This is a genomic window from Paenarthrobacter sp. OM7, assembly GCF_029873575.1.
GTDB lineage: Bacteria > Actinomycetota > Actinomycetes > Actinomycetales > Micrococcaceae > Arthrobacter.
In genome coordinates, this window is sequence record NZ_CP123579.1 from 1,424,365 (window position 1) to 1,479,609 (window position 55,245).

Consider the following 55,245-nt stretch of genomic DNA (forward strand, 5'->3'; position numbering starts at 1 on the left):
CACCGCCGACTACGCACACTCCGTGGACACCGTCGGCAGGTTCCTCGAAGAAGAATGCACCCTTCACCCAGGCGACGCCGCAGCACACCTCGCAACCGACGTCTCAGCCATCAGGGCAGCCTACGAACGCTGGTGCCTCGACAACGGCGAAACACCCCTCAGAGGACGCGCGTTCCAATCCCAGATCAGCCGCCACGGCGTCCTGACAGGCCCACAAGCGCCCCGAGGAACCGGAGGCACCCGACGATACGGCGGCGTCACTCTGCTCTCGGCAAAGACCGAACAGGATGACCACGACGGCGACCGAGGAGGCTGGTAGTGGCCTCGACATACGGCGCCGTATCCCAGCACGCCCAGGCACCCGCATGCCCATTTCAGGCATCCATCCATGCCCAGGACGGTCTGCGAGTGACAGCAAATTCTCCGCGTGAAATCAGGGGAGTGACACGAGTGACACAACTTTCGTCGGATAGCCTACGTGCGCGCGCCCGTAGGACAAGCAACGAAAGTTATGTCACTAAAGTCCTAAGCAACCTTACTAGTGACACAGTGACACGAGATTTGACTTATCAAGCTGATGCGGGCGCATACGCCTACGCGGTCCGGTTCAACGAAAACCATGTCACTAGCGTCACTCGGTTAGGGCGAACCGAAAAATGAACCAGGCAGCTCTCTTCTCCACGCCGAAGCGCACCACACGCACGCCAGGGAAAGACGACTGGCTCAAACAGCTCCTCGAAAACAAGACCGGCGGTTTCCGGGCCGCGCGCTGGCAACGCTGCACCACCTGCAAAGAACTCACCCTCCACGGGATGGACGCAGACATGTGCGCCGGCATGGTCACCGCAGACCCCACCCCGCTTTCCCCGCTCCAGGAACTTGCCTGCATGATCATCGGCCGGCCAACCTTCACCCTCAAACCACGAGGACAGGCCTACGAGCTCAACGACAGGCGAGACGCCCACAAGTACGGGCCACGCCCGCCAGACCACAAAGGCCGCACAGTCATCCCAGCCCACCAATGCGGCGCAAGATTCCCAGGCTTCATCCAACGACCAACCACCAAGGAGACACCCAATGCAGAACCAGACTTCTAGCCAGGGCGAGACGATCGTCATGGTCAACAACACCATCCAGCAGAAGTGCCCGTTCTGCGACGAGCAACTGACCTTCGTAGCCAAGGGGGTGACGAGCGAGGACCTCGAAGGTGGCAGGACCAAAATGGACATCAACTTCGAAAGCGCACCCGAATCCACGGAGCACGTCTACCGGCACGAGGAAGACTTCAAGAACTTCCCGCAGCGCTACATTCCCCTGGCAAGTGACGCAGCGGTAGAGCTCGCGAAGGCTGGCCTGCCTGAAGCTGACCTCAAACCAGCGCTCCGCAATATCGACAGCATGGTCAACGACCTCGAAGGCCAGCGACTTGTCCAGAACATCCATGACCGCAAGAACGGAGCCAGCAAGTGAGCCTCCTCGCTATCGACCCAGGCAACACCCACTCCGGCTTCGCGCTGATCGAGCCAGGCACGTGCCGGCCCATCAAGGTTGGCAAGATCCCCAACGTGGAAGTACTTGACCTCATCAGGGTCACCAGCTACGACCACCTCAGCATCGAGATGATCGCCTCGTACGGCATGGCCGTCGGCAAAGAGGTCTTCGACACCTGCGTCTGGATCGGCCGTTTCATCCAGCACCACAGCAATCGAGTCGCCGATTTAGCCGACTATGAATTGGTCTACCGTCGCGAAGTGAAGCTGCACCACTGCAACAGCACCAGCGCCAAAGACGCCAACATCATTCAAGCACTCATCGACCGCTTCGCCTGCGGAGAGCCCAACCGCGGCAAAGGCACCAAGGCGAACCCTGGCTGGTTCTACGGATTCGCCTCTGACATCTGGCAGGCCTACGCGCTCGCCGTCCTCACCAGCGACACCCGCGAAAGGAACGCAGCATGAGCCAGCTCAGGAAGATCATTGTCACTATCGACTGCCAGCCCAAAGAAGGCAAGGCCGACAAGTTCTTCAACGCCCTCTGGAAAGCGATCGAGAAGTACTCGACCAAGCACCAGGTGCAATCCCTGCAGACCAGCTACATCTACAAGGAGGACAAGTGAGCAAGAGCCCCGTCCAGATCCGCATCGAGTTGGAGGTCGGTGCTTTCGTAGCAGCGATGGAACAGGCCACCCAGGCGCTACGCAGCTTCAAGGTGAAGGTCCGACCATGCAAGCCACTGATCCACAACGGAAGGAAGCCTCGATGAGAACCGTCACCGAAGATCTGGACTGGATCTATGACCGCTGGTCAGACCTCCGAGCCACGATGCACCGCGGCACACCCAAGCCATGGCGCGAACCAACCCTCACCCTTGAGCAGCGCGGACGCCTGGACGAGCTGGCCCGACTGGAGAAGCTGGAGCGGGGCGCCTTCACCCTCGGCGAATCACCGGCACCCATACACCTCGACGCGCTGGACCGCGCCATCGACCTCACCGCCACCATGGTCAGGCTCGCCCGCGCCATGGCCGAAGAGCTCCAACACCACGCCGTCATCATCCGCGCTGCACGCCATCGCTACGATGACCCTCTGCTCCTCATCCGATACGTGCGCGCAAATGTGGACGAGCTTCTGCCCGAGCTGGGTGAGACAGTTCAAGATGAAGTCGCCAGGCTGCGCGCCGGCCTCGTGCACCACTTCTCCGAAATCGGAGTGGGCCAGCGACTCAAGACCGACTGCCCATGGTGCGACCAGCCCAGCCTCTACGTCCGACTCATCGGACCCGAGGGCAACGGACAGCCAATCATCAGATGTGAGTCAGGGGTGTGCGAGCCAGCCCAAGAGGTGTGCGGGACGTGGCATCGCAACATGCCAGCCTGGCCGTTCCACGAATGGGAATGGTTGGCCAAGCGCATCGCCCACGCCGAAGAACGAAGGCAGCATCTGGCTATCCTTGCTCAGCTCCAGAACGCCAGCTAACCGACACGCGCACTTACTAACCCACAGGGATGCAAACAGGCTGTGGATAAGTTACCCTAGAAGCACGTCGAGCCATACCTTTTTCAGGTTGCTGGGGAAGTTGCCGAAGGTGCTGACGACAACTGAATAGCGCGTCACCTCATGACCACCAAAGCGTGAGTGACGGCAGGACTGCGAGAACCCCACACCGCGAAAGCACGTGGGACGTGTTGGCTCCAGCAGGGTTCGAAGCCCTGCCAGTCCACGGGGATACCAAGAGATCCCTCCATGAGATACAAAGCCTGTCTCTTCCACAGGCACCGAGGCCCGACTGTTCCCCATAGCAGTCGGGCCTCACCCATTCCACTGACTGAGGAGTACGCCATGGCCAGCAAACCAAAGCAGGACATGCCCTGCCCCAAGTGCGGCAACCACACCGTGGCAGACCCGGACGCCAAGTGCACCAACCCACAGCCCGAACCGGCACGGCACGACTGACATGCCACACGCACCACGCAAGCCATGCCCCACCCCCGGATGCCCAGAGCTACTGGAACCAGGGCAGCGACGCTGCACCAAGCACGGGCAGCAGCACGAACAGCAGCGAGGCAGCAGGCAACAGCGAGGGTACGACCGTAAGCACGACCAACTCCGTAGACAGTGGGCACCATCAGTTGCCACCGGTTCTATTAAGTGCTGGCGTTGCGATGAGCTGATCCTCAAGGGCCAAGCATGGGACCTAGGGCACGACGACAACGACCGCACCAAGTACCGAGGACCTGAGCACGCAGCACGATGCAATAGGCGCGCTGCTGGCCTCAAATCACATCGACAGCAAGTACCGCCACCGCCGCCCTTCTAGGGCGCTCAGGGGGTGGGGGGTGACCCCTCCGCCCCCGCCCTTGCCGGACCGCCGGGGAGGGTTTTTCCTACTGCCGCAGGATAGAGCTTTTTGATCAGGGAGGTTTTTCATGCCTGGTCCGGCCCGAAAACCAGCCCTGCAAATCGTCCGTGAGGGCAACCCCTCGAAGCGTCCGATTCCGGAAAGCATCGTCGTTCCGCCGGCCACCTTCGACGAGCCCGACTGGGCCGCGGAATTCCCAACAGGACTGGTTGGACGCAAGCCGGCCAAGCCGAAACTCAACGACACTTCCAGCTTCGAGGAATTCCAGAAGCTCCTCGCCATGTATGAGTGGGACCTTGACCGGTGGACGCGCCGCAAGCTGGCCGCGGAGGCCGCAAAATTCAGCCAGAAACGCGCAGCTGAAGAGTGGAACCGTGTCGTTCCTATCCTGAAAGTGTCCGTTGGCCTGGGAAACCTCGACTTCGCCACCGTCGTGGATCTCTGCGTCTGCATCGCTCGCCTGGAATGGTGCGAACGGCAGATCAGCCGGGAAGGCCTGATCGTTGAGGGCCAGCGCGGACCGTGCCGGAACCCTTTGACGACGGTGGCCACCGCCTACCGCACTCAGTTCAAGACCTACATCCGTGAGCTCGGCTTGTCTCCTTCTGCCCGGACGGGTGTCCCGTCTCGGAAGGACGACGATGACGACGACGATCCGTTCGACTAAGGAACTGCTCGACCAGCTCCCGGTGCCTTACGAGGCCCTGGTTGAGCTGGGCATGACCCACGAGCAGATCATGGACGGCGCCGAACGGCACCCGCTCATCATCGGCTTCCAGGCAGACCAGCACCCGGACGCCTGGTTCGACGTGGAACGGGCACGCAAGGCGCTCCGCGCGATCGGCGCCTTCAAGCACACCAAGGGCCGGTGGGCCGGTCTGCACATGAAACTGGGCGAAGGCCTGGACCCGTGGCAGGCAGTCTGGATCATGGCCCCCGTCTTTGGCTGGGTCTACTACGACGCCGAGAGCGACCTCGTTGTCCGCGTCATCCGGACCGTGTGGATCGAAATTCCGCGTAAAAACGGAAAGTCCACCCTCACCTCAGCTATCTCCGGCGTCATGCTCCTCGCTGACGGTGAGGCTGGCGCCGAGGTTTACAACGCGGCAGGTTCCGCGCTGCAGGCCGGCCGCGTGTTCGAAGATGCCAAGCGCATGCTCCAGACTTCTCGTGCAGCTGCCAAACGTATCGAGCCACTCAAGGACGTTGTCCGCGTCCCCAAGACCGGTAGCATCCTCCGCGTTCTGTCCCGGGTCGCGGAAACCGCGCACGGCTTGAACGTTTCCGCAGCAACCATCGACGAGGTGCATACCCTCAAACTCCGCCGTGCCCTGGTAGAAGCCATAGAAACCGGCGTCGGCGCGCGTGACCAGCCGCTCATCGTGTTCATCACTACCGCTGACGAAGCGGAAGAGGGCACGATCTACGACGAAAAACACGTCTACACCCGCAATGTCGCCAACGGCATCGTCAAAGACCCCGCCCACTATGGCGTCATTTGGGCCGCAGCCGAAACCGACGACCCGTTCTCCGAAGCTACGCAGAAGAAAGCCAACCCGGGCTACGGCAAGTCGCCCACCAAGGCGTACTTGCAGCGTGAAGCACTGAAAGCGCAGTCCTCGCCGACGTACTTCCCGACGTATTGCCGTTTGTCCCTGAATCTGCGCATGCGCTCGCAGACCCGTTGGCTTGACCTGAACAAGGTTGACAACCTGATGGGCGACGTTGACCGCGCTTCCCTGCGTGGACGCCGCGCCTGGGCCGGCTTGGACCTGTCAGCGGTCTCCGACTTCACGGCATGGGCTGTATGGGTTGAATCCCGCGCACCGGGCCACGAGCTTGAGCTGCTCACCCACTATTGGGTGCCAGGCGAGCGAGTCGAGGCCCTTGAGAAACAGCTCATGGTGCCGTTGCAGGAATGGATCGACCAAGGTTTCGTGACCGCGACTGAGGGCGACGTCATCGACTACTCCTCCGTCAAGGCAAAAGCCATTGGCGACTGCCACCACTACGACATGCAGCGCGTCTCCTACGACCGCATGTTCGCCGGCCAGCTCGTGCAGGACCTTGATGAGGAACTGATGGGCGTGGACATCGCCCCGGTAGCGCAGACCTTCATGGGTCTCTCGCCTGCCTGCAAGGAAGTGGAACGCCTCATCGGTGCCAAGTCCGTCAGGATCCAGCAGAACCCGGTAACTAGGTGGATGGCGTCCGTGGTTGAGGTCAAGAACGACGGCCTCGACAACATCCGGCCAGTCAAACCTGACCGGCAAAAGAGCGTCACCCGCATCGACGGCATCCAAGCTGCCGTGACCGGCCTTGACGGACGCCTTCGCGTCGCCAAGAAAGACAACGCTCCTCAAATTTCCAATGCAATGTATGGCTTCAACTAGAGCAATCGAGGTGGTTACGTGGAGCAGGATGTCGCCCGTCGCTGGCTCGAAAAAGGCGTTCATGAGCTGAGTAAGCAGAAGCCGGAGTGGGAACGCCGGCAGAACTACCTCGAAGGCGAACAGGACCTCCCGTTCGCGCCTGAAGGTGTGAACTTCGAGTACCTGGCGTTACAGAAGATGTCGCTCGCGAACGTCCTTGAATTGGCCATGAAGGCACCGATCCAGCGTTTGCAGGCTGACGGTTTCCGGACCGGACGCGAAGGCAAGGCTGACCTGACAGCCTGGAACGAAATCTGGCAGCCCAACATGCTGGATTCCCGGCAGGTCATCGTCTATCAGGAGATGTTCGTCCACGGGCGCGGCATCATGTCCGTGACGCCGAACCTGAAGAACCCTAAGTCGCCGAAGATCCGGCCTGAGAACGCCAAGCGGGTATGGATCGAACCTGATCCTGAAGACCCGTTCTCGCCTTTGTTTGCGGTGAAAGTGCTCAAGGTCCAAGCGCCGGCGCCATCGGGGCTGATCCTCCCCGCCAGCTTCCAGCCTGTCGGGACTGAGGAGGTCGCCTACGTCTACGATCACAACACGTGGATGAAATTCGCACGTGCCGGCGGCGGGATGTGGAATTACCGCGACGCCGGCGATCACAACCTGGACGACATCCCGTTCGTGAACTTCGACTTCAACGTGGACTCCGACGGCAAGCCACGGCCAGCCATCACGAAGCTCATGCCGCAGCAGGACAGCATCAACACGATCCGGTTCAACACCCTGCTGGCCATGCAGTTCTCGGCGTACCGGCAGCGCGTCTTCACGGGCTTCGACCCTGTTGTCCGGGATCGCAACGGCGCACCAATGGTCAAAGTCGATTCCAACGGAACACCGATCCTGGACGCGAACGGGCTGCAACAGCCGGTCCTGAACTCCCCAGGACGAATCGGTGTGGACCGTGCTCTGATCTTCCCCGGCGTGGACACCAAGGTCTTTGACCTTCCAGAGTCCAACCTCGACAACTACATCAAGGTCCTGCAGCAGTTCCTGGGTGACTTCTTCGCTAACGCGCAGATCCCGCCGCAGTACGCCATGGACAAGCTCGCGAATCTGTCCGGTGACGGTATGGCCGGCGCGGAATCAACGTTCCAGTCGCTCGTCAAGGACGTGCAAACCGCAGCTGGTGAAGGCGTCGAAAAGGTCATGCGCCTCGCCAACCGGGCCCGCGGCGAATCCTACGAGGACGTCGCATCCGAGGTCATCTGGGCTGACACCGAAATCCGGTCCTTCGCCCAAATCGTGGACGGCATCCAGAAGCTCATCGCTTCCGGCATGTCCCGCAAGGACGCATGGGCCACCCTTCCCGGCGCGACCCCGCCGAAGGTTGACGCATGGGTGACCAACTCCGACAAGGAACGCGAGCAAGCGGACCAGGCGGTGAGAGAAATAGCAGACAAGGTGGCGTTCAATGCCTGAAGTTCCCAGCGCCGTCGTGGCGCATGACGAACTCAGCCGCCGCCTTGGCCTGTTGGCTCTCACCGCTGGCCGGTCCGCGTGGCGCAGGATCGCCGCCGGTGACATTGGTGGTTCCTGGGACAACGCAGTAACCGGCCTCGCTGTCGCCATGGCGCAACTGCAGCTTGAAGCGGCCACCTCCGCTTCAACGTACTCAGCGGAAGCGCTCGCGGAGCAAGGCATGTACCAGGCGCCGTCAGCGTTCATTGATCCAGCGGCATTCGCAGGCGTAGCACCGGACGGGCGCAGCCTCGAATCCCTGCTGTACTCGCCAGTGACGAAAGTCAAGGAGTACATCGCCAAGGGCGTTGAGCCGGCCCGGGCGCTCCAGATAGGCCGGTCCCATCTGGACATCATCACCCGCACCGTCGTCGCCGACACCGGCAGAGCGGCCGCGAGCGTCGATATCGCCGTCCGCAAAGGCATCGGCTACACGCGGATGCTGGTCCCGCCCAGCTGCTCCCGCTGTGCCGTCCTCGCCGGACGCTTCTACCGCTGGAACGCCGGATTCAACCGGCATCCGCGCTGCGACTGCAAACACATCCCCTCAAGGGAAGACGTCGCCGAGGATCTGACCACCGACCCTTACGAGTACTTCCGTTCGCTTCCTCCAGACCAGCAGGAGAAGCAGTTCGGGAAAGCTGAAGCCAAGGCCATCAACGACGGCGCGGACATCTACCAAGTGGTTAACGCACGCCGCGGGATGAAGCCCGGGGGGGTGACCACGGAGGGAACCAGCCGCCAAGGTAACTTCCGCAGCAGCAGCGGCCAACAACGACGACTCACGCCGGAGGCCATCTACGAGCGGGCAGGCAGCCGCGAGGAAGCCCTCAAGCTGCTGGAACGCAACGGCTACGTCCTGCCAGGCGGGCAACAGCCGGGCGGTGTCATCCGCGGTGACCGTGAAGGCTTCGGCCAGATGGGCCGCGGAGGAACCCGCGTCGGCGCACGAGAGTCCATCCTGTCCGCCAGGGAAGCCGGCACCCGGGATCCCGGAAACCGGGCCACCATGACGGCCGCGGAACGCAGAGCCTTCGATGCCCAGGCGAACTGGGACGCCGTCAAAGCAGGCCGCAACCCGTACGGCAGAGGCAAGCTCACCCCCGAGCTGGCCGCCGCCGTCGAGAACGATTTCCGCAACATCATCCTCAACGGTGACGCGGTAGCGAAACTCACGGCACGGCGCTCCATGGCGCCCACTAAATAGACCAACCCGACAGCGCGAGGCTGACGGGTCTTACCTCGCGATGAGGAGAACCATCACAATGTCCAAACTGAACGCAATCACCGCACCGTTCAAGCCCACCATCCACGGCATCGACCCCTACGCACCCGGCGGGCTCGACAAGCTCTTCGCCCACCACTTCAAGACCTTTGGCAACGCGGTCATGGAAGCCGGCGCAGGCGGGGACGGTGGATCGGGTGATGGAGGAAGCGGTGACGGTGCTGGCGCCGGAACGGGCGCTGGGGATGGTGCAGGAACCGGCGCGGGCGACGGCCAAGGCGGCGATGAGCAGCTGGGCGAAGGCGGCAAGAAGGCACTGAAGGCTGAGCGCGATGCTCGCACTAAGGCAGAGTCGGACCTCAGCACAGCTCAGAAACGCATCAAGGAGCTGGAGGACGCCACCAAGTCTGACGACGACAAGCGCAACGAGCGATTCACTGAGCTTGAAAAGTCGGACCGCGAGAAGGACAGCACCATTTCCTCGCAGGCGTCCATCATCCTGCGCTACCAGGTAGCAGCCGCCAAGGGCCTCGACCTTGAAGCAGCGGAGCGACTCCGCGGCACCACCAAGGAAGAGATCGAAGCGGACGCCGACGACTTCAAGAAGAAGTTCGGTTCCAACCGACCCGGAGAAGTTCCCGGCGCCGGGCACCGCGGCTCTGACGTAAGTAACGCCACCCCCGGCTTGGGCCGTATGGCTTCGGCTTACGCGGCAACCTCCAAATAACTCCCCGAAGGCGACAGCCTGCGGGCAACCCTAAAAAAGATAAGGAGCCATCATGGCTGTCACCCTTGCACAGGCAGCAGTTCTGTCCCAGAACGAGCTGCAGCGCGGCGTCATCGAGACGTTCGTGCAGGCCTCTCCCATCCTCGACCGGCTGCCCCTCATGCCGATCCAGGGCAATGCCTACGCGTACAACAAGGAAGCCACCCTTCCCGGCGTCGCGTTCCGTTCGGTCAACGAGGCCTACACCGAGTCCACCGGCACGGTTGTCCAGGCAACTGAATCGCTGGTCATCCTCGGTGGCGACGCGGACGTGGACCGCTTCATCACCCAGACCCGCGGCAACGTCAACGACCAGCGCGCAGTCCAGACTGCGATGAAGGTCAAGGCCGCTTCCTACAAGTTCCAGGATGCCTTCTTCAACGGTGACGTCACCGTGGACCCCAAGGGCTTCGATGGACTCAAGAAGCGCCTCATCGGCTCGCAGGTACTCGACGCCGGCACCAACGGCATGGGCATCGTCACTGCTGGTCACGACTTCCTCGACGCGCTGGACGCGCTGCTCGGACAGGTGCCTGGCATCAACAGCACGAACGGCGCTATCTACGCCAACTCCGCGCTGCTGGGCAAGATCACCTCCACTCTGCGTCGCCTCGGTGGCGCGGACTTCATCAAGGAGGACCTGACCAACAAGCGTGTGCTCACCTACAACGGCATCCCGGTGCTGGACCCGGGTGATACCGCAGCTGGTGCGCAGATCCTGGGCCAGAACGAAACCCAGGGCTCCTCGAGCGCAGCGTCCTCCATCTACGCCGTGAAGTTCGGCGACGACGAGGGTGACCAGGCGGTTACCGGCCTCACCAACGGTGGCGTCATGGTCGATGACCTTGGCCAGCTGCAGGAGAAGCCGGCGTTCCGTACCCGCATCGAGTTCTACTGCGGTCTCGCCACGTTCGGTGGCAAGGCAGCGGCCCGCCTCCGCGGCGTCCTCAACTCCTAAGCAAGGAAGGAACCAATCATGGCAACTGCAGCACAGCGCAAGGCCGTCGCAGAAAAGGTGACGGAAGAGCAGACCGAGGGAACCACGACGCTGGATAGCGACGTGACCAAGCCCTCCGTCACCGCACCGGGTGACGGCCCGGCGGACACCACGGACCCGACCGAACAGGCCGTGTCCGTGCCGCCGCAGCCTGACGAGGAAGCACTGAAGGTGGGCACGGTGAACGCCGTGCAGCCCGCCCCGGAGCAGCCCAAGCCCTCGACCCGTTCCAAGGCGAAGGCCCGCACGGAGGAATACGAGGCCACCAAGCCTGACGGCGAAGTGGTCACGGTCATCCGGAACATCGACACCGGCGAAACAAAGATCAAGGAATAGGCAGGGGAGGGCGTCATGGCTGAAGCTGTCGTAGTCGAGCAGAGTGACATCGAGAGCGAATGGCGCCCTCTCACCGCCGCCCAAGCCGCAACGGTTGAGGGCAAGTCCGGCAAGGCTTGGCGGCTTATCCTCGCTGAACCGGGGCTGAGCGTCGAGGAGCACCTTGACGCCAACTTGATCAGTCGGGAAACCGTCAAAGATGTCATGACTTCCATGATCATCAGGGTGTTAAAGAACGAGGACAGCGCAAGGTCGATCAGCAAGTCCGCTGACGACTGGACCAAAACACTCACCTTCGACTCCTCGGTGTCCACCGGTGAGATGTACCTCAACGACAACGAGCGCCGGCTGCTCACGCCACCGCGCGAAGCCCCGGAGTACGGCATGTACGTCGTGTCCCTCGGAGGCTGACATGGGTTTCTTCGACACTTCGGACCTGCTCGAAGCAAGAGCGGACACCGAGGAACTTATGAAGGACGCCTGCGTGGTGGTCCGGCCCGGGGCCAAGTCGGTTACCGATCCAGCAACCGGCAAGGTCACACGCGCTTCAACGCAGGTCTACACGGGCAAATGTCGGTTCAAGCAGTCACAGGCGCAAGCCAACACCAAGGTAGCCGGCGAGCACGTCTTCACAGAGCAGGGCATCCGCTGGGACACGCCTGTAGGTTCCGGGCCATTCAAGGTTGGCGACATGGTGACGTCCACTGCATCAGAGATGGATGAGCATCTCGTTGGCCGAGTCTTCCGAGTTGAAGAGCTCTTCAACCAGTCCCAAGCAACAGCCCAGCGCTGCCGAGTCGTGGAGGTTCTCTAATGGCCGGCATGACTGTAGATGCTTCCGACTTCGACAAGCTTGGCGAAGAGTTCCTGGAAGCAGCCAAGAAGATCGTTCCCGAGACCCGCAAGGTTGTTGAGAAGGGCTCCCTGAACGTCAAGAAAGAGATCCAGGAGAACTTCCGCGGATCCAGCTTCGAAGGCGCGGTCCGGAACATCCGGTACAAGGTGAAAGACGTCCCTGACGGGATCGAGGGCAGCATTGCTCCGTATCTTGAGCAGGAAGGCTTCGGCTCCCTGGTGGGCATCGCGCTCTACGGCTCGTCCAAGGGCGGCGGCGGAACCGTGGTAGACCCAATCCACGCGTTGGAAGCAGAAGCCCCTCGGTTCGAGAAGGCGCTCTTGGAAGTCGCCGGGTTGGTACTCAATGAGTAAAGCCCACTACGACGCACTCGAAGCGCTCCTCCCTGACGGCTTCACAAGGTTCCGTGGCGTCGCCGAAGGGGAAGCATCCGAGGGCAACCCGGACGGCGAAGTGAACGCCGACGACTACCCCTTCATTGTCCTGGGCGGCAACCTGGGCAGGGATTCCACCGAGGCCATGAACGGCGACCCGGACACCCGCGAAATGCGGTTCAGGATCACCTACTCAGGGCTCACGTTCGACTCCGTGCTGATTGTTCTGGAGGCCGTCCGAACAGCCCTCAACGGCAAGAAGCTCGTCGTGCAGGGCTGGTCCAGCGGCATCCTCCGCCAAGAGGAACTGTTGGACATCCGCGCCGACCGGGATGTCACTATCCCCGGCATCGGCTTGCATCCCCAATTCGCGGTGGACGAGTTCACCCTCGTGTCCGCTCGCTAGGAAACCCACCGGCCCTGCGGGGCCACCACCAAATAGGAGGCCATCATGGCAACCCGTAATCAGGTGACTGAGCCCGCCGCAGGCGCGACTGAGGCCACCGCTGATCCCGCTATCCCGGACGAGGTGCCGGGCCGCACCCACGACCCGCGCAAGAGGGTCCGTGTTTACGACAAAGAAACCAAGGAGGAGCTGGTCAACAGCGTCCCCGAAACGTGGCTGGACGGACGTTTCCCCCGGCTCGCCGAAGTCCCTTCCAAGAAAGCAGGTAAGTAGCCATGGCTCAGCTTGGCCCCAAAATGCTCACTGACGCGAACCGGCGTCTCTGGTGGGTTCCCTCCATCGCGAACTACCACGCCCCGAAAATCTCGGAAGTAACAGCTGGCAAGGACATCTCCCAGCTGATCACCGCGGCAGACTACGCGCTGGGCGCCACCAGTGATGACTCGATCAACGACCCGGCTTGGACTGCTTCTTCGAACTCGACGGCCCCGGGTCGGACGAACTACGAAGCGGCCATGAACTTCTTCCGCTTCAAGAACGCCATCGATGACACCGCCTGGACCACGTTCACAGGCAAGAACATCGGTGGCTTCCTCGTCGAGCGCATCGGCCAGATTGAGGAGGGCGAAAAGGCCCATGAAGTGGCGCTCGCGGCCGCTGATGAGGTCCGCGTGTTCCAGGTCCTTACCAACACCCCGCAGGTGCTGTCCCCATCCGGCGCCGGCTACGAGAAGTTCCGCCAGGTCTTCTCAGTGCAGGACCTCGTGGACGAACGCGCAATCGTCGCTGTGTCCTAACAAAGTCAGCCGGCCGGAGGGTTTTCCAAGGTTCCCTCCGGCCGGCGTTCCACCCTTCAACCTTGACCCCACCACTTTGAAAAACCTTGGAGGTTTTCATGACTGAAGCCCTGAATCTTGACGACTGGCTCGACGGCGCCAAGCGCACCGAACGGTCTGTCACCCTCTACGCCCGCAACGATCTCCTCGCCGACATCGACGAGCTCGAAGCCAAGCTCCGGCAGATCGCGGAAGTTCCCTTCGAGGACCGGAGCATGGGCGATTCAGCGCCTGGGAAGGACCTGCAAGACAAGATCGATGACCTCTACGTCGAACTGGACCAGTCCAAGATGGTGTTCCGTGTCAGCTTCCTCGACGACGAGGAGCTTGAAGAAATCACGGAGCAGGTCAAGAAGGACATCAAAGAGGACATCGACAAGGCTGCCTCCGCTGCGCGTGCCGAGGCTCGGGAGAAGTGCAAGCGTCTCGAAATCAGCGCAGTCAATGACATCAACTCGATGGTTCGGACGATGGCCAACACGGCAGCTGACGAAGTTATCCGGAAGGAAGCGGACCTTCGCACCATCACCAAGGCTGTGGTGTCCCCGCAGCTTACGCTTACCCAGGCTCGCAAGCTGGCCAAGACCGTTGGTGAAGCGCAGATGGGTCTGCTCAAGCAGGCCTACAGCCGTGCCGCTGTGGAAGCTCCCAAGGTGGCAGTCCCAAAATCGTCGAAGCCCTCGCCGACCGACGATGGGGTCATGTCCTCCTAGAAGCCCGGACGGCCCGCGAATGGAAAGTCCCACAGACTGTCCTTCGCGGGCGCAAGGACGACGGCACCTGGACGGACAGGGACCGCATCATGGCACTGGCGCTCACAGCCTACGAAGAAGGCCTGTGTCCTGGTTGCGGGCTGCACCATTCAGTGACCCGTGGGGACCACAACGTTGGCCGGCACGAAGCCGACGACCAGGTTATCTGCCATGGCTGTGCGCCGCTGGAGTCCAAGAGGGCAGACACGAACAGGGTGACCTTCCCAGGGCAAAAGATCACCCTGCACGAAGCCGACGGCTGGGCCTAGCGGTTACTTCCGCGCTTCACATATCCAACGATCACCAGCAGCAGGCCAACAACCAGCGCACCGAACAACATGCCTGGATTTGATTGGCCTGCGCCGGCAGTCATTGCGAAGAGAACTACCCCCAAAACGGCCAGAATGACGCCTCCCCGGATCAGCATGTGCCCGGGCTTGCTACCGCTCTTTTGTTCGCTCATGCCCTGATCTAACCACAACTGAATATTGCCTCTGGAGGTTACCGTGGCCGAGCGCAGCGTCGTTGTCCGGGTCAAAGCCGAAATCGCCGACTTCCGGAAGCAGATGCAGGAAGCTGCCAAGGCAACCGACGAAGTAGGCAAGCGCGCCCAGGACACTGCCAAGAGGTCCGGCACCGCCCTGGGTCAGATGGTCCAGTCCGCATCTCGTCACGAGGAAGCATGGCGCTCCACGGGCAACACCCTCCTCGGCGTTGGTGCTGCCATTTCTGTCGGCGTTGGGCTGGCCATCAAGTCCTACATGGCGTTCGACAAATCAATGTCCGAGGTTCGTGCCGCCACGCACGCCTCAGCTGGGGATATGGAGCTGCTCCGCGCAGCAGCCATCAAGGCCGGAGCTGACACCGCCTACTCGGCCAAGGAAGCCGCAGACGGCATCACCGAGCTGGCCAAAGCAGGCGTATCCACGAAGGACATCCTCGGCGGTGGCCTGAAAGGTGCGCTTTCGTTGGCAGCAGCCGGCGGCATGGAAGTAGCCGACGCAGCCGAGCTGGCCGCCACAGCCATGAAGCAGTTCAAACTGACCGGTGACCAGCTACCGCACGTCGCGGACCTCCTCGCCGCTGGTGCAGGAAAAGCCCAAGGCTCCGTTGAGGACCTGGGCAACGCACTCAAACAGGGCGGCCTGATCGCTTCACAGACTGGCCTGTCCATCGAGGAAACCACCGGTGGGCTTGCTGCCTTCGCAGCCTCGGGCCTCCTCGGCTCCGACGCGGGCACCAGCTTCAAGACCATGCTGCAAGCGCTCACGCCGAACTCGGCTGCTGCTGCCAGCAAGATGAACGAACTGGGTATCTCCGCATTCGACGCCCAGGGCGAATTCATCGGCCTGTCCGCCTTTGCGGGCAACCTCAAGGACTCCATGAAGGACCTCACCCCAGAGGCCCGCTCCGCTGCCATGGAAATCATCTTCGGCTCCGACGCAGTCCGCGCCGCCAACGTTCTCTACGAAGAGGGCGCAGCTGGCATCTCCAAGTGGACCAAGGAAGTCAACGAGGCTGGCTACGCGGCCATCACCGCGGCCATGAAACAGGACAACCTCGCAGGCGACCTGGAAAAGGTCGGCGGATCGCTTGACTCCGTGTTCCTCAAATCAGGTTCCGGAGCCAACGAGGTCCTACGCGACCTCGCCCAGGGCGCGGACAAGCTCATCGACTCCATCGGGCAGATACCGGGGCCAGTACTTCAAGCCACCCTCGGTGTCGCTGCCTTGGCTGGCGGCGGGGCGCTGCTGGCCGGCGCGTTCCTGACATTGTTCCCGCGGTTCATCGAAGCAAGGAGGCACCTCAACGAGCTGGCAGTCTCCTCGCCGCGTGCCGCTGCCGGACTCACGAAGCTGGGCAAGGCAGCAACCGTCGCTGGTGTGGCGATGGCTGCCCTGCAAGTGGCCGGCACTCTGGCCAACGGCGCAGCTGGGGCAGGCCCTTCCTTTGAGCAGATGGCCAACCAGATCCTCAAAGCCTCCAAAGCAGGGGACCAGTTCGGGGCCACCTTCGATAAGGACTTCCTCACGAACATAGGCGACATCGGAAGCTTGAAGGACCTCTTCAAAGCCTCCGACCAGGACGACTTCGCTGGGTTCCTGAACAACACGGCAAAGGCGCTCACCGGCTACGAATCCACCGTTCACCGGGCCACCAACGCCCTCGGCCAAGCTGACCAGGTATTGGCGGCCATGGCGAAGAACGGCAACACCACTGCTGCCGCGGACAACTTCAAGGAGTTCGCCAAAGCGTCAGAGGAAGCCGGCCTTTCGCAGAAGAAACTGTTCGACCGATTCCCCTCCTACCGCGACTCGCTCCTCGAGCAAGCCCGCGCCGTCGGAGTGAACCTCGAAGAGCAGGAACTCTACGACTTCGCCCTCGGGAAGATCCCGCCGCGGCTGGCAGCAGCCCAGTCCTCCCAAGAGGGACAGGCAAAAGCCGCTGAGTTCCAAGCGAAGGCCACGCAGGAAGCCACCGACCGGCTCGCGGATATGGGCTTGTCAGCTGACGGCGTCGTGGTCTCGCTGTCCAAGCTGCTGGACTCCATGTTCGCAGCTGGTCTCGCAACGCTCTCAGCACGCGACGCTGAGTCCGCATACCAGGAAGCCCTCGACGGGCTGAAGGTCAAGATCGATGAGGTCAACGCCTCGCAGTCCGCCGGCAACCAAGTACTGGACGCCGCGACGGGCAGCTTCGATCTGACATCTGAAGCCGGACGCGGTGCCAGCGCTGTCTTCGGTGACTTGGCTCAAAAAGCCATCAGCACCACGACGGCGATGGCCAACAACGGGGCCACCCAGGGCGAGCTGCAGGGCAAGCTGGCCACCACCTACCAGTCCCTTTACGACACGGCACGGGCCTTCGGCGCGTCAGAGGCAAAGGCTGATGACCTTGCCCGGAGTGCGTTGAACATTCCCAAGGGTGTGCCGATCGAGACTGCGGTCCAGAACTACGCGGACACCATGGCGAAGCTCAACGGAGTCAAGAGCGCGGCAGATTCGCTGGACGGCAAGGTTTCCAGAGTCACGATTCAGACGATTCAGGAGACCTACAACCGGGTCATCAACGGCGGCCCGGACCCAGCCCGGCCCGGGCAGATCGCGCCTATGTTCACCGGTGGCGTGGTGGGCTTCGCTGGTGGCGGCAAGGTACCCGGCACGCCGCCTCTCAACCCGCGCATGGACAACATACGCGCCATGACCCAGAACGGAACGCCCTACAGCGTCCGCTCAGGGGAATGGATCATCAACGAACCGCAGTCCAAGAGGAACGACCACTGGCTCAGGGCCGTCAACAACGGGCTGAACCTTGACGACGTCTTGGCCTATCAGGCGCCGTCGAAGTCACTGGCCTCCGGTTACGGATCCGCGATGGGCTACGGCGGGTATCAGGAGCAATCCGCGTCGATGGCCAGCGTGAACGTGGACCTGCCGGACGTATATGTGCAGAACCCTTTCACGGGTCAGTACCTGCTCGCTCAGGTGAGCACCGTCGCCCAGGGCGTGGTGTCCGCCGCCGATTCCAACTCCCAGTACAACCGCAACGGAAGGCGGTAACCCGTGGTTGCAGTGACAGCCGAGGCCCTCCCTGGTGGGCCGGGACCAAAGGCCGGCATCACCATAACTGGCCTGGGTGTTGGGAACTCGCTGGTGAACGTGTGGCGCACCGCGGACGAGGAACGCAACCCCGTCCGCGGTGCCCGCCGCGTCACCATGAACGACGCCGGATTCGTCACCGACTGGGACGTACCAACCAACCGGCGGGTGGTCTACGAAGTGGAAGTCCTGTCCGGGCCGGGCGGGGCAAGCAGAAAGACCGCGGCCGCCATCAACATCGCCTCCGAAACCAGTTGGCTGATGGACCCGTTCATCCCGCAGGGCGCTGTGCCAGTGATCGGGAAGCGAACCCGCAAGGGTGACATCGTGCTAAGGGGTCCGGCGCTCAGTGCGCTTGAACACGGCGCGGACATCTCAATGTTCAACGTCATGGGCAACAGGAAGCCCATCGCTCTGTTCGGTGATCGCATGGCCGAGAAGGGCGTCGACCTTTCCATGGGGACGCGCTCCGCTGAAGAAAGCAAACGCCTGAAGGATCTTCTCACGTCAACGTCGGGCTTCCTGTTCAGGCCCGGTCCGGACCTCGATGGCGTCCTGCTCAAAGGCACCATGTTCCTCGCCGTCCCCTCCGTGGTTCAGATCCCCGTGGACGTCGGCTGGGGCGGCGAAATGACCTGGTGGGAGTTCAAGGGCGACACCGTCGCCGCGCCCACCGTGAAGGTCCTGACAGCCACTTGGACCTACGGCGATGTGCAGCTGCTGGTGGAAACGTACCAGCAGAAGCAGGACGCCATGGCCGGCAAAACGTACCTCGACGACCTCAAGAACCCGCTCGGCTAGGAGTCACATTGCGTCTCATCGATCAGGACACATTGGACGCACTGGAAGGCTCCCGCCCGGCGGACAACCTCACCGTTTGGGCATGGCGCGGCGGGCAGCTCGTCGTCCCGGAACCGCTCAACGTCAAGAACTGGTCCGCTGACGATGAAGCGGGGGAGAACGTCAAGGTAGCCCAGAGGATCGGCATTACCGTCGCCGATCCTGACGGCACGCTCGGCGCCTGGCGTTTCGACGACCCTCTCGGTGTGGGCGGCACCCGCTTGCAGATCATCTACAACGTGGGCGGTGCCAGTGCTGTGAACTTCGGCTGGTTCCGTATCACCGGGAACGTGCCCACCGAGTACCGCGAATCGCGGATCATCAACGAGTACGGCTACATCGAACCTGATGGGAGCCTGCCTCCACACAAGAAGCGCGTGTGGATCACCACGGCCGCCGTCTCCCTCACGGTGGTGGACATTACGTCGGACGTGGACCGCGACCGGCTGCAAGCACCGCAGTCTCCAGGGGCCGGCGCCACAGTCATCTCCGAATGGAAGCGACTCACTGGCCGATACTTCCCCACAGTGGTGGATCCCGGCGTGACGGACACCGGGTTGTCCCGGCAGCTCGTCTACGAAAAGGAACGCCTCGAAGCCGGCCAAGACCTGCTCAGCAGAGTTTCGGCACGATACCGGATGGGCGGCGACGGCGAAGCGCACATCTATCCGCAACGCGGACCCGTGGTGCTACGCATCGAACCCAACCAGGGACTCATCAACGTTTCCCGCAGCCAGTCAATCGACGGGCTCTATAACCGCTGGGTAGTCGAAGGAAAGAACGAAGCGACCGGCGACCCGATCTTCGGCGTCAAGGACATTGAAAACGGGCCGCTGCGCTACGGCGGAGACCACGGCCAAGTGCCGTTCTTCTACTCCTCCGAAATGATCACCACCGTCGCGCAGGCCACCACCTATGCGGAGAAGCTCCGCGATGAGTTCCTGGGCAACCTTGCCGTCGAGCTGAGCGCCGAAATCATCCCCCATCCGGAACTCCAAGCCGGTGACCGAGTCGAGATCGGATGCCCGGTGCCGGCCGGCCACGTGGTCTACCTACCCGGGGACATCACCTCCATCAGCCGGGCGGGCAGCCCCATCCCGGGCAACACCACCCTCACGGTGAGCTGCTCCTATACAGACGTCCTTGCCGCACTGGACCGGACCGAATGGGCGCAGCACATCACCGACGAGATGCCAGAGCTCACATGGGACCTGATGCCCGGCTCATGGGGCCAGCTCCCACCCATACTTTGGTCCGAACTTTAGGAGGCCCGCATGGTTGCCCTGGTCAAAACCAAGGAAGCAATCCCCGCCGGCGGCACCACCCGCGAATACGGAACCGCCTACTTCGACGGCACGGAATGGTGGGCCAACGTGCGAGGCGGCATGCTCATGGCCCGGTGGAACAAGAACGTTCAGCCGGTGCAGGGCGGCAAGATCGTCGTGGACATCACTAGCGACGGCAGGGGATTGGCCACCGCCCTCGTTGTCTGTGAGTACGACGACCAACCGGCACCGTCCACAGGGTCCGTGCTCGCCGTAGGCATGGACGAGATTATCTTCACGGGCGACGACGGCGGCACCTACACCACAAAGTCCTTCCTCGGGCCGGTCACCGACTACGCACCAGGGAACCCCGTGAAGCTGTCCTGGGCATCAAACCAGCCCACCATCCTCGGGGTCATTGCAGCCATCAACGCCCCACCCGCTCAGCCGCCGCTCCCACCACCTGCCGCGCCCGACATTATCCAAACGGGTCAAGAGACACTCATCGCCACCGCATCCGACACGTACGGCGTCGGGGGCTGGGGCCGGTGGGCCGGATCCCAGAACGGCGGCGAGCAGCTCTACAGCGGTTCGATGGCTGGCCAGGTGCTGACAGGCAGCTGGTTTTACGGACCACCCAGGCCCGCCCTCGCAGGGAAGACCATCACCCGCGTGCAGTTCCGCGTGCCAGCCCGCCTCAACAACGTCGGCAACTACAACTCCGCGGCCACCATGCACGTCTACGCGCACACCAGCCAGTATCGCCCAGGCGGCGACGTCGGACGCTCCGTAGGTCCCTTCGATGTCGTCCTTGCCGCGGGCCAGGTGCCGGCGTGGATCGACCTGCCCACCAGCTTCGGCCCAGTCATCGCAGCTGGCGGCGGCATATCCATAGCGGGCGACCCGTACATCGGGCTCAACGGCAGACGCAAAGACCCCGAATCCGGAAAGCTCCTCATGGATTGGAACATCTAAATGACGCAGACACTGAAAAACAAGATCGTCGTACCCACGAACGGCGACGAATACAACCTCACTGCGGACCTTGCCACCGCTTTCCTTGGGGCCAACGTGGTCATCCCGATCGCATCGAACGCGGCCCGGACTGCACTTCAGGGGCTGGGAGTCATGGTGGGCCAGTGCATCATCCGGACCGATCTTCCGGGCCAGCCCATCGAGACGTGGAACGGCACGAAGTGGCTGGACTACGCCAGCGGCAACATCGCCCTCGGTGGTTTGTACCAAGCCTTCGGTGCCGGCTACGGAACCCCCGGCTACGAGAAGCTCCCAACGGGCAGGGCGACCCTGCTGGGCATGGTGGGCACCACCGGCTCAACGATCACCATGACCGCCAACACCGCGTACCTGCTGGGCACTATACCCTCGGCCATCGCGCCGGCCGCCGACGAGCTGTACAACCCGGGCACCAGCTCAGCCATGGGAAACAAGTGCACCCTCTACGTCCGGTCCAACGGCAACATCCACTTCGAGACCGCAACGGGCTTCTCGAGCATTTCCCAGGGCGCATTTTTCATCGGCCTCGGTGGAATCAACTGGAGGTCCAAGCCGTGACCCGCTACAAGAGCACCGCACTGGCACTGTGGCTCAAGGTCCAGGAACCTCGGGCACTGTCAGCCATCTTCTTCTTCGCTTACCTGGTGATCAGTGTCCTTGGCCTCGCCGTGGCTATCGACCCACCAAGGTCCATCCAGTCCAGCATCGGGCAAGGGCTCATGGTGGGCTGGGGTGCACTGCTGCTGATCGGCGGGGTGCTCGGCTCCATCTCAGTGCTTCCGGGTATCTGGTGGATGGAGCGCGCGGCCACAGGCTTCTGCATGACGGCAATAGGCATTTACGGCGTCGCCGTCGCTGGCCTGCCTGTGACGCAGATCAGCACCCGAATCGGGACGCTCTGCTTTGTCATCTTCGCCCTGCTCATGTTTGCCACTCGCCTAGTAAAGATCCGGCATTTCGCCTACGACCCCGAAAAGTAGGCCCACCCATGGATTCAACTCAACTGCTCGTCACCCTGATCGGTGCTGGCGGCGGAGGTGCGGCGCTCCTCGCGCTCATCAACGGACTCATCAAATACCTCAGCGGCTCTGCCGGGCGGGAACGAATCCGCAACACCACCCTCAAAGACCAGCGAAACGAAGCCTGGGCGGAACGGGACAAGGCGTGGAAGGAGGTCGCCGAAGAGCGGAAGCGCGCTGACCTGAGCGACGCCCGGGCTGACCGTGAAGCCCGCAACCGCCGGCGGACGGAGGAGTACGCCTCTCAGCTTCGCCGCGACTGTACCGAGCATGGCATGGCAGCTGAAGAGCTTCGCCCCTGGCCGCAGCTCGAGAAAGAACCGTCAGAAACACCACCAACCTAGGAGCCACTCATGGCATTCGTCCTTTACCGGCCAAGCCGCGGGCCAATTACCCAGTTCTACGCGAACCCTCAACCTGACGGGTACCCGCATGCGGGCCAGGACTATGGGTACACCGACGGCGTCAACATCTTCCCTGAGGTATACGCGGCTGCTGATGGTCAGGTCCTCTACGCCGGGGACAGTCGCGACCTCGGCTGGCCAAATCAGTGGTACCTAAACCCGGACTTCAACCGCAACGACAACGTAGACACCAGTGCCGGCAACATCATCATCATCGGGCACAAGGCCGGCGGTGCAACGTTCATAGCAGACACAGGCTACGGACACCTTGCATCCTTCAGGGTCAAAACAGGCGACTGGGTCAAAGCCGGCCAACACATCGCCATCAAAGGAAACACCGGTTATTCATTCGGGAAGCATCTGCATTTCTTCCTGATGTTCCGGCCATACAACTACGCCACGAACACCTATGGGTGCAGTAACCCGAACCCTTACATGACCGGCGGGGCTGCCCTCGGGCCCGCTGGCACCATCACCGAAAATCAGGAAGAGGACGATATGTACAGCGACTCAGACCGCGCGCGGGACAACCTCACCGCAGAGCGAGTGAACTACCTCTGGGATACTGTCGGCCCGGGCAGGTCCGGCTACAAGCCAGAAGGCGAATTGGCGGGCGACATCCGTGCCAGCCGCCGTGCAGCTGAAGCAGCTCTGGACAGTGTCACACCAGGGGAGTCCACTGTTCGTCCCGCCGGCGCGACCATCCAAGCCATGGTGGCCATCCAGGCGGGCGCAGAAGACAAGTCCATCGAGGACATAGCCTCCCGCACGGCTGAGAAGCTGGCCGGCGGTGTCGAGTTCGTGCTCCAGCCTAAGCAGGAAGGCTAGGGCATGGAATCCCTTGACCCCGCAGCGATCCAGGCGCTCGCAGCTCTCGGCCCCGTAGTGCTCTGGCTCATGGCCGTGGGCTTCTTCAGCCCGCCCGTGATCTCTGTCATTCAACAGACGCGTTGGTCCGCGCGCAGGCAGTCCATTGTGGCCTTCCTGTTCTATGTCGTCGTGGCAACAGTGACGGCGTATCTCATGGGCATATTCACCAATGTAGGAATTGTCGTCTCCATCCTGGTCATCTTCATAACGGCAGGGAACAGCTACAAGCTGCTGTGGAAGCCGACAGGCGTAGCGCCCGCCATCGAGGCAGCCACGCCGATCGGCGACAAACAAGGCAAGCACGAAGCCTGACAGCAAGCGTTCGACCACAACTGAATAGGAGGCCCTTGTGGCTGTAGAAGAGACGTCGCTGGGCTTCAAAGTTCCGGACGGCAACGACCCTGTCCGCAACGGCGACAACCTCATCGCGGACAACGCGCTGGTTGCCCAGGGCCTTCATCAGGAAGAACGTGCCCGCCTGGTCACCCTCGAAGCAGTTGCCGGCTTCGAGGGTGACCCGCTGGACCTCAACGACTCCGCCGTCGCCCAAGCAATCGTCGCCGGCCCAGAGTCAGGCACCGCCCTAGCCGACGCACTGGAGATTCAAGTCCCCCCGGTCGTGGCCGAAGCCATCGCCACCAACCCTGCAGTCATTGCAGGTGCCGCGTCAGCTGCGCAATCCACCGTCGGCATCATCCCTGTCTGGCGGCCCAACGAGACAGTCACCGCGGGAACCCGTCGCATCTCACCAAACGGTGACATCGAATCCGCGAAAACCAACTTCACCACCGGTTCTGTCTACAGCGCGGCAAACTGGAATCCCTCTACTCAGGGAACCACGCTGGCCACCGCATCCGCCAAAGCGGAAGTGGCCATCTACAACTGGAAGCCCAACACGGTGTACGCCGCTGGCACCTACATCATCAGCCCACCTGCAGGATCCGCGACAGCTCCCGGCGGTTCCGTCGTGTACCGCATCACCGCAGGAACGTCGGCTTCCACATGGTCCGCCGACGCGGTCAACTGGGCCCTGACAAAGCAGATGACCAAACGGGGCAGGCTGCCCCTCAACGTGGACATGGACCTGTTGAAAACGCCTGGCGACTACGTCATCCATAACCAGGCCACAGCTGACAGCACCCTCAACCTGCCCGTCAAATACCCTTGCCTGATCACCGTAGGCGGCGACGTCGAAGCCTCAACGATCATCTTCAGCCAGCACCAGTGGACCTATGGCGCGAAAGCCAACGGCTTCGGTGACTTGGAACGGAAACGCATCACCGCTTCGGCGACTGCTTGGAATCCGTGGAGGGACCCGAACGAAGTTCCGGAACCGCCCGAGCCTGTAGTGGTCACCACCGCAGATGTGGCGATGGCCAACGCTCCTTTGCTGGACGCCATGCGGCAGCGTTACGGGGGAGTGGTTGGCACGGGCGGGCTTGGTGCTGTGAGCATCCGGGTTGACCACGGTGACGTGAACCTGAGGGACAAGGTCCTGCCCATCACGGGACCACGGGATGTTCCAATCTCCTCGGCTATCAACCCCGGCCAGACCCGTCTGGACCTCCCAGAGAACGCCGGTGTTTCATGGGCCGACCGTATGAATTGGAACACCAACTACGGCATGCAGCACGTCGGCCACGGGATGTTCCATACAGACGCGACCACCACCGCTGGGATGACGGTTGAGCTCGTCGATTCCAAGGCGCTGCTCAAGGCGAACATGCCAACGGCGTCGTTCGACATGTTCGCGGTGGCTGGGGTTGGCGGGACTGGCTTCAACGGATGGACCGGCACATCTACTCCTGAGCACTTCGGCCCGGGGTTCGAAGCGGCACGGTTGGTCCTGGCCAACTATGGAGCCTGCACGGGTTACCTGACCGGAACTAAGTACCGACTGTTGGACGGCAACCCACGCAACGGTGAATGGCACAAGACCATGGACAACGTCCTTGACGCGCAGGAAGTCATTGACGAAATCAAGATGGCCCAAGCGATGGGCGCGGGCCTGCAACTCATGGTTCACCCGTCGCGCATCGACTATGGAGAGGGCTACATCACAACCGCGATTTTCCAGGAGATTGTGAATTTCCTTGCGGACGAACGCGACGCTGGCCGCCTGCTTCTCTGCTCAATGTCAGGGCTCCTGCTTGCGGATGCTTCCACGAGCTACCGCAACAACCTCGTCCGGAACGGGAAGTTCAAGGACCTGGCCGCCTGGTCTGGCTCCGGCTACACGACGGGCGCGGATCCGGACGGGACAACGTTCGCACTTTCCAGCAACTCGGCAGGGTTGCTGTCTCAGTCGATCAACATCTCCGATCGGAAATGGGCAGAAGGCGGACAAAGGGAACTCACGGCCAAGCTCACCTCACCGGACGGAGCTGTGGCCCGGCTAAGTGTCGTCCACGCAACGAAGGGTTTGTCCAAGAGCGTGGACGTGGCGTTGGCAGCTGGAGCTCCGGCGCCGCCGATTCACAAACTGTTCTCCATCCCAGTTGGCAGCACGAGCCTTACCCTGAGCGTCGGACGTGTGTCCGGCGGGCAGGTACGTATCCAGGACGTCGGGATTTTGTCCTACTGATTGAAAGGGAGAAACCTTCATGGCCAATTCGCCACCCCCACTGCCCGCCGGCTGCGACTACCTGTGGTGTGATCTGCCGCCGCACACCGCCAACGTCGAACACCAACTCAACGGCGGACCCATTGAATGGTCCGACGACCCGGAACCCGGCATATAAGTAAGCCCCCACTCTCTCGCGAGGGTGGGGGCCTTCTTTACGTTCAGTCGTACATGTTTGGGATAACGTCTGGGGCCGATGGCCGGAGAGCGACGGTAAGGCTCTCTTCCCAGGCGACCTCATCGTCAATCATCAGCTGAACAACTGTCTGGGCTTCGGCGCTTGTCATGACGCCCAGGGCGAGATACTCGTTCCAGGACTGAATACCGTTCGGGAACCATGGTTTGTCCCAATGGCGTTCTACGTGACCCGTTATCGATCCGAGAACCCTGTCGGTGAGCATCACGCCGCCGGAGTCGTGTTTAAAGCGCATGCGTACAGTGATGTCCCGGCCGGCATCAATTGAGTACCAGTTGATACGGACCAAGGCGTAGAGAGCACCCCCGAACGGCAGGCTGGGAACGGCCATTACCTGGACTGGCAGACGGTAGAAGCTCTTGTTTGGTTGTTCGGCCACGCCTTCGATCGACTGGCCTAATACTGCGAAGTCCACGCGGTCTGAAGCGCGAAGGCGGTTCTCCTCCAACCATTCCGCGACCTTGCCAGATTCGAACTTAGTCTTATCGCTGGCCACCAGGAGAACCATCGCCTCGGAAGTGATCGTAGGCAGGTCGCGAAGTTCCTGCCCGTTTATGCCGAGGAAGGTCTTCATGGCGAGCCACGCTGTTCGCTTATTGCCGTCACTGAAGTTCTGAGTGGTAGCAATGCCATGGAGGAGCACGGCGGCCTTCTCCCAGAGGGTCGCGTACTTTTCCTGTCCTCCGTATCCTGCTGAAGGGCGGGCAGCGACAGCATGAACGCCGTTTTCGTCAAGGACTCCTGCGCCTGGACCCCCGTGCTCGGCGTTCAAGGCAATGATGGTTTCCGCGTCCAAATACCGCATCACTGGGCCGCGAGACGATCGAGGAGTTCCTTGTCCTTGACAGCTATTCTGCGAGCCAGCTCAAGTGCATCTGATTGCTCGACGAAAGTCCGCCCGCCACTCTCGTAGGTCCGGGCTGTCGCAAACTCGACAGGAGGAATCGAATCACTCCGGGTAATCGTCGCCATGCGTTGCATCATAACAAGCCGACGGGATCCCCTTGGTCACGTGCGTATTGAGAGGACTCGGCAGCCCTCGGGCACGAGGACACGGGCGGCCGCCAGGGCATCCTCATAGGTGGGTCCGAAGGCACTCACGTGCCCGTGCTCACCGTCGGCGGTTTCATAGGTCAACTTCACTTCCACGCCTCCATCCTAATTCGCCTAGGTTTAGGGCATGGAAGAACTCATAAAGCCCTTTGTACCCGTCGTTGCAGTTATTGTCGGCGCGATCTTGACCGCAGTTCTCGCCCACGCAAACGGAAAGGCCAATCGAGCTGCCACGGAGAAAACCGAGGCAGCTGCTTGGCAGCGAGCCCAGGAGGCGGAAACATCCGCTTGGCAGCGGGCCCGCGAAGCGGAGCGCGCTGGCTGGCTCCGTGAGGAGCGGACAAAGGTGCATTTCAAGTTCATCGAATCGCTGGCTGAGATAACGCAGGTCTCGGTATCGAATCCGAAGCCTGGGCCAGTTTTGGAATGGGAGCAGGAGTACCACGACAAAATGACGGCGGCGCAGTCGCAGCTGAGCCGCATGCTGGACCGGATGAAACTCCTTTGCGAGTTCCCGACCTACCTGAGAGCGGTCGACTTCATGATGGCTCACCAAGCTCACGTTGGACCTGCAGCAGCATCCCCGCGCCGATTCATGGGCCCTGAGGAGGAGGCTGCGTTTCAGGCGCGAGTCTTACAGATCGCCCAGTTGGAGAAGATCTACATGGACGCGGTCCGAACTGAGCTGTCAGTGACCCTGGAGGACACACGCGCAACCGTGTTTGACTGACCGGTTTGGTTGCCACCTTGGTTGCCATTAGCAAAAATGCGGACGCACCTAGCCGCACATCAGCGCATCCGAGTTCCGCGTGATTCCGGAACTTTTGCACCTACCCGCACCCCGGCGCACACCCCACACTGAGACTTAAAATCCGCGTGTTGTGGGTTCGAGTCCCACCTGGGGCACAAGCAGAAAGACCCCCGAAACCCTTGCGAACAAAGGGATTCGGGGGTCTTTTTCCTTGGCCCGGGCTGGGCCGTCCACGAGGGGCTTGCTGGTCTGTCTGAACCTGGCTTATCCGCCCACATCGCTTCCGCCGTGCTCCCAAGGGTCCTCCGCGGAAATTCCCAGCCCGCTCGTAGATTCCCCACAGGCAACGAGTGTTATAGGGATGTGACCTGAATCACTTATGTTCGCCGCCCAATTGCATTAGTTTGAGTCTTAATCAGGAACACCTGAGTAATCGCATCAAAGGCAGTTCGCACCTTTCGATCGAGGAGACAACGCATGTTTGATCTTTCCCCAGCGGCGCCCCGAGCCGCCAAGCTAACAGCGCTTGGCATTGGGGTCGCTCTCTTGGCCACGGCCTGTGGTGGGTCTTCGACTCCTACCCAGACCGGGTCTTCTTCCGCCGCGGCGGCAGGCATTTCCTGCCCGGCTCCCAGCGGCGGGGCGGGAGCCGGCAACAGCCAAGCTGCCACCAACACGGGACCAGTACCTCCCTCGACCACCACCACAGACGCACCACTGAAACTTGGATCGCTCCTGCCGACGACGGGGTCGCTGGCGTTCCTCGGCCCGCCCGAAATTGCCGGTGTCAACCTCGGCATCAAGGAAGTCAACGACGCCGGTGGCGTACTCGGCGCACCTGTCTCCGTGGTCCACCGCGACTCCGGTGATACCAAGACGGACATCGCCACCCAGTCCACCACCGCCCTCCTGGGCCAGGGCGTGAGCGCCGTCATCGGTGCTGCATCCTCGGGCGTTTCCAAGACGGTCATCAACCAGATCACGGGCGCCGGTGTCATCCACTTCTCGCCCGCCAACACCTCGCCTGACTTCACCACATGGGACGACAAGGGCCTCTACTGGCGAACTGCACCGTCCGACGTCCTGCAGGGCAAGGTCCTGGGCAACTACATGGCTACCTGTGGAGCGCAAACCGTTGGCATGATCGTTCTGAACGACGCTTACGGAACCGGTCTCCAGAAGAACGTCAAGGAAGCCTTCGAGGCCGCCGGTGGCAAGGTTGTTGCTGAGGAACTCTTCAACGAGGGTGACTCCCAGTTCAGCAGCCAGGTGGACAAGGTCCTCGCCGCCAAGCCGGATGCGATCGCCCTGATCACCTTCGACCAAGCCAAGAGCATCGTCCCCCTGATCACGGGCAAGGGCATCAAGCCCACGCAGCTGTTCATGGTTGATGGCAACACCTCCGATTACAGCAAGGACTTCCAGGCCGGCACCATGAAGGGCGCACAGGGAACCATTCCCGGTACGTTCGCCAAGGACGACTTCAAGAAGAAGCTCCTCGCCATCGATCCCGCCCTGAAGGATTACAGCTACGCAGGCGAGTCCTACGACGCCGTGAACCTGATCGCTTTGGCCTCCGAGGCCGCCAAGAGCACCAAGGGCACGGACATCGCAGCCAAGCTGAAGGAAGTCTCTGAAGGCGGCGAGAAGTGCACCACCTTCGCAGCATGTGTCACGTTGCTCCGCGACGGCAAGGACATCGACTACGACGGCCAGTCCGGTCCGGTCACCTTCTCCGACGCTGGTGACCCCACCGAGGCGTACATCGGTATCTACGAATACCAGGATGACAACACCTACAAGCCGGTCCGCGAAGAGTTCGGCAAGCTCTAAGCCGCAGCCGGTCCAAACCCCAGTCACTCACAGGCCCCCTTCCTCATCTGGAAGGGGGCCTGTTCTGTGCTGGGCTGCGTTCTGTGGTGTCGCTACCCGCTGCGGGGGAGAAACCCATCAAGGACCCGGGTCACCATTTCCACGCCCTGACGCTCAAAGACGGCGTCTCCCACGTGGTGTGCCCAGACCACCGTGCCCACCGACTGGTTCAGGTTTTCCAGCGTCCACAGGTGGTGGTCCTCCTCGCTGGTGACAACCCTGCCCAAGCCCTCGTGGAAGGCCGCGGCAAGCGTTGGCTCAGCGAGGAGCTGCTGGTGGCTGAGCCGGACCAGGTCATGAACCCACGGGCGAAGCTCGGCACGGCCAAAATCGATCACCTTGATCACTCCGTCGTCGTCCAGCCAATTCCTGGGCTGGTAATCGCCATGGGTTGTCACAAGCGTGGCAGGACCCGGCTCCAACGACTCAAGGACCTCTTGTAGTCTTCTTTGCGTCTCCTCGGGCAGGAGAGAGTGCGCGCGTTCAATGAGGGAGCCCGTCCTGGCCGCCAGCGCCTTTGCGTAACCGCGGGAGGTTCCCGCCGGCAGGTGCATCATTGAGAGCAGCATGCCGGCCTCACGGTACGTTCTGGGATCGGATTCGGAAGAGGTTCCAGCTACCAGGGTCCCGGGCAAGTACCCGGTGACCAGGATGCCTGCCTCAGGCGACGCGTGCTTCAGGGTGGGTACCCTGCCGTGCAGCCCCGGCAGGCCCCGCGAGTAAGCCGCAATCTCGCGCCGGATGTGGTGGCTCGTGGTGCTGGCTTTGACGATGTACTCCTGGCCATCCGGGGCAGCGACCTGAAGGACGGTGGTGTCCTGGAGGGGCCATGAGTGGTCTTGAACCACGGTGAAGCCACCAAGCCATGTCAACAGGAGGCTTTGCTGCAGTTCCGTGATGGTTCCCGTCATCAGTCCAGCATGCCATTGGGTGGCATTTCGCGTTGACCGAAGGGGTCCAGGCGGCTTCCGCTCCCTTGGCAGGAGTGTGTCTTAAACAGCGGAAGGCCCCGGGTGGTGTCCCGGGGCCTTCCGTCGTGCGGGGCTGAGGTGGTTAGACCTCGTCCGCCAGAGTGCCCAGATAGAGCTGGATGACCTTGGGGTCCTTCATAAGCTCACGGCCGGTACCCGTGTACGCGTCCTTGCCTTGGTCCAGTACGTAGCCGCGATCGCAGATCTGCAGGCATCGGCGGGCGTTCTGTTCAACCATGATGACCGAGACGCCGGCACGGTTGATCTCGTGGACCCTGAGGAAGGTTTCGTCCTGTTTGACGGGGGAGAGGCCGGCTGACGGCTCGTCCAGGAGCAGTACGGCCGGATCCATCATGAGCGCCCTGCCCATGGCTACCATCTGGCGCTCACCACCGGAGAGCGACCCCGCACGCTGGGCGCGACGCTTAGCCAGTTCCGGGAACAGGCTGGTCACAAAGTCGAAGCGCTCAGCGAAGGCCTTGGGACGCTGGAACATGCCCATCTGGAGGTTCTCTTCGATGGTCAGTGCTGCGAACACGTTGTTGGTCTGCGGCACGAAGCCCACACCCTGGGTCACCAGCTTGTTGGCTTTCAAACCCGTGAGGTCCTGGCCCCGGACCACCACGGTGCCGGAGTGGACTTTCACCAGCCCGAACATGGCCTTCAGCAGGGTGGATTTGCCGGCACCGTTGGGGCCGATGATGCCGATCAACTCACCCTTGCGTGCCTCGATGCTGCATCCGTTGAGGATGTTGACGCCGGGAATGTACCCGGCTACGAGGTTGGTGACTTTGACGACGGAATCGCCTGCCGGAGCAGCTGCTGAGGCGGGCATTGCGGCGGGGCTGCTCATTTCCCGTCCTCCTTCTTGGTTTCAACGATGTCGGACAGGATGCCGGCGTCTTCAGTACCCACCACCGACTCTTCATCGGCCTCAAGCTCGGCTTCGAGCACCTTGATGCCTTCAGCATCGCCGAGGTCCACGTCGTGGTGGGCGCCAAGGTAGGCGTCGATGACGGCAGGGTTCTTCATGACTTCGCCCGGAGGGCCTTCAGCCACCACCTTGCCTTCGGCCATGACCACTACCCAGTCCGCGATATGCCGGACCATGTTCATGTCGTGCTCCACGAACAGCACGGTCATGCCTTCAGCCTTCAGGTTCTTGATGTGGTCCAGCAGCGACTGGGTCAGAGCGGGGTTCACACCGGCCATGGGCTCATCGAGCATCACCAGCTTGGGCCGCACCATCAGGGAACGTGCCATTTCCAGCAGCTTCCGCTGTCCACCCGAGAGGGACGCAGCGTAGTCGTCCTTCTTGGCATCCAGCTTGAACTTCTCCAACAGCACGTTGGCCTGGGCTGTGATTTCCTTCTCGCGGCCTCCCCACATGCCCTTGAAAAGGGCCTTGGAGAGCCGTTCGCCGGGCTGGTCCGCTGCGCCGAGCCGCATGTTCTCCATGACGGTCAGTTTGCCCATCACCTTGGTCAGCTGGAACGTGCGCACCATGCCCATGCGTGCCACCTTGTAGGAGGAAACGCCTGCCAGGCTGTTGCCCTCAAACTGCCACTTGCCTGTATTGGGAGTGTCAAAGCCGGTGAGCAGGTTGAACAGGGTGGTTTTGCCGGCGCCGTTGGGGCCGATCAAAGCAGTGATTTTGTGGCGCGGGATCTCAAGATATTCGACGTCCACTGCGTTGATGCCGCCAAAGGACCGGGTGACATCCTCTGCCACCACGATGGGATCGCGCTTCTTGCAGCCGGGGGTGTTCTCCCCGACCGCGATGGGCCGCGAATCCGTCATGTAGTCGATATTCTCGGTATTGCGTTCGTTGGTCTCACTCATGCGAAAGCAAGCTCCTTCTTATTGCCGAAGACGCCTTGCGGGCGGAAGATCATCAGGAGCATCAGCGCGACACCCACCAGGATGTAGCGCAGCTGGCCGGCCTGGACGGTGGTCAGCCACGTGACTGCCCCTGATTCGATAAGGCCGTAGAGCAGGCTCTGGGTCAGCGACAGGACAACCCAGAAGATCATGGCTCCGATGACCGGCCCCAGGACAGTGGCCATGCCGCCGAGGAGGAGGCAGGTCCACAGGAAGAACGTCAGTTCCGTGCCGTAGTTGGATGGCTGGACGGCGCCGCGGGGGAGTGTGAAGATCATGCCCGCCAAGGCTCCCAGGACACCACCGATGATCAGTGCCTGCATCTTGTAGGCGTAGACGTTCTTACCGAGCGAGCGGACAGCGTTCTCGTCCTCGCGGATGCCCTTCAGGACACGGCCCCACGGGCTGCGCATGAGGAGCCAGACCAGCACACAGCACACGATGACGAGTCCCCAACCGACCACCCGGATGAAGAAGTCACGGTTGTTCATGCCCATGTAGGACCCCTCGGGGAAGGGGTTCATGGCGTAGAACGTGTTCTCAAACGCGGCCAGGCCGTTGGCGGAGCCCGTAACGCTGGTGAGCTGGTTGGTGGTGACTACGTAACGGACAATTTCTGCCGCTGCGATGGTGACGATTGCCAGATAGTCGGCGCGTAGCCGGAGGGTGGGAATACCGAGGATGAAGGCGAAGATCACCGAGCAGAGAATGGAGATGATCAGTGCAAGGAAGAACGGAGCGTCGAAGCTCAGGGTTGAGATGGCGAAACCGTAGGCACCAACTGCCATAAAGCCTGCCTGGCCGAAGTTCAGCAGGCCTGAGTAGCCGAAGTGAACCGCAAGACCCAAAGCGGCCAGTGCGTACGCCGCCGTCGTCGGGCTGAATAATTCGCCAAGGGCGCTGGAGAAAATGAATCCGAAGTCCATGGCCCGCTCCTAACCCACACGCTCACGCCGGCCGAGGATACCCTGCGGTCGGAACAGAAGAACAACGATCATGATGAACAGTGCACCGACGTACTTAAGGTCGGCGGGAAGGCCGAACACTGTAGTCAGTTCCACGAAGATGCCGACGACGATCGAGCCGATCAAAGCGCCGAAGACGGTTCCCAGACCACCCAGCGTCACGCCGGCGAAGATGAGAAGCAGGATCTGCGAGCCCATGTCGAAGGTGACACCGGGACGGTAGTACGCCCACAGGATGCCACCGAGGGAGGCGAGGACGCCGCCGACGATCCAGACGATGCGGATGACGGAGTCGACGTCGATGCCGGACGCGGCTGCCAAAGCGGGATTGTCCGCTACGGCGCGGGTTGCCTTGCCGAGACGGGTCTTCAGCAGGACGATGCCAATCAACGCGATGACCACAGCGCTGATAATCAGTGACCAGAGGTTGTTCGGGGAGATGGACACAGGCCCTATCTGGATTTCGGCGCTTTGTGCACCGGGCAGCTGTTGGGTTGCTCCACCGAAGAAGAACTGGATGACGTAGCGGATGGCCAATGCCAGGCCGATGCTGACGATCATCATGGGAACGAGGCCGGAGCCGCGTTTCCGCAATGGACGCCAGAGTCCGGCGTCCTGGACGTAGCCAAAGAGCCCGCCCCCTATCAGTGCCAGCAGGATCGCCAGCCAGAAGGGGAGTCCGAATCCGTTGAACATGAACACGAGGACGGCGCCCAGGGTCACCATCTCGCCGTGGGCGAAGTTGGTTAGGCCCGTGGTTCCGAAGATCAGGGAGAGGCCCACCGAGGCGAGGGCGAGGAGGAGGCCAAAGCTCAGGCCCGCCACCAGGCGGTTAAGGAGGTTCTGGCCAAAGTCCTGCTGTTGGACCACGATGCCCTCACCGAAGGCGAAGATCACTGACAGGTTGGATGTTTGGCTGAACGTGACATCGCGGGGATTGTCCTGGCCCTCGGCCAGTGCGATGCCCTCCGGCAAGGTGGAGGTGTCCAGCTCGATGGTGTAGGTACCTTGGACGGGAACACCGATGGTCCACGCACCATTGGCTCCGGAGGTTGCTTCACCTTCGAACCCGTTGCCAGAGGCCTTGATTTTGACGCCGGGTATGGGGGCCCGGGCATCATCGCGGAGGAACCCGCTGATGTTGTTTTGGAATGTCGTCGGTGACGGCGAAGGCGATGGGGTGGTTGCCTGTGCCGAGGGGGCGGCGATCAACAGAGCGGCGATGAGGGCTGCGAACAGCGCCCCCACAACTCTCTGCAGTCCCTTGGACCGTCTGATGGACGGGTCTCGCAGTGTGCTTCTCAAAATGGAAACCTCCACAGTGGGGGTGGTCCCGGCTGCGCCATTGCAGCCGGTGCGAACGGTAAATGGGGCTTGTGAACAGTTCTTGCCTAGCTGCCTCGATTGTGATCTAAGTCACCCATGTGTGGCCTATGTTACCGCCCGGTGGGCCGAATAAATGCCCAGTTCGGGGGTGCAAACATCGCGATCGGATAACAACTGTGAAGCTATAGGCAACTTATGATGTAGCTGTAGTTAAGTAAACCTTTGTTGAGTACGGGTGTTTCTAAACGTTCGGGCGGGTCCCTGCCGCTGCCACTCTGCCGGTTTCGTGTCACGGTTGCGTTTCGTCTGGGTGAACAAGGGAACTTTCCCTGCCGCACGCGCGTGGTAATTGGTACCGTGAATTATCACTAGCCCTTTTTCAGGAGGACACCCGCAATGGCACTTGGCGGAAACCCAGTCTTCAACGGAAAGAATTTCCGTGGAGCAAAGCAGGCCCCGCCTGTACCGCAGAACCCGTACGGCCAGCACTTCAACCAGGCCCCCGGTCGGGCGCCTGGCCAGGTGTTGGATGGCCAGGCCGCGTGGTCTGCCCAGCAGCAGAACATGACCAATGAGCAGCTGCAGCAGATGTACAACCAGCCGGCTGCCGGCCCCGCCGATACCGGCCGTATGACCTATGACGACGTCATCATGAAGACTGTCGCCTGCCTGGTGGTTTTGGTGATCGGCGCCGGCGTGACGCTCTTCGTAGCTCCCGCCCTCTCGACCATGCTCATGATCGTTGGCGCACTGGGCGGCTTCGTCCTGGCCCTGGTCAACACCTTCAAGAAGCAGCCTTCACCGGCACTGATCCTTGCCTACGCCGGCCTGGAAGGCCTGTTCCTGGGCGGCCTTACCCGCATCCTCGACGGCATGTACCCCGGCGTCGGCCTCCAGGCTGTCATCGGCACGCTGGCAGTCTTCGGCGTCACGCTGGTGCTGTTCAAGAGCGGCAAGGTCCGCGCCACCCCCAAGATGGTGCGCTTCTTCATGATCGCCACCATTGGCTACGCAGTCTTCGCGCTCATCAACATGGTGATGATGTGGACCGGTGCCGTGCAGGAGCCCTTCGGCCTGCGCACCAGCATAACGATTGCAGGCATCCCCCTGGGCGTCTTCATCGGCATCCTGGCCATCGGCCTGGCAGCGTTCTCGCTGATCATGGACTTCACCAGCATTGAAGAAGGCGTCCGCGCCGGTGCCCCGGAGCGTTACTCCTGGGTTGCGGCCTTCGGCCTGACGGTCACGCTGGTTTGGCTCTACGTCGAAATCATCCGCCTTCTGGCTATTTTGCGAGGCGACGACTAACTGCTGCAGGCCCAACCTGCAAAGTAAGCCGACCCGAAATGCCCCCGAAGACTCTTCGGGGGCATTTTTGTGTGTCGAGGGGTGAGCTCTCGCCTCTAAGCGGGGGATCATAGGGGCGAGATCCAACCCCTCGGCGAATCATAGGGGCGAGATCCAACCCCTCGCGGTTAGCTCAAGCGTTCGAAAACCACGGCCATTCCCTGCCCGCCGCCAACACACAGAGTGGCAAGCCCCAGGGTTCCGTCCCGTTCCTTGAGCCCGTTCAGGAGCGTGCTGGTCATCCGTGCACCGGTCATGCCAAAGGGGTGTCCCAAGGCGATGGCACCACCGTGGACGTTGAGCTTGGCAGGGTCGATGCCCAGTTCCCGTGCACTTGCTACCACCTGCACGGCGAAGGCTTCGTTAAGTTCCACGAGATCAATGTCGTCCATGGTCAGGCCGGCCAGTGCCAAGGCCCGCCGGGTGGACTCAACGGGACCCATGCCCATGAGCTCGGGGGAGAGTGCGCTCACTCCTGTGGACACCACCCTGGCCAGCGGTTCGAGGCCCAACTCGCGGGCCCGGGTATCGCTCATGACCACTACGGCTGCGGCGCCGTCGTTGAGGGGGCACGCGTTGCCGGCGGTGACTGTCCCGTCGGAACGGAACACGGGTTGGAGGGCGGACACGGCTTCAAGTGTCACTCCCGCCCGCGGAGAGTCGTCGCGCTCCACCACGGTGCCGTCCCGGCGGGTGTAGGGGGTAATGTCGCGGGCGTAGAATCCTGAAGCGATGGCTGCCTCGGCCCGGTTCTGGCTCAGGACGCCCCACTCATCCTGCTCGGCCCTGCTGACGCCATAGGTGGTGGCAACGTTCTCTGCCGTTTGGCCCATGGAGATGTAGATGTCCGGCAGACGGCCACCCAAGCGGGGATCGGTCCACGGAATGTTGGACGCTGCCCTGGCTGCCGTGCGTTGGGCCGCTGGGCCGAACAGGGGGTTGTGGTTGGCGGTGTCCGTTTCTCCTGCGCCTGCCCAGTTCTGGTAGCGGGACACGCTCTCTACCCCGGCGGAGACGATCGTGTTGGCTTCCCCGGCTTTGATGGCGTGGAAGGCCATCCGCAGCGTTTGCAGGCTCGATGCACAGAAACGGTTGATGGTGGCCGCCGGTACCTGGTCCATTCCTGCCAGGACAGCTACCACGCGTGCCATGTTGGAGCCGGCTTCGCCGCTGGGTTCTGCGCAACCAAGAAGGAGATCGTCCAGACCGCGCCCATCCTCGGCGGCCGGATCAAATGCCGGAATCCTGGCGAGGGCGGCCTGCACCATTGCGGTGGCGAGGTCATCGGGGCGCTCGTCCCTCAGGGACCCTTTGAAGGCGCGGCCAATGGGGCTTCTGGCAGTGGAAACAATGACAGCCTCAGTCATGGCCACAGCTTACGCCCGGCGCCTGCACCAGCGCCGGGCGGTTACTGGAAATCACGGAAGTGTCAGGCCAATCGGCGGGCGCCTGCCGCCGGAGTCACCGTGAAGATGTCCGGCGCGGCGTAACCGGCGTCGGCGAAGGAACGCACGACGGCGTCACGCACCTGCTGCTCCTGGCCCACCGGGGTCAGGGCAATGGCCGAACCGCCGAACCCGCCGCCGATCATGCGGGCACCGATGGCGCCGTTGGCGCGGGAAGTGTCCACGGCGAGGTCCAACTCGGGGCAGGAGATCTCAAAGTCGTCGCGCATGGAAACGTGGCTCGCATCCAACAGGGGACCAATGCTGGCGGGTCCTTGGCTGCCCAGTATGTCCACGGTTTGCAGCACGCGGTCGTTCTCGGTGACCACGTGGCGCACGCGCTTCAACGTTGTTTCATCCAGCAGTCCGGACGCTTCCTCCAAGCGTTCCACACCGACATCGCGCAGTGCTTTGACGCCCAGGATCCCGGCACCCAGCTCGCAGGACGCACGGCGGGAGGCGTAACCGCCGTCGGCATGTGAGTGCGAGACCTTGGTGTCGATGACCAGCAGGACCAAACCGGAGGCTTCGGCGTCGAACGGTACCAGGTCCACGTGCTGGTCGCGGCAGTCCAGGAAGACAGCCTGTCCCTTGGCGCCACGCAGGGATGCCGATTGGTCCATGATTCCGGTGGGTGCGCCAACGTAGGCGTTTTCGGCCCGCTGGGTGGCCAGCACAAGGTCCTCGGCGGCGAGTCCGGCTCCGGTCAGCTCATTCAGGGCGCTGATGACGGCGCACTCAATGGCGTGGGAGGAGGAGAGGCCGGCGCCCGACGGGACGTCCGAGTCGAGCAGGAGGTCGAAGCCGGGCACCGTGATGCCACGCTCCTTCAGCGCCCAGGCGACCCCCAGCGGGTAGCGGGACCAACCTTCGCCCGAGCCCGGTTCCAGCTCTGAAAGATCGGCCTCCACCAGTCCGTGCCCACCGAACGTGGACAGCATGCGGACCCTTGAGTCATCGCGGACGCGCAACGCCACCTTTGCTGTCTTATCGATGGCGAAGGGCAGCACGAAACCTTCGTTGTAGTCGGTGTGCTCGCCGATCAGGTTGACGCGTCCCGGTGCCTGCCACACGCCGTCGGGGGCTTCACCGAACGTTTCCTGGAAGCGGGCGGCGAGGACGCTGGTATCGGTAGTGGTGCTCATGCTCGGGTGCCTTCCAGGGTCTTGGGGGATGCCGGTGCCGCGGCGACGCTGCGGAGCCTCTCCGCCACGGCTTCGGGGGTGGTGTCGTTGATGAACGCTCCCATGGCGGCCTCTGAGCCGGCCAAGTACTTGAGCTTATCGGCTGCGCGACGGGGTGAAGTCAACTGCAGGTGGAGCTGGCCTGCAGGGCGCAGGGACGGATCCAGCGGAGCCTGGTGCCATGCGGAGATATACGGCATGGGAGTGGGGTAGAGGGAGTCGAGGCGCTTGAGCAGGTCAAGGTAGACGTGCGAAAGTTCATCGCGTTCTGCGCCCGTGAGCGCTGCGAGGTCGGGGACGCTGCGGTGGGGGACCACGTGGATTTCCAAGGGCCAACGCGCGGCGAAGGGGACGTAGGCGCTGAAGTGTTCGGCCTCCAGCACCATGCGGCTGCCGTCTTCGCGTTCAGCCTTGAGGAGCGACGCCGCCAGCGTCTCCTTCCCGTCGACGTCGTCGTAGTATTTCCGTGCGACAGCACCGAGCTGGGCGGCGCGCGGCGTGACGTACGGGTACGCGTAGATCTGTCCATGCGGGTGGTGCAGGGTAACGCCGATGTCCGCGCCGCGGTTTTCGAACGGGAAGACCTGTTTGATGCCCGGCAAGGCGCTGAGCGCTTCGGTCCGCTGTGCCCATGCCTCAATGACGGTGCGAGCGCGGGTCTCACCGAGTTCGGCGAAGGAGCCGGTGTGCTGCGGGGTGAAGGCGACTACTTCGCATCGGCCGAATGCGGGTCCAACGGTCCCATGGCCGCTGGCGCCCGGTGCGGGCAGAGGGGGAATATCACCCAGGGCAGGGCCCAGGGAGGGGAAGCGGTTTTCGAACACCACAACGTCATAGTCCGCTGCCGGGATTTCCGAGGGGTTCGCCGCGGTAGTGGGGCAAATAGGGCACTGGTCGGCAGGCGGCAGATGCGTGCGGGCCTGGCGGTGCGCAGCGACGGCAACCCAGTCGCCCGACAGGGCGTCATACCGGACTTCGCCGGGCTCGCCGCGGGCTGGGAGCTCGCGGTGGTCCACCAGGGATTCCGGTGTTCGCTCCGGAGTGCCGGGGTCGTCGAAGTAGATCAGCTCGCGGCTGTCCGCAAGGCGGGTGCTGGTGATGCGACTCATGGATCCATTGTTCCACAACCGATCAAAAGCGCATAGTTTCTAACAAAAGCTAACATTGAAGGTGGAGCTCCGGGTTTCGAAATGAAGTACGGTATTGCCATGCCTGCCTTGCCTTCACCCGCCGATAACGCGCTCCCCTCCGAATCCCGCCGCTTCGCCACGGGCCGGCAATTCGAGCTTCGCAGGGGCGATGCGCTCGCCGTCATCACCGAACTCGCCGCCGGGCTGCGCCTCTACTCCCGCCGCGGTGTGCAACTGACGGAAAGCTACGATGACGACCAGATTCCTCCGGGCGCCACGGGCATCACCCTGGCGCCATGGGCAAACCGCGTGGAGGACGGGGTCTGGTACCTCGACGGTAAGAAGCAGCAACTTGATATCACCGAAGTCTCCCGCAACAACGCCAGCCACGGGTTGCTGAGGAATGCCGCCTACGCCTTGGTGGACGAATCCGAGTTCAGCGTGACGCTCGAAGCCACCGTGTTCCCGCAGCACGGCTACCCGTTCCTGGTCCGGCACGTGGTCCGCTATGAGCTGGACGAGGCCATGGATCTCCGCGTCCGGCAGACCTTGGTCAACGATTCCCAGGGCAGGGCGCCCTTTGTGCTCGGGGCCCACCCCTACCTGCGCCTCGGTGACGTCGCTACCGAGGACCTGGTCCTGACCGTAAAAGCCCGTACCCGGCTGGTGGCCGACGAGCGGCTGATTCCCCGCAGCACGGCTGAAGCAGATGGACAGTTCGATCTTTCCGCCGGCACAGCGGTGAATGACCTGCTGGTTGATGTCGCTTTGACGGACCTGGCGTACGACGGCGGCGTGGCCCGCCACACGCTGACAGCGCCTGATGGCCGCAGCGTGAGCCTTGAGCAGGACGAGGTGTCCCCGTACGTCCATGTTTTTGTCACTGATACCTTCCCGGGCCGCTCCAAAGCTGTGGCCCTCGAGCCGATGACAGGCCCCGCCAACGCCTTCAACAGCGGCGACGGCCTGCGATGGCTGGCCCCCGGCGAGGCGTTCACCATGAGCTGGGGCATCACCGCATCCCTCTGAGCTTTTTGTACGTGCTGCCTCAGCGTTTGATAACAGCTGCGCGGGCCGGTTTCCCATACGGCGTGGCCTACGGAATTATGGGTTCATGACGCCAACACCGGACGCCAAATCCCGCTCTGACCGCCAAATTGCCGAAGACATCCCCTACGGGGTGCGAATTGCTGCTGCCTGGTCGTGGCGGGCGGGACTGATCCTGCTCATGATTGGTGCCCTGGTCTGGCTGCTGGGCAAGGTCAGCTTCCTCATCATCCCGGTCATGGTGGCCGCCCTTTTGGCCGGATTGCTGTATCCGGTGGTGGCGTGGCTCCGCAACCGCAATGTGCCCAACGGGGCCGCCGTGGCCATCACGGTGGTGGCCTTCATCGGCGTTATCGCCGGCGCCCTGGCCCTGGTGGGAAGGCAGCTTGTCTCCGGCTTCGGCGAACTCTGGCAGGAGGCCCTGGCCGGAATCCAACAGATCCAGACGTGGCTGGCCGATGGTCCCCTCCACCTCACCGCAGACCAGATAGACCAGTACATTGCCGATGGCGCCAACGCGCTGCAAAACAATAGCAGCAGTATCCTGAGTGGCGCCTTGTCCTTTGGCAGCACTGCCGGACACTTTGCCGCGGGACTCGTCCTGGCACTGTTCATCCTCATCTTCTTCCTGCTGGAGGGCAGCCGGATTTGGGCCTTCCTGGTGCGTCTCCTGCCCAAGACCGCGCGAAAGGCCACTGACGGCGCAGGGCGTCGCGGGTGGACGTCCATGGTCAGCTATGTGCGTATCCAGATGTTCGTGGCATTCGTGGATGCTGTGGGCATCGGCGTGGGCGCTGCCATCATCCAGGTTCCCCTCGCACTTCCCTTGGCGGTCCTGGTCTTCATCGGCTCCTTCATCCCGGTAGTGGGTGCCCTTGTTACCGGAGCCATCGCGGTGCTTCTTGCGCTCGTAGCCAACGGGCCCATCAACGCGCTCATCATGCTGGCAATCGTCCTGCTGGTCCAGCAGCTCGAAAGCCACATCCTGCAGCCGCTGGTGATGGGCAAGGCTGTCTCGCTGCACCCCGTGGCCGTGATCCTCTCGGTGGCAGCAGGCTCCTACCTCGCAGGCATCCCGGGGGCACTGTTCGCGGTACCGTTGCTCGCCGTAGTAAACACGGCGGTTCGGTACATTGCCGGGCGGACGTGGGAACATGATGAAGGATTGGGCGGTATGGAGCCTCAGCCGGCAACCGCTTCTGCGGGGCCGAGCGGAGACGCCAACTTCAAGGAGGTTCACCTCCCCAAGCCCGAATCCCGCCTCGGTAAAGGCATCGCAGGCAAGAACAAGGCTGCAGGACGCCCCTCTGCTGAGGGCCCTGCCGCCGACACCACTAAAGGAGAATAGTCAGTGAATACCCTCGAAACCCTGCCCGTCACGCTGGACGATGTCCTCAAGGCGCAGGAGTTGCTCGAGGGCATTATTACCAAGACTCCAGTGGAGTCGTCCCGTGCTCTTGGCAGCCTCGTGGGCGGCAACGTCTTTTTCAAGTGTGAGAATCTCCAGCGCGCGGGCTCCTTCAAGGTCCGCGGCGCCTATGTCCGCATGGCCCGGCTGACCGAGGACGAAAAGAAGCGCGGCGTGGTGGCGGCCTCCGCAGGCAACCATGCCCAGGGTGTGGCGGTGGCCGCAAAGAGCCTGGGCATCAACGCCCGCATCTACATGCCCCTTGGTGTGGCTTTGCCCAAGCTGGCGGCCACCCGCAGCCACGGCGCAGAAGTCATCCTGCACGGCCACAACGTGGACGAAGCCCTGGCCGAAGCGCAGCGCTACGCCAACGAGACCGGTGCTGTGTTTGTCCATCCCTTTGACAATGTGGACGTTGTTGCAGGCCAGGGAACCATCGGACTGGAGATTCTGGACCAGATCCCCAACGTGGACACCATCCTGATGGGCGTCGGCGGCGGTGGACTCCTGGCCGGAGTGGCTGTGGCCATCAAAGCCAGGGCCAAGGAGCTCGGCCGTGAGATCCGGGTCATCGGCGTCCAAGCTGAAAACGCTGCCGCCTACCCGCCGTCGCTGGCCGCTGACGCACTGGTGCCGCTCAAGAAGGTCACCACCATGGCTGACGGCATTGCCGTGGGCCGTCCGGGGCAGCTGCCCTTCAGCATCATCCGCGAGCTGGTGGACGATGTTGTCACTGTCAGTGAAGACTCCCTGGCGCGGGCGCTGATCTTCCTCCTGGAGCGGGCCAAGATGGTGGTTGAGCCTGCAGGTGCCGTCGGAGTAGCCGCGCTGATGGATGGCAAGATCGAAAACCCGGGAAACACCGCCGTAGTGCTTTCCGGAGGCAACATCGATCCCATGCTCATGCTCAAAGTCATCCAGCGCGGTCTGTCGGCCGCAGGCCGGTTCATGACTGTCCGCATGATGCTCGATGACCGTCCGGGTTCCTTGGCCACCATCGCGCGGATCATTGCCGAAAACGATGCCAACGTCACCGGGCTGGATCACACCCGCTTGGGTGGCTCCATCAGCATGGGGGACGTCTCCATCACCATCAACCTGGAAACCAAAGGCCACGAACACGGGGAGCAGGTTCTCGGCGCACTGCGGGCCGAGGGCTTCCAGCCGATCGTGGTGCACTGACGGGAGGAGCACCATGGTGCTGGGAACGCCTGAAGGATCCAGAGAAGCGGACCGGGAGTCGCTGGCCGGGCGGGCGAAGGGCGGCCTGCTCTTCATGGGCGGCTTCGTCATCCTGCTTTATGTCATCGAGATCCTCAACACGCTGATGCGCCACGGCTTGAACTTCACCTTTGGCCTGCGCCCCCGTTCCATGGACGGGGTGCTGGACATCCTGACGTTCCCGCTGTTGCACGCGAACTTCAACCACCTGCTTTCCAACACGTTGCCCCTGATCATTTTCGGTTTCCTGGTGTTCCTGTCAGGCCTCCGCGTCTTTATCACGGCACTGGCCTTCAGCTGGCTGGGCTCGGGGCTCGCTGTGTGGCTCATCGGCGGGGGAGGGGTCACGGTGGGAGCGTCCGGGCTGGTCTTTGGATTCTTCGCGTTCCTGCTGGTCCGTGGATTCTTCAACCGGAACTGGTGGCAGATCCTGCTCTCGGTGGTGCTGTTCATGGCCTACGGCAGCATTCTCTTCGGCGTGCTGCCCACGGTGATGGGCTACGTTTCCTGGCAGGCGCACCTCGGCGGAGCCGTTGGCGGCGTCATTGCAGCCGTCCTGTTACGTCCCAAGTCCACGCCGGCGGCCTGACTCCCACCAGCCGCGCACCAAAAACGCCGGCCCGCCCCGCGAAGGGGTGGGCCGGCGTCGTGTATTTCGGGCCGGTGAGCCGCTGGTTATGCGACGTAAGGCTTGGCGGAGACAATCTCCACCTGAATTTCCTTGCCGTTGGGGGCGACGTAGCTCAGGCTGTCGCCTTCCTTGTGGCCGATGATGGCAGCACCCAGGGGTGACTTCTCGCTGAAGACGTCCAAATCGGAGTCTCCGGCGATTTCGCGGGAGCCCAGCAGGAACGTCTCTTCGTCACCGGCGATGCGGGCAACAACCAGCATTCCAGGCTCAACGATTCCGTCATCGGCAGGGGCCTCGCCAACCTGGGCATCGCGAAGCAGTGCGGTGAGCTGGCGGATGCGGGCCTCGATCTTGCCCTGCTCTTCCTTGGCTGCGTGGTAGCCGCCGTTTTCCTTCAGGTCGCCTTCCTGGCGGGCAGCTTCGATCTTCTGGACGATTTCCGCCCGGCCAGCGCCGGAAAGGTGGTCCAGCTCAGCCTGCAAGCGGTCGAAAGCTTCCTGGGTGAGCCAAGCCGCAGTGGCGCTATTGGTGGTAGACACGGATTTCTCCTCTAGATCTGACAATGCAAAAGACCCCGCCGAGGTGGCCACTCGTGGAACTCAGTAACCAACTTAACGGGGTGAAGGTTTCATCCATTGTAGTAAATCCTTTGGACGAACCCAAACCGGTTGAGTCATGGGTCACATGATTGTTATTTGCCGCTGTCCGTGATCCAGCAATTGTCCACCACTCCGGAAACAGCCGGTGACTCGGTACGCAGGACCGTGCGCTGGACAGTGGTGCTGCCGCCGTCGGGGTCGTCCTGCGGATCGTAGGGGCCTACTTCCACTACCTTCCAGCCCACTACCGCGAATTTGGAGTCCAGTGCCTTGATGGCGCATTTGGCTGTGGCTCCGGGATATTTGGTGACTTGGTAGTCCACCTCTGCCTGGGTGCCGTCCACGGTGCTGTAACCGATGTCCTTGAAGGTGACAGGGGCTTGTGCGGATCCGGTTGCTACATAGGCGGCGAACCCAATCCCGATGACCAGGGCGCCGATGACGATGTTCCGCTTGGTTTTGCGGTTCATGGCGCGCTTTTGACCGCCGTAGCGATTGGCTAGGCTGGTGCTTGCCGGTACTTGGGTGGCCGATAGGTCCTCTGAAGTCACCCGTCCAGTTTAGTGCCGATCCCGGCGCCCCATCACCGCCCACACAGCTTGATCCACGAAAGAGGAGCCGTCACGTGACAGCGTCCAGCAGTTCCGACCAGCAGCTGCGGCTGCTCGCCGTCCATGCCCACCCTGATGATGAGTCCAGCAAGGGCGCGGCCACCATGGCAATGTACGCCGCCGCGGGAGTAGACGTGATGGTCGCTACGTGCACTGATGGCTCACGCGGTGACATCCAGAACCCGGCCATGGAAGACGCGCCCCACCCCAAACGGGACATGGCCGGTGCCCGGCGACTGGAGATGGCGAATGCGGCTGCCGTCCTGGGAATCCAGCAGCGGTGGCTTGGCTTTGTGGATTCGGGCCTTCCGGAAGGTGATCCGCTGCCGCCGCTGCCGCCGGGGTGCTTTGCGCTCCAGCCCTTGGAACGCGCCACGGCGCCCCTGGTCCGGCTGGTCCGCAGTTTCAAGCCGCACGTGATTCTGAGCTACGACGAAAATGGGGGCTACCCGCACCCGGACCACATCATGGCCCACAAGGTGGCGGTGGAAGCCTTTGATGCCGCCGGTGACCCGGACCGATACCCGGGCATGGGGGAGCCGTGGGCCCCGAGCAAGCTCTACTATGACCGTGCTTTCAGTCCGGAACGGTTCCGTGCGCTGCACTTTGCGTTGGAAGAGGCAGGATTGCAGTCTCCTTACGCTGAGCGACTTGCCGCGTGGCTGGAGGCCGATGCCGAGGGCCATACTCCCGTTCCCCCGGGACACCAGACCACCACCCAGGTGGATTGCGGCGATTTCTTCGAGGCGCGCGACGACGCACTCCGGGCGCATCGCACCCAGATCGATCCCCTGGGGTTCTTCTTCGCGGTATCGCCGGATCTGCAGCGCACTGCGTGGCCGTGGGAGGACTACACGCTCATCAAGTCCACTGTCCCGTCCGAGCTGCCGGAGAAGGACCTGTTCGCGGGGATAAGATAGGAACTCCGGCAGTTTCTATCGCCCGTAGAAATTGTCGCCAGGCCAACCAGCTTCCGGCTACGCTGCCTGTCGGCATGCATCAGCTCCCATAGAAGGTTTGAACGTGCACCACTTGATTCTCGCCCTGACCGTCACCCCGTCGCCCAACCCCTCGGGCACGCTGCGGCCCGGCCTGTCCGAGGACCAGGTGACGCCCGGTACGTGGGGCTTCGTCCTCACGGCCTTCATCGTCATCCTGACCACGTTCCTCATTGTGGACATGGTTCGACGCATCCGGCGCGTCCGGTACCGCGCGCAGGTGGAGGAAGCACGCCTGGCGGCTGAGCAAGGCCAGGCTGCGGAGGCCGGCCAAGCTGCCGACGGCGGCACTCCCGGAGCCCCTGGCGCGCAGTCTGCAGGTGACGGCGCCTCGGATGAGAACGACGATGCCGGTCCCCGGACCCGCTGAATCCACCGGTAACGGTTCGCCCTGGGCCAGCAACGCCCTGGGCTCGGAACCTTCTGCCTATTTGCGGCAGCACGCGGACAATCCCGTGCACTGGCGTCCGTTCGGCGACGAAGCTTTTGCTTTCGCCGCCGAACGTGATGTCCCGGTTTTTCTTTCCATCGGCTATGCCGCATGCCATTGGTGCCACGTCATGGCCCACGAGTCTTTCGAAGACCAGGAAACGGCTGACTACCTCAATGCCCACTTCGTCCCGGTGAAGGTGGACCGGGAGGAACGTCCGGATGTCGACTCCGTGTACATGGCCGCGACCCAGGCCATCAGTGGTGAAGGTGGCTGGCCGATGTCCGTCTTCCTCACCCCGGACGGGCTCGCTTTTCACGCCGGAACCTATTTCCCGCCCGTTCCGCTGCCCGGCAGGCCGTCCTTCCGCAATGTTCTTGAAGCCGTCCATGAAGCCTGGATGGAGCGTCGTGACGGAGTGGAGCAGAACGCCCGGGGTCTTGCAGCCAGCATGGCTGATGGGCAACTGTCCGCGGCGGTGCGGCTCGACGAACCGCCCGGGTTGCTGGATGCTTCCCTCCTTCCGGACGCCGTGGCGCTGTTGGCGCGCTCTGAAGACCCCGACGCCGGCGGGTTCGGCAGCGCCCCCAAGTTCCCGCCGTCGGCCGTTCTCGAGTTCCTCATCCGGCACGCGGCGGTGCCCTCCGATACGGCGGATGCCGCCAAGGACATGGCTGGACGAGCGTTGGCGGGCATGGCGCGCTCGGCCTTGTGCGACCAGCTCGACGGCGGATTCGCCCGCTACTCGGTGACGGCGGACTGGTCCGTGCCCCACTTCGAGAAGATGCTTTACGACAACGCCCAACTGCTCCGTGTCTATGCACACTGGGTGCGGTTGGGTGGCAACGAGGTCTATTCAGCCGACGAAGCGGCGGCTGTGGCGTCACGGTGCGCAGACTGGATGCTGGAGTCACTGGGGCTGCCAGGCCGCGCTGTGGCTTCCTCCTTGGACGCCGACACGGTCATTGACGAAGTGCATCACGAGGGCGCAACGTACCTGTGGACCCTGGAATCCTTGGCGGATGTCCTGGGCGCCGATGACGCCCTGCAGGTGGCTCGCATGATGAACATTGGCGCCGAAGGTACAGTGTCGGACCTTGGCTCGCCACTCCATCCGGCGCGGAAGCTGTCCGACGCTGATCGGCGGCTGTGGGGGCGTGTGGCGCCGGTATTGCTTACTGCGCGCAACCTCAGGAACCAGCCAGCCAGGGACGAGAAGGTGGTGGCCGGCTGGAACGGCCTCGCTGTAGCCGGACTCGCCGAGGCGGGTGCCATTCTGGGCCGCCCGGACCTGGTGTCGGCGGCGGAGAACGTGGCCGGGTACCTCGCCACCGTCCACTGGAACGATGAAACGAAGACGCTGGTCCGCGTCTCACATGACTCACAAGCACGTGGAATTGGAGGTCTGCTGGAAGACTACGCGTTCTGTGCGGATGGCTTCCTGGCCCTCTATGCGGTGACGGGAACCAAACGCTGGTACCTGCTCGCGGAGGAGTTGGTGCTGGCTGCGTGCGCCCGCTTCGTGGAAAACGGACAGCTTGCCGACTCGACGGGGGAGTCTGCGCAGGTCTTCAACGCCCAGGGTCAGCACGCAGCGCTGGACCCCTTCGACAACGCCACACCCAGCGGAGCGGCAGGCTTCGCCGGCGTTCTCCTGTCCTACGCTGCCTACTCCGGATCCCACGGGCACCGGCTCATGGCGGGCAACATCCTTGGCCTGCTCCCGCCTCTCGCCACCCAGGCGCCGCGCGTCGCCGGTTGGCTCCTGGCCACCGCGCAAGCCGCGCTCGCAGGGCCGGTGGAGGCCGCCGTCGCAGGCCCGGATTCGTTGCTGAAGCGCGAACTGCACCACACGCTGTTGACGTCTGCCAGCCCAGGGCTGGTGGTCGCTGTGCAGGAGGACGACGCCGGGGCCCCGGTTGAGGATACCGGCGTGCCGCTGCTTCTCCACAGGTCAGGCACACCGGACGGTTTACCGCAGGTCTACCTGTGCCGGGACATGGTGTGCGAAAGGCCGCTGGGGGAGCCAGCTGCTGTCCGGGCGCGCTTGGCGGCCATGGGATCAGGCGACTGAGCAGGTCCCTTTCGGCTTAGCTCAGCACTGCCAGCATGATGGCGATGAAGTGGGCCGCGAAGGCCAGCACGGTGAAGGCGTGGAAGAGTTCGTGGAAGCCGAAGTGCTTGACGCTGAAGTTGGGCTTCTTGGTGGCGTAAAACACCGCGCCGGCGATGTACAAGGCACCGCCCACGCAGATCAGGATCGCGGCAGGGGCGTTGGCCGCGAAGAACTGAGGCAAGTAGAACAACGCTCCGCAGCCGAGGGCGATGTAGACGGGAACGTACAGCCAGCGCGGTGCGTGCGTCCAGAGAATCCGGAAGAGCACCCCGACGATCGCTCCGGACCAGACAAGCCACAGCAGAGTGACGGCCTCGGAGCGTTCCAGCAGGGACCAGGCCAGCGGGGTGTAGCTTCCGGCAATGACCAACATGATGTTCGTATGGTCCAGCCGTTTGAGGACCATGCGGACTTTGGGGGACCAGTTTCCCCGGTGGTAGACAGCACTGACGCCGAACAGGAGGAAGCCGGTCAGCGCATAGATGGCGGACGTGATTTTGCGGTCCGGGGTCGGGGCAATGGTCACCAGCAGGATCCCTGCAGCGAGGGCAAAGGGAGCCGCTGCAGCATGGATCCACCCGCGCCAGGCGGGCTTGGTTTCGAGGAGCTCAGCCATGGTTAAACCATAACTTACGTTTCGGTAAGTTACCGCAGGGTAACAACAGCCGGAGGGATTTTTCATCACCGACTGCACCGGCTCGCCAGCTGGGGAAGGTAGCCTAGGATGTGCGTCGTCGTCGTACAAGCAAGGAAGTCAGGTGAGAGTCCGGTGGAGCTGCCCGGTTTCCTCTATGGCTTCTATGAGCGCAAACTTCTGCGCTCCCTCAAACAAGACCAAATCCCACGGCATATCGGTGTCATGGTGGACGGCAACCGTCGGTGGGCACGCCAGTTCAATGCACCCACCAGCCAGGGACATCAGGCCGGTGCAGACAAAATCCACGAGTTCCTCGGCTGGTGCCAGGAACTGGGCGTCAAAGTTGTGACGCTCTACATGCTTTCCACGGACAACATGAACCGCTCCGGTGAAGAGCTGGACCTCCTCATGGGCATCATCGCGAACACCATGGACCGCCTTGACGAAGACGAGGACGTCTCCGTCCACGCCATGGGCGCTCCCGAGCTCCTGCCGGACTATCTGGCCGAGCGCCTCAACAAGCTGACAGCCCGCACGCCGGTCCACGAAAAGATCCACGTCAACGTCGCCGTGGGCTACGGCGGCCGCCGCGAAATTGTCGACGCCGTCCGGGAACTCCTGCACGATGCCGCCGCCAAGGGACGGACTATGACCGACGTCGCAGATGAACTCTCGGTGGACGACATCTCCCGGTTCCTTTACACCCGCGGCCAGCCTGATCCTGACCTGGTCATCCGCACGTCCGGCGAGCAACGGCTCTCCGGTTTCCTGATGTGGCAAAGCGCTTACAGCGAGTTCTACTTCTGCGAGGCACTGTGGCCGGCGTTCCGTAAGGTTGATTTCCTGCGGGCCCTCAGGGATTATGCCGGGCGCCAGCGCCGCTACGGAGCATAGGGCGGCCCGGTTCATCAAAAATTAACGAACCGGACATGCGACTTGCCGACCGCGGGTTGCGGAAATGAATGTGTGCGGGATTACGTTAATTACATCAGCAGGCAAAACCGCCCGCTGATCGGGGAGGCCAGTACATGGAGCGGATCATCGCACCAGTTACATGGGAGGCCACGCCCGGCCTTCCGGCCGAGCCGCTTCACCATTAGGCCGGGCGAACTGCCCGGGGCTGGAGTCGATGTGGCTATTTCTGAGCAACTGCCCGCAGTGGTTTCCGACGGGGAAAGTGCAGCTACCTCTCGCGCCAAGCGGGTCCCACAAACAGCGCGGACCAAAAAGTCCGTCACAGGCCGCAGCTACGTGATCGACACGTCCGTCCTGCTGTCCGACCCCCATGCATTGCTGCGATTCGCTGAACACGAAGTCATCGTCCCCATCGTGGTCATCAGCGAACTGGAAGGAAAACGCCACGATCCCGAACTCGGATACTTCGCCCGCAAGGCACTGCGGCTCCTGGACGATCTGAGGATCGAACACGGCGGCCTCGACCAGTCCATTCCCATCGGGAAGGACGGCGGAATGCTGCGGGTGGAAATGAACCATATTTCCCCCGAGGTGCTGCCGGCAGGATTCCGCGGAGGCGACAATGACAGCCGCATCCTGGCTGTGGCGAAGAACCTGGCCAACGAAGGCCACAACGTCACCGTGGTCTCCAAGGACCTCCCCATGCGCGTCAAGGCATCCGCCATGGGACTTCAAGCCGACGAGTACCGCAACGAACTCGTCAAGGACTCCGGCTGGACCGGTATGGCCGAGGTCGAAGCCAACGACGACGAAATCACCACCCTTTACGGCCACGAACCGGTTTTCATCCCAGCTGCCGCTGAACTCCCCGTCAACACCGGACTGGTCCTTCTTTCCAACCGAGGGTCCGCGCTGGGCAGGGTAGGGGCCGACAAACAAGTCCGCCTCGTCAAGGGCGACCGCGACGTCTTTGGCCTCCACGGACGCTCGGCCGAGCAGCGGCTCGCCATTGACATGCTCATGGACCCCGCCGTCGGCATCGTTTCCATCGGTGGGCGTGCGGGCACCGGCAAGTCCGCGCTGGCACTGTGTGCGGGCCTGGAAGCAGTCCTGGAACGCCGTGAGCACCGCAAAGTGGTGGTCTTCCGCCCCCTGTACGCCGTAGGCGGCCAGGAGCTCGGCTACCTCCCCGGATCCGAGTCCGAAAAGATGAACCCCTGGGCCCAAGCCGTGTTCGACACCCTTGGCGCACTGGTGAGCCAGGAAGTCGTTGAGGAAGTCATGGATCGGGGCATGCTCGAAGTCCTGCCGCTGACCCACATCCGCGGACGTTCGCTGCACGACGCCTTCGTGATCGTGGACGAAGCACAGTCACTCGAGAAAAACGTCCTCCTCACCGTCATGAGCCGCATCGGGCAGAACTCCAAGATCGTCCTTACCCACGACGTCGCCCAGCGGGACAACCTCCGGGTAGGGCGGCACGACGGTGTTGCGGCTGTCGTCGAGACACTCAAGGGCCACCCGCTGTTCGGGCACATCACGCTGACCCGGTCGGAGCGGTCACCGATTGCAGCGCTGGTGACGGAGTTGCTCGAAGGGGCTGAGATCTAACCCCATCGACGCGGTGCCCGCCTACGGCGAAGGCCAGACATCCTCTGCGTGCCAGCTCGTTCCTCGCTTTTGACGCATGCTGCCGGATGCCTGGCCTTCGCCTTTCAGTCACCCGCCGGAAGTTGTCCGATTCCGAGATAAGAGGAAAGGGCTTCCTGGCCTTGGACTTTGAGGGTCCAGTCCGGGCGTTTGAAGGTGGCTGGGGTGAGGCGGACTTTTTGGACTTCCTGGACGGTGTCTCCCCACCCATCGCGGAAGATGCCGTTAGGCTCGTAACCGAGGCTGGCGGAGACGCCCAGGGACTGTTGATTCCAGGAGGCAGCCTCGGACTCGGCTACCTCGGCGCCCAAGTAGTCAAAGGCATAGCTGACGACGGCGGCGCGCATCTCCTTGCCGAAGCCCTGGCCTTGTGCAGACTGCTTGAGCCAGGATCCCGTGCTCACTGTCTTGAGGGTTTTGAAGTTCTTGGCGCCGATGTCCTGGACTCCCAGGAATTCGTCGTCGTGCCACACGGCAAGGAGGAGGGTCCAGGATTCCTTGGTGAAGTTGGCGCGGCAGCGCCAGTACCACTGGGCCATGTTGGGGGCGAGCTCGTCGGCCGGCAGATCGGTCCACGGGGTGCTGAACGGGCTCTTGCCTGGCTCGTGGACTCCGGAACGCGCGGCCGCCACGGCGGCGGGGATGTCGTCGTCGAAAACTGGACGGATGGTCAACCTCGCGGTGGTGAGGGTGAGTCCGAACGGGGGCCAGATGTCTGCCAGGGATGTCATCGCCGTAGCTTAGCCCGGCGGGGGGAGCCATGCGAGTCACATCGCAGGGAGGCTCCTAAGCTTCCGCCACCCGCCCACCATGCTCGCCGAGGGGTTGGATCCCAGGACATTGGCGCACCCTCGATACTGCCGGGAGCTCACCCCTCGACGCCTGCCGAGGGTACCGCTGTTCAGGCGGCCGGGCCGATGTCCCACGGGATGTGGCGGCGTACGTCCGTGAGGTTCATGGACTCAGCCAGGAAAAGGTCGTCCAGCATGTACTCGTCCACGGCGAGGATCTTCAGCCAATGTCCCTTTCCGGACGAGTCCCCATCCAGGCTTTGGCTGGCAACACAAACTCCCGTATCGGCGTCGATCCTGATCAATGTTCGTCCAATGTGGGCCAAAGGCTCGGCAGGATCCGAGGGAACATAGGTCCTGCTGCGGGTCACGATGGTTTCCAACGCGAGGCGGCCCTCGTGGTCCACTTCCCGGGGTTGTTCCAGGAAGACGGGGTTTGTGTCCGGAAATTCGAGGGGAACCGGCGCGTTGCCGGCCAGTTCCACGGGATCGAGGGCGGCGGCAAGGCGCCCGTTGCCGAAGGAGGGCTCACCGTACGCGGCCTCCGGGCGTCGCCTGACCAGTCCGGCGTCGTCGTAAACAGGCGTCACCAGATGGGCCGGAAGCAACCATGAGCGGCGTGTTGAGGACACGTACAGATCATCCCGGGAGTCGTTGATGCCCGTGGTGCTGTGCAGCAATTGGCCGTCCGGTGTTTCCAGGCGAAGAGCGCCCGGCCGCCTCAGCCATGCGCGGACCATGGAGGCGCCCGTCCCGGGCCGCTCCAGGTATTCGAAGCGGAGGCTCGTCCATTTCCACGGCGAAGAGCGGCAGAGATTCCGGAATGTGGAGGACAAGTCGACCCCCGGTCCTGCTGCGCTGTAGCTCCCCATATCCACAGTTTACCCAGCCATTCAAGCGTGCCCGCGGCCAAGCGGGATAGCATCCGAGAGTGATCCGACGACTCTCCGACCTCTGGGATGCCAGCCCGCTGGGCTTCTGGCTGGTGATGGCCGCGTGCCTGTACTTCGTGGTGATGGCTGTTCGGCTCACGGTGATAGACGTGCGGAGCCACCTGTTGCCCAACCGCATTGTGTTTCCGTCGTACGCAGTGGCAGGGGTGTTGTTGCTGGCGGCATCGTTCCTGGCTTTCTTCGCCGATGCCGGTCCGGACCGCCACCTTTCTGCGGACCTTTTCGCTGTGCCCGGACTCCGGGTCCTCGCGGGCGGCGCTGTGCTGTGGCTCTTCTATTTCGTGTTGAGGCTCATCCACCCGCCCGGCATGGGCTTCGGTGACGTCAAGTTGGCGGGTGTGCTGGGCCTCTACTTGGGATACCTGGGGTGGAGCCATGTGTTCGCAGGGACGTTCGCCGCTTTCATTCTGGGCGGCCTGTGGAGCCTGGCTATCCTGGTGTCACGCCGCGGTACGCTGCGATCGGCCATTCCTTTTGGGCCGTTCATGCTGGCAGGTGCTGCGGCCGCCATGATCGTCCTGCCCGCGTAGCGTTTCACGGGAAGGACCAACTGCGGCCAAATTGCAACGGTCTCCGTATTCTCGGTGTTCACCGGCGTGCGGCATGCTTAGCCCAGTGGGTGTTCCGACGCGTGCGGGGCGCCAGGAGAGGGTGCACAATGCAGCGGAACAGGTTGAGGCTCGCGGTGGCTGTGTCCATTGCCTGCACCGTCCTGCTCAGCGGATGTGCCCAACCAGGCAGCACCTCCTCCGCTCCGACGCCGTCGGCCATCACGTCGCAGGCCTTGCAGCGGCCGGTGCGGTCCTGCGAAACTCCGCTGGGGTGTTCCGAATTCGCGTCCGTGCGCGGAAGCGACGCCACAGGAGAGCTAGCGTGGCTCGGCACGCATCCGCTGCGTGTAACGTCGGCGCGTTTCGATGGAGTGTGGACCTTGCATGTCGCCACGCCCTGCAACCATCTGCAGGTGCAGGTTTCGGTCCAGGATGATGTCCTGACACCGGGGTTGGTGTCCGTTACGGACAGGGGCTGCGAGGATCCAACGGGCAGCTACCAGGCCTGGATAGAGAAGCTCTTTGAGCAGCCTGTTCAGTGGAAGCTCGACGGCGATACGCTCACCTTGCGCAATGCACACGCCACCATTGACCTGAAGGAAAGCTGACACCATGGGTGCACCGGAA

64 protein-coding genes (2 of these 64 cut by a window edge) are annotated in these 55,245 nt (G+C 62.7%); 48 read left to right on the top strand and 16 right to left on the bottom strand.

What is annotated here, in order from left to right:
- The 22 genes from QEH68_RS06640 to QEH68_RS06745 form a co-directional block, all read left to right on the top strand.
- Positions 1–319, top strand: partial view of a phage/plasmid primase, P4 family gene (locus QEH68_RS06640; protein WP_280627462.1) — the 3' end only. It extends 2,228 nt beyond the left edge of the window; the window shows 319 of its 2,547 coding nt (coding positions 2,229–2,547); the start codon falls outside the window, past its left edge; it ends in the stop codon at positions 317–319.
- A gap of 337 nt (positions 320–656) precedes the next feature.
- Positions 657–1,097, top strand: a complete 441-nt coding sequence (locus QEH68_RS06645; RefSeq protein ID WP_280627463.1) for a hypothetical protein — start codon at positions 657–659, stop codon at positions 1,095–1,097.
- Positions 1,078–1,470, top strand: a complete 393-nt coding sequence (locus QEH68_RS06650; RefSeq protein WP_280627464.1) for a hypothetical protein — start codon at positions 1,078–1,080, stop codon at positions 1,468–1,470. Before QEH68_RS06645 ends, QEH68_RS06650 begins: the two co-directional genes overlap by 20 nt.
- Positions 1,467–1,958, top strand: coding sequence for a hypothetical protein (locus QEH68_RS06655; RefSeq protein WP_280627465.1), 492 nt, complete (start codon positions 1,467–1,469; stop codon positions 1,956–1,958). The genes QEH68_RS06650 and QEH68_RS06655 overlap by 4 nt, the downstream gene beginning before the upstream one ends.
- On the top strand, positions 1,955–2,116 hold the full coding sequence (locus tag QEH68_RS06660; RefSeq protein WP_280627466.1) for a hypothetical protein: 162 nt from the start codon (positions 1,955–1,957) through the stop codon (positions 2,114–2,116). Before QEH68_RS06655 ends, QEH68_RS06660 begins: the two co-directional genes overlap by 4 nt.
- A complete protein-coding gene (locus tag QEH68_RS06665) occupies positions 2,113–2,262 on the top strand; it encodes a hypothetical protein (RefSeq protein ID WP_280627467.1) in 150 nt (49 codons plus the stop codon). The genes QEH68_RS06660 and QEH68_RS06665 overlap by 4 nt, the downstream gene beginning before the upstream one ends.
- Positions 2,259–2,975 (top strand): hypothetical protein, encoded by a 717-nt coding sequence (locus QEH68_RS06670; RefSeq protein ID WP_280627468.1) that lies wholly within the window; start codon positions 2,259–2,261, stop codon positions 2,973–2,975. The genes QEH68_RS06665 and QEH68_RS06670 overlap by 4 nt, the downstream gene beginning before the upstream one ends.
- Before the next feature lie 950 nt (positions 2,976–3,925).
- Positions 3,926–4,525 carry a phage terminase small subunit P27 family gene (locus QEH68_RS06675; RefSeq protein WP_280627469.1) on the top strand — a complete coding sequence of 200 codons (600 nt, stop codon included), beginning with the start codon at positions 3,926–3,928 and terminating at the stop codon, positions 4,523–4,525.
- On the top strand, positions 4,500–6,251 hold the full coding sequence (locus tag QEH68_RS06680; RefSeq protein WP_280627470.1) for a terminase TerL endonuclease subunit: 1,752 nt from the start codon (positions 4,500–4,502) through the stop codon (positions 6,249–6,251). The genes QEH68_RS06675 and QEH68_RS06680 overlap by 26 nt, the downstream gene beginning before the upstream one ends.
- A gap of 18 nt (positions 6,252–6,269) precedes the next feature.
- Positions 6,270–7,718: a phage portal protein gene (locus QEH68_RS06685; protein WP_280627471.1), complete on the top strand. Its 1,449-nt coding sequence runs from the start codon at positions 6,270–6,272 to the stop codon at positions 7,716–7,718.
- Positions 7,711–8,964, top strand: a complete 1,254-nt coding sequence (locus QEH68_RS06690) for a hypothetical protein (RefSeq protein ID WP_280627472.1) — start codon at positions 7,711–7,713, stop codon at positions 8,962–8,964. Before QEH68_RS06685 ends, QEH68_RS06690 begins: the two co-directional genes overlap by 8 nt.
- Before the next feature lie 58 nt (positions 8,965–9,022).
- Complete coding sequence (locus tag QEH68_RS06695; RefSeq protein WP_280627473.1) at positions 9,023–9,709, top strand: hypothetical protein; 687 nt, start codon at positions 9,023–9,025, stop codon at positions 9,707–9,709.
- Positions 9,710–9,761: 52 nt separating this feature from the next.
- Positions 9,762–10,706 carry a major capsid protein gene (locus tag QEH68_RS06700; protein ID WP_280627474.1) on the top strand — a complete coding sequence of 315 codons (945 nt, stop codon included), beginning with the start codon at positions 9,762–9,764 and terminating at the stop codon, positions 10,704–10,706.
- 18 nt (positions 10,707–10,724) lie between these two features.
- Entirely contained in the window at positions 10,725–11,081 is a 357-nt protein-coding gene (locus QEH68_RS06705; RefSeq protein ID WP_280627475.1) for a hypothetical protein, read from the top strand.
- Positions 11,082–11,096: 15 nt separating this feature from the next.
- Positions 11,097–11,492 (top strand): hypothetical protein, encoded by a 396-nt coding sequence (locus QEH68_RS06710; protein ID WP_280627476.1) that lies wholly within the window; start codon positions 11,097–11,099, stop codon positions 11,490–11,492.
- Between the two features lies 1 nt (position 11,493).
- Positions 11,494–11,895 carry a DUF6093 family protein gene (locus tag QEH68_RS06715; RefSeq protein ID WP_280627477.1) on the top strand — a complete coding sequence of 134 codons (402 nt, stop codon included), beginning with the start codon at positions 11,494–11,496 and terminating at the stop codon, positions 11,893–11,895.
- 8 nt (positions 11,896–11,903) lie between these two features.
- Complete coding sequence (locus QEH68_RS06720) at positions 11,904–12,290, top strand: hypothetical protein (RefSeq protein ID WP_280627478.1); 387 nt, start codon at positions 11,904–11,906, stop codon at positions 12,288–12,290.
- The gene (locus tag QEH68_RS06725; protein ID WP_280627479.1) at positions 12,283–12,717 is read left to right on the top strand and encodes a hypothetical protein; all 435 of its coding nucleotides are present in this window, start codon (positions 12,283–12,285) and stop codon (positions 12,715–12,717) included. The genes QEH68_RS06720 and QEH68_RS06725 overlap by 8 nt, the downstream gene beginning before the upstream one ends.
- Positions 12,718–12,762: 45 nt before the next feature.
- The gene (locus QEH68_RS06730; RefSeq protein ID WP_280627480.1) at positions 12,763–12,990 is read left to right on the top strand and encodes a hypothetical protein; all 228 of its coding nucleotides are present in this window, start codon (positions 12,763–12,765) and stop codon (positions 12,988–12,990) included.
- A gap of 2 nt (positions 12,991–12,992) precedes the next feature.
- Positions 12,993–13,514 carry a hypothetical protein gene (locus QEH68_RS06735; RefSeq protein WP_280627481.1) on the top strand — a complete coding sequence of 174 codons (522 nt, stop codon included), beginning with the start codon at positions 12,993–12,995 and terminating at the stop codon, positions 13,512–13,514.
- A gap of 98 nt (positions 13,515–13,612) precedes the next feature.
- Complete coding sequence (locus QEH68_RS06740) at positions 13,613–14,266, top strand: hypothetical protein (protein ID WP_280627482.1); 654 nt, start codon at positions 13,613–13,615, stop codon at positions 14,264–14,266.
- Positions 14,267–14,355: 89 nt separating this feature from the next.
- The gene (locus tag QEH68_RS06745) at positions 14,356–14,574 is read left to right on the top strand and encodes a hypothetical protein (RefSeq protein WP_280627483.1); all 219 of its coding nucleotides are present in this window, start codon (positions 14,356–14,358) and stop codon (positions 14,572–14,574) included.
- Here the strand turns inward: QEH68_RS06745 and QEH68_RS06750 are convergent.
- A complete protein-coding gene (locus tag QEH68_RS06750; protein WP_280627484.1) occupies positions 14,571–14,768 on the bottom strand; it encodes a hypothetical protein in 198 nt (65 codons plus the stop codon). The two genes, QEH68_RS06745 and QEH68_RS06750, sit on opposite strands and share 4 nt — an antisense overlap.
- Positions 14,769–14,811: 43 nt before the next feature.
- Here QEH68_RS06750 and QEH68_RS06755 point away from each other — a divergent pair, with 43 nt between their 5' ends.
- From QEH68_RS06755 to QEH68_RS06805, 11 genes are read left to right on the top strand one after another with little or no spacing between them, the layout of a single operon-like run.
- A complete protein-coding gene (locus tag QEH68_RS06755; RefSeq protein ID WP_280627485.1) occupies positions 14,812–17,865 on the top strand; it encodes a phage tail tape measure protein in 3,054 nt (1,017 codons plus the stop codon).
- A 3-nt stretch (positions 17,866–17,868) separates the two neighbouring features.
- Positions 17,869–18,705: a hypothetical protein gene (locus tag QEH68_RS06760; RefSeq protein ID WP_280627486.1), complete on the top strand. Its 837-nt coding sequence runs from the start codon at positions 17,869–17,871 to the stop codon at positions 18,703–18,705.
- Between the two features lie 8 nt (positions 18,706–18,713).
- Complete coding sequence (locus tag QEH68_RS06765) at positions 18,714–20,009, top strand: hypothetical protein (protein ID WP_280627487.1); 1,296 nt, start codon at positions 18,714–18,716, stop codon at positions 20,007–20,009.
- Between the two features lie 9 nt (positions 20,010–20,018).
- Positions 20,019–20,984 (top strand): hypothetical protein, encoded by a 966-nt coding sequence (locus QEH68_RS06770; RefSeq protein ID WP_280627488.1) that lies wholly within the window; start codon positions 20,019–20,021, stop codon positions 20,982–20,984.
- Positions 20,985–21,581 (top strand): hypothetical protein, encoded by a 597-nt coding sequence (locus QEH68_RS06775; RefSeq protein ID WP_280627489.1) that lies wholly within the window; start codon positions 20,985–20,987, stop codon positions 21,579–21,581.
- Positions 21,578–22,003, top strand: coding sequence for a hypothetical protein (locus tag QEH68_RS06780; protein ID WP_280627490.1), 426 nt, complete (start codon positions 21,578–21,580; stop codon positions 22,001–22,003). The genes QEH68_RS06775 and QEH68_RS06780 overlap by 4 nt, the downstream gene beginning before the upstream one ends.
- 8 nt (positions 22,004–22,011) lie before the next feature.
- Positions 22,012–22,386 carry a hypothetical protein gene (locus tag QEH68_RS06785; RefSeq protein WP_280627491.1) on the top strand — a complete coding sequence of 125 codons (375 nt, stop codon included), beginning with the start codon at positions 22,012–22,014 and terminating at the stop codon, positions 22,384–22,386.
- Between the two features lie 9 nt (positions 22,387–22,395).
- Positions 22,396–23,274, top strand: coding sequence for a M23 family metallopeptidase (locus tag QEH68_RS06790; protein ID WP_280627492.1), 879 nt, complete (start codon positions 22,396–22,398; stop codon positions 23,272–23,274).
- A 3-nt stretch (positions 23,275–23,277) separates the two neighbouring features.
- Complete coding sequence (locus QEH68_RS06795) at positions 23,278–23,628, top strand: hypothetical protein (RefSeq protein WP_280627493.1); 351 nt, start codon at positions 23,278–23,280, stop codon at positions 23,626–23,628.
- 37 nt (positions 23,629–23,665) lie between these two features.
- Complete coding sequence (locus QEH68_RS06800; RefSeq protein ID WP_280627494.1) at positions 23,666–25,900, top strand: pyocin knob domain-containing protein; 2,235 nt, start codon at positions 23,666–23,668, stop codon at positions 25,898–25,900.
- A 19-nt stretch (positions 25,901–25,919) separates the two neighbouring features.
- A complete protein-coding gene (locus tag QEH68_RS06805) occupies positions 25,920–26,057 on the top strand; it encodes a hypothetical protein (protein ID WP_280627495.1) in 138 nt (45 codons plus the stop codon).
- Between the two features lie 43 nt (positions 26,058–26,100).
- Here QEH68_RS06805 and QEH68_RS06810 read toward each other — a convergent pair whose 3' ends face one another.
- Positions 26,101–26,907 carry a type II toxin-antitoxin system death-on-curing family toxin gene (locus QEH68_RS06810; protein ID WP_280627496.1) on the bottom strand — a complete coding sequence of 269 codons (807 nt, stop codon included), beginning with the start codon at positions 26,905–26,907 and terminating at the stop codon, positions 26,101–26,103.
- Positions 26,908–27,143: 236 nt separating this feature from the next.
- Entirely contained in the window at positions 27,144–27,284 is a 141-nt protein-coding gene (locus QEH68_RS06815; RefSeq protein WP_280627497.1) for a hypothetical protein, read from the bottom strand.
- Between the two features lie 31 nt (positions 27,285–27,315).
- On the opposite strand from QEH68_RS06815, the gene QEH68_RS06820 reads away from it, so the two are divergent.
- Together QEH68_RS06820 and QEH68_RS06825 are read left to right on the top strand one after the other, a co-directional pair.
- Complete coding sequence (locus tag QEH68_RS06820; RefSeq protein WP_280627498.1) at positions 27,316–27,918, top strand: hypothetical protein; 603 nt, start codon at positions 27,316–27,318, stop codon at positions 27,916–27,918.
- Positions 27,919–28,416: 498 nt separating this feature from the next.
- Positions 28,417–29,772 (top strand): ABC transporter substrate-binding protein, encoded by a 1,356-nt coding sequence (locus QEH68_RS06825; protein WP_280627499.1) that lies wholly within the window; start codon positions 28,417–28,419, stop codon positions 29,770–29,772.
- 92 nt (positions 29,773–29,864) lie between these two features.
- On the opposite strand, the gene QEH68_RS06830 is transcribed toward QEH68_RS06825, so the two are convergent.
- The 5 genes from QEH68_RS06830 to QEH68_RS06850 all read right to left on the bottom strand — a co-directional run bounded on the left by QEH68_RS06830 (position 29,865) and on the right by QEH68_RS06850 (position 34,933).
- On the bottom strand, positions 29,865–30,722 hold the full coding sequence (locus QEH68_RS06830; RefSeq protein ID WP_280627500.1) for an aminoglycoside phosphotransferase family protein: 858 nt from the start codon (positions 30,720–30,722) through the stop codon (positions 29,865–29,867).
- Between the two features lie 142 nt (positions 30,723–30,864).
- Positions 30,865–31,635, bottom strand: a complete 771-nt coding sequence (locus QEH68_RS06835) for an ABC transporter ATP-binding protein (RefSeq protein WP_207596784.1) — start codon at positions 31,633–31,635, stop codon at positions 30,865–30,867.
- Positions 31,632–32,624 carry an ABC transporter ATP-binding protein gene (locus tag QEH68_RS06840; protein WP_207596785.1) on the bottom strand — a complete coding sequence of 331 codons (993 nt, stop codon included), beginning with the start codon at positions 32,622–32,624 and terminating at the stop codon, positions 31,632–31,634. The genes QEH68_RS06835 and QEH68_RS06840 overlap by 4 nt, the downstream gene beginning before the upstream one ends.
- A complete protein-coding gene (locus QEH68_RS06845) occupies positions 32,621–33,589 on the bottom strand; it encodes a branched-chain amino acid ABC transporter permease (RefSeq protein ID WP_089594158.1) in 969 nt (322 codons plus the stop codon). Before QEH68_RS06845 ends, QEH68_RS06840 begins: the two co-directional genes overlap by 4 nt.
- Before the next feature lie 9 nt (positions 33,590–33,598).
- On the bottom strand, positions 33,599–34,933 hold the full coding sequence (locus QEH68_RS06850) for a branched-chain amino acid ABC transporter permease (RefSeq protein ID WP_242703555.1): 1,335 nt from the start codon (positions 34,931–34,933) through the stop codon (positions 33,599–33,601).
- 417 nt (positions 34,934–35,350) lie between these two features.
- On the opposite strand from QEH68_RS06850, the gene QEH68_RS06855 reads away from it, so the two are divergent.
- On the top strand, positions 35,351–36,262 hold the full coding sequence (locus tag QEH68_RS06855; RefSeq protein ID WP_280627501.1) for a Bax inhibitor-1/YccA family protein: 912 nt from the start codon (positions 35,351–35,353) through the stop codon (positions 36,260–36,262).
- A 167-nt stretch (positions 36,263–36,429) separates the two neighbouring features.
- Here the strand turns inward: QEH68_RS06855 and QEH68_RS06860 are convergent, their stop codons facing one another.
- The 3 genes from QEH68_RS06860 to galT all read right to left on the bottom strand — a co-directional run bounded on the left by QEH68_RS06860 (position 36,430) and on the right by galT (position 40,039).
- Positions 36,430–37,668, bottom strand: a complete 1,239-nt coding sequence (locus QEH68_RS06860; RefSeq protein ID WP_280627502.1) for an acetyl-CoA C-acetyltransferase — start codon at positions 37,666–37,668, stop codon at positions 36,430–36,432.
- 62 nt (positions 37,669–37,730) lie between these two features.
- Entirely contained in the window at positions 37,731–38,891 is a 1,161-nt protein-coding gene (gene galK, locus QEH68_RS06865; protein WP_280627503.1) for a galactokinase, read from the bottom strand.
- Positions 38,888–40,039 (bottom strand): galactose-1-phosphate uridylyltransferase, encoded by a 1,152-nt coding sequence (gene galT, locus QEH68_RS06870; RefSeq protein ID WP_207596790.1) that lies wholly within the window; start codon positions 40,037–40,039, stop codon positions 38,888–38,890. Before galT ends, galK begins: the two co-directional genes overlap by 4 nt.
- An 81-nt stretch (positions 40,040–40,120) precedes the next feature.
- Between galT and QEH68_RS06875 the strand changes: the two genes are divergently transcribed.
- The 4 genes from QEH68_RS06875 to QEH68_RS06890 all read left to right on the top strand — a co-directional run bounded on the left by QEH68_RS06875 (position 40,121) and on the right by QEH68_RS06890 (position 44,325).
- Complete coding sequence (locus QEH68_RS06875; protein WP_280627504.1) at positions 40,121–41,089, top strand: aldose 1-epimerase family protein; 969 nt, start codon at positions 40,121–40,123, stop codon at positions 41,087–41,089.
- Positions 41,090–41,174: 85 nt separating this feature from the next.
- Entirely contained in the window at positions 41,175–42,455 is a 1,281-nt protein-coding gene (locus tag QEH68_RS06880; RefSeq protein WP_207596792.1) for an AI-2E family transporter, read from the top strand.
- 3 nt (positions 42,456–42,458) lie between these two features.
- Entirely contained in the window at positions 42,459–43,697 is a 1,239-nt protein-coding gene (gene ilvA, locus QEH68_RS06885) for a threonine ammonia-lyase (RefSeq protein WP_089594164.1), read from the top strand.
- A 13-nt stretch (positions 43,698–43,710) separates the two neighbouring features.
- The gene (locus QEH68_RS06890; protein WP_207596793.1) at positions 43,711–44,325 is read left to right on the top strand and encodes a rhomboid family intramembrane serine protease; all 615 of its coding nucleotides are present in this window, start codon (positions 43,711–43,713) and stop codon (positions 44,323–44,325) included.
- Positions 44,326–44,411: 86 nt separating this feature from the next.
- On the opposite strand, the gene greA is transcribed toward QEH68_RS06890, so the two are convergent.
- Both greA and QEH68_RS06900 read right to left on the bottom strand, forming a co-directional pair.
- Positions 44,412–44,906, bottom strand: a complete 495-nt coding sequence (gene greA, locus QEH68_RS06895; RefSeq protein WP_011774015.1) for a transcription elongation factor GreA — start codon at positions 44,904–44,906, stop codon at positions 44,412–44,414.
- Positions 44,907–45,058: 152 nt separating this feature from the next.
- Positions 45,059–45,517, bottom strand: a complete 459-nt coding sequence (locus QEH68_RS06900; protein WP_280627505.1) for a DUF4307 domain-containing protein — start codon at positions 45,515–45,517, stop codon at positions 45,059–45,061.
- Positions 45,518–45,591: 74 nt separating this feature from the next.
- On the opposite strand from QEH68_RS06900, the gene mca reads away from it, so the two are divergent.
- The 3 genes from mca (at position 45,592) to QEH68_RS06915 (ending at position 49,079) form a co-directional block, all read left to right on the top strand.
- Entirely contained in the window at positions 45,592–46,497 is a 906-nt protein-coding gene (gene mca / locus QEH68_RS06905) for a mycothiol conjugate amidase Mca (protein WP_280627506.1), read from the top strand.
- 103 nt (positions 46,498–46,600) lie between these two features.
- Complete coding sequence (locus QEH68_RS06910) at positions 46,601–46,945, top strand: hypothetical protein (RefSeq protein WP_207596796.1); 345 nt, start codon at positions 46,601–46,603, stop codon at positions 46,943–46,945.
- Positions 46,923–49,079 (top strand): thioredoxin domain-containing protein, encoded by a 2,157-nt coding sequence (locus QEH68_RS06915; protein ID WP_280627507.1) that lies wholly within the window; start codon positions 46,923–46,925, stop codon positions 49,077–49,079. The genes QEH68_RS06910 and QEH68_RS06915 overlap by 23 nt, the downstream gene beginning before the upstream one ends.
- Positions 49,080–49,095: 16 nt before the next feature.
- On the opposite strand, the gene QEH68_RS06920 is transcribed toward QEH68_RS06915, so the two are convergent.
- Positions 49,096–49,737, bottom strand: a complete 642-nt coding sequence (locus QEH68_RS06920; RefSeq protein ID WP_280627508.1) for a hemolysin III family protein — start codon at positions 49,735–49,737, stop codon at positions 49,096–49,098.
- 108 nt (positions 49,738–49,845) lie between these two features.
- On the opposite strand from QEH68_RS06920, the gene QEH68_RS06925 reads away from it, so the two are divergent.
- Together QEH68_RS06925 and QEH68_RS06930 are read left to right on the top strand one after the other, a co-directional pair.
- Positions 49,846–50,652, top strand: coding sequence for an isoprenyl transferase (locus QEH68_RS06925; RefSeq protein WP_207596799.1), 807 nt, complete (start codon positions 49,846–49,848; stop codon positions 50,650–50,652).
- 237 nt (positions 50,653–50,889) lie between these two features.
- Positions 50,890–52,284: a PhoH family protein gene (locus tag QEH68_RS06930; RefSeq protein WP_207596800.1), complete on the top strand. Its 1,395-nt coding sequence runs from the start codon at positions 50,890–50,892 to the stop codon at positions 52,282–52,284.
- A 104-nt stretch (positions 52,285–52,388) separates the two neighbouring features.
- Here QEH68_RS06930 and QEH68_RS06935 read toward each other — a convergent pair whose 3' ends face one another.
- The gene (locus QEH68_RS06935) at positions 52,389–53,054 is read right to left on the bottom strand and encodes a GNAT family protein (protein ID WP_207596801.1); all 666 of its coding nucleotides are present in this window, start codon (positions 53,052–53,054) and stop codon (positions 52,389–52,391) included.
- Between the two features lie 170 nt (positions 53,055–53,224).
- Complete coding sequence (locus tag QEH68_RS06940) at positions 53,225–53,986, bottom strand: hypothetical protein (protein WP_280627509.1); 762 nt, start codon at positions 53,984–53,986, stop codon at positions 53,225–53,227.
- Between the two features lie 59 nt (positions 53,987–54,045).
- Here QEH68_RS06940 and QEH68_RS06945 point away from each other — a divergent pair, with 59 nt between their 5' ends.
- The 3 genes from QEH68_RS06945 to QEH68_RS06955 all read left to right on the top strand — a co-directional run.
- On the top strand, positions 54,046–54,597 hold the full coding sequence (locus tag QEH68_RS06945) for an A24 family peptidase (RefSeq protein ID WP_280627510.1): 552 nt from the start codon (positions 54,046–54,048) through the stop codon (positions 54,595–54,597).
- 128 nt (positions 54,598–54,725) lie between these two features.
- Entirely contained in the window at positions 54,726–55,226 is a 501-nt protein-coding gene (locus tag QEH68_RS06950; protein WP_280627511.1) for an META domain-containing protein, read from the top strand.
- A gap of 4 nt (positions 55,227–55,230) precedes the next feature.
- Positions 55,231–55,245 carry the 5' end (the start) of an NUDIX domain-containing protein gene (locus QEH68_RS06955; RefSeq protein WP_207596805.1) on the top strand. The gene runs 462 nt beyond the window's last position, so only the first 15 of its 477 coding nucleotides appear in the window; it begins with the start codon at positions 55,231–55,233; the stop codon falls past the right edge of the window.

What these genes read in the sequence shown, in the direction of transcription:
- QEH68_RS06645 (WP_280627463.1), top strand. Translation starts at nt 657, where the DNA reads ATGAACCAGGCAGCTCTCTTCTCCACGCCGAAGCGCACCACACGCACG.
- QEH68_RS06650 (WP_280627464.1), top strand. Translation starts at nt 1,078, where the DNA reads ATGCAGAACCAGACTTCTAGCCAGGGCGAGACGATCGTCATGGTCAAC.
- QEH68_RS06660 (WP_280627466.1), top strand. Translation starts at nt 1,955, where the DNA reads ATGAGCCAGCTCAGGAAGATCATTGTCACTATCGACTGCCAGCCCAAA.
- QEH68_RS06670 (WP_280627468.1), top strand. Translation starts at nt 2,259, where the DNA reads ATGAGAACCGTCACCGAAGATCTGGACTGGATCTATGACCGCTGGTCA.
- QEH68_RS06675 (WP_280627469.1), top strand. Translation starts at nt 3,926, where the DNA reads ATGCCTGGTCCGGCCCGAAAACCAGCCCTGCAAATCGTCCGTGAGGGC.
- QEH68_RS06680 (WP_280627470.1), top strand. Translation starts at nt 4,500, where the DNA reads ATGACGACGACGATCCGTTCGACTAAGGAACTGCTCGACCAGCTCCCG.
- QEH68_RS06690 (WP_280627472.1), top strand. Translation starts at nt 7,711, where the DNA reads ATGCCTGAAGTTCCCAGCGCCGTCGTGGCGCATGACGAACTCAGCCGC.
- QEH68_RS06695 (WP_280627473.1), top strand. Translation starts at nt 9,023, where the DNA reads ATGTCCAAACTGAACGCAATCACCGCACCGTTCAAGCCCACCATCCAC.
- QEH68_RS06700 (WP_280627474.1), top strand. Translation starts at nt 9,762, where the DNA reads ATGGCTGTCACCCTTGCACAGGCAGCAGTTCTGTCCCAGAACGAGCTG.
- QEH68_RS06705 (WP_280627475.1), top strand. Translation starts at nt 10,725, where the DNA reads ATGGCAACTGCAGCACAGCGCAAGGCCGTCGCAGAAAAGGTGACGGAA.
- QEH68_RS06710 (WP_280627476.1), top strand. Translation starts at nt 11,097, where the DNA reads ATGGCTGAAGCTGTCGTAGTCGAGCAGAGTGACATCGAGAGCGAATGG.
- QEH68_RS06715 (WP_280627477.1), top strand. Translation starts at nt 11,494, where the DNA reads ATGGGTTTCTTCGACACTTCGGACCTGCTCGAAGCAAGAGCGGACACC.
- QEH68_RS06720 (WP_280627478.1), top strand. Translation starts at nt 11,904, where the DNA reads ATGACTGTAGATGCTTCCGACTTCGACAAGCTTGGCGAAGAGTTCCTG.
- QEH68_RS06725 (WP_280627479.1), top strand. Translation starts at nt 12,283, where the DNA reads ATGAGTAAAGCCCACTACGACGCACTCGAAGCGCTCCTCCCTGACGGC.
- QEH68_RS06730 (WP_280627480.1), top strand. Translation starts at nt 12,763, where the DNA reads ATGGCAACCCGTAATCAGGTGACTGAGCCCGCCGCAGGCGCGACTGAG.
- QEH68_RS06735 (WP_280627481.1), top strand. Translation starts at nt 12,993, where the DNA reads ATGGCTCAGCTTGGCCCCAAAATGCTCACTGACGCGAACCGGCGTCTC.
- QEH68_RS06740 (WP_280627482.1), top strand. Translation starts at nt 13,613, where the DNA reads ATGACTGAAGCCCTGAATCTTGACGACTGGCTCGACGGCGCCAAGCGC.
- QEH68_RS06745 (WP_280627483.1), top strand. Translation starts at nt 14,356, where the DNA reads ATGGCACTGGCGCTCACAGCCTACGAAGAAGGCCTGTGTCCTGGTTGC.
- QEH68_RS06750 (WP_280627484.1), bottom strand. Translation starts at nt 14,768, where the DNA reads ATGAGCGAACAAAAGAGCGGTAGCAAGCCCGGGCACATGCTGATCCGG.
- QEH68_RS06770 (WP_280627488.1), top strand. Translation starts at nt 20,019, where the DNA reads ATGGTTGCCCTGGTCAAAACCAAGGAAGCAATCCCCGCCGGCGGCACC.
- QEH68_RS06775 (WP_280627489.1), top strand. Translation starts at nt 20,985, where the DNA reads ATGACGCAGACACTGAAAAACAAGATCGTCGTACCCACGAACGGCGAC.
- QEH68_RS06785 (WP_280627491.1), top strand. Translation starts at nt 22,012, where the DNA reads ATGGATTCAACTCAACTGCTCGTCACCCTGATCGGTGCTGGCGGCGGA.
- QEH68_RS06790 (WP_280627492.1), top strand. Translation starts at nt 22,396, where the DNA reads ATGGCATTCGTCCTTTACCGGCCAAGCCGCGGGCCAATTACCCAGTTC.
- QEH68_RS06795 (WP_280627493.1), top strand. Translation starts at nt 23,278, where the DNA reads ATGGAATCCCTTGACCCCGCAGCGATCCAGGCGCTCGCAGCTCTCGGC.
- QEH68_RS06805 (WP_280627495.1), top strand. Translation starts at nt 25,920, where the DNA reads ATGGCCAATTCGCCACCCCCACTGCCCGCCGGCTGCGACTACCTGTGG.
- QEH68_RS06820 (WP_280627498.1), top strand. Translation starts at nt 27,316, where the DNA reads ATGGAAGAACTCATAAAGCCCTTTGTACCCGTCGTTGCAGTTATTGTC.
- QEH68_RS06825 (WP_280627499.1), top strand. Translation starts at nt 28,417, where the DNA reads ATGTTTGATCTTTCCCCAGCGGCGCCCCGAGCCGCCAAGCTAACAGCG.
- QEH68_RS06830 (WP_280627500.1), bottom strand. Translation starts at nt 30,722, where the DNA reads ATGACGGGAACCATCACGGAACTGCAGCAAAGCCTCCTGTTGACATGG.
- QEH68_RS06835 (WP_207596784.1), bottom strand. Translation starts at nt 31,635, where the DNA reads ATGAGCAGCCCCGCCGCAATGCCCGCCTCAGCAGCTGCTCCGGCAGGC.
- QEH68_RS06840 (WP_207596785.1), bottom strand. Translation starts at nt 32,624, where the DNA reads ATGAGTGAGACCAACGAACGCAATACCGAGAATATCGACTACATGACG.
- QEH68_RS06845 (WP_089594158.1), bottom strand. Translation starts at nt 33,589, where the DNA reads ATGGACTTCGGATTCATTTTCTCCAGCGCCCTTGGCGAATTATTCAGC.
- QEH68_RS06855 (WP_280627501.1), top strand. Translation starts at nt 35,351, where the DNA reads ATGGCACTTGGCGGAAACCCAGTCTTCAACGGAAAGAATTTCCGTGGA.
- QEH68_RS06860 (WP_280627502.1), bottom strand. Translation starts at nt 37,668, where the DNA reads ATGACTGAGGCTGTCATTGTTTCCACTGCCAGAAGCCCCATTGGCCGC.
- galK (WP_280627503.1), bottom strand. Translation starts at nt 38,891, where the DNA reads ATGAGCACCACTACCGATACCAGCGTCCTCGCCGCCCGCTTCCAGGAA.
- galT (WP_207596790.1), bottom strand. Translation starts at nt 40,039, where the DNA reads ATGAGTCGCATCACCAGCACCCGCCTTGCGGACAGCCGCGAGCTGATC.
- QEH68_RS06875 (WP_280627504.1), top strand. Translation starts at nt 40,121, where the DNA reads ATGAAGTACGGTATTGCCATGCCTGCCTTGCCTTCACCCGCCGATAAC.
- QEH68_RS06880 (WP_207596792.1), top strand. Translation starts at nt 41,175, where the DNA reads ATGACGCCAACACCGGACGCCAAATCCCGCTCTGACCGCCAAATTGCC.
- QEH68_RS06890 (WP_207596793.1), top strand. Translation starts at nt 43,711, where the DNA reads ATGGTGCTGGGAACGCCTGAAGGATCCAGAGAAGCGGACCGGGAGTCG.
- QEH68_RS06915 (WP_280627507.1), top strand. Translation starts at nt 46,923, where the DNA reads ATGCCGGTCCCCGGACCCGCTGAATCCACCGGTAACGGTTCGCCCTGG.
- QEH68_RS06920 (WP_280627508.1), bottom strand. Translation starts at nt 49,737, where the DNA reads ATGGCTGAGCTCCTCGAAACCAAGCCCGCCTGGCGCGGGTGGATCCAT.
- QEH68_RS06925 (WP_207596799.1), top strand. Translation starts at nt 49,846, where the DNA reads ATGTGCGTCGTCGTCGTACAAGCAAGGAAGTCAGGTGAGAGTCCGGTG.
- QEH68_RS06935 (WP_207596801.1), bottom strand. Translation starts at nt 53,054, where the DNA reads ATGACATCCCTGGCAGACATCTGGCCCCCGTTCGGACTCACCCTCACC.
- QEH68_RS06940 (WP_280627509.1), bottom strand. Translation starts at nt 53,986, where the DNA reads ATGGGGAGCTACAGCGCAGCAGGACCGGGGGTCGACTTGTCCTCCACA.
- QEH68_RS06950 (WP_280627511.1), top strand. Translation starts at nt 54,726, where the DNA reads ATGCAGCGGAACAGGTTGAGGCTCGCGGTGGCTGTGTCCATTGCCTGC.